Genomic DNA, 57671 nt, shown 5'->3' with positions numbered 1-57671 from the left:
GCCAAGGGCGGCGCGCATTTGTTCGCGCACTTCCGGCGGGATCGTCAGCGGCAAATCACCGAGCGGATTGTTGGGGGCCATCGCCAGCAGCGCGAAAATGATGAAGCTGATGATCAGCAGGGTCGGGATGGCAAACAGCAATCGCCGGATCGTATAGGTAAACATTATTTTATATCTCCGGGCGCGCCAGGGAGGAGAGATGAAGCTGGAACCGGGCCTCGGCGCCCAAGGGTGGCCGACGCCTGCCAGCTCACCGGACCCGCGTCATGCGGGTCCGGTAAGGCGCTGTTACTTGGTGCGCGACCAGTCGGCGATGTTCCACAACTCGCTGTCCCAGCCGGTCATCTTGATGCCCTTGAGACTTGCAGCAAAAGCCGAAGGCTGGCCACGATAGACGAGCGGCAGATGCGCGCCGGCTTCCGTCAGCATGTCATTGAGCTTTTTGACGATCTCGACGCGCTCTTCGATCTTGGCGGTCTGGGAAAGCTTGGTGACGAGTGCGTCATAGGCTGGATCGCAATAGCGCGGCATGTTCTGACCCTGCCAGCCGTTTGCCGGGCTTGGAATCTTGTCGCACATCCATTCGGCCATATAGGCTTCCGGATCGGTGCCGTCGAAATTGTTGGTGTACATTTCAACGTCGGCGTAGAATTTCTGGAAAGTGTCCGGGCTGGACGGGTCGCCACCGAAGAACACCGAGGCCGAAACGTTGCGCAGTTCAGCGCCAACGCCGATCTGCGACCACATATCCTTGACCAGCGCCTGGGTACCCTGGCGGACGGAATTGGTTGAGGTCAGGTAGAGGAAGTTCAGCTTGACGCCGTTCTTGGCGCGAATACCGTCAGAGCCCTTTTTCCAGCCAGCATCGTCCAGCAGCTTGTTGGCGCCGTCGATGTCCTGCTTCAGGCACCAGTCATTGGTGTTGGACACATAGATATCCGGGCCGGGGACGATGTTGCAGGTCGGCTTGCCAGCGAGGCCGTAACCCGCCTCGACAATCACGTCGCGGTCGATGGCCATGGAGAGTGCCTTGCGCACAGCCGGATCGGACAGGGACGGATGCGGGCCGCCTTCCTTGGTGGAGCGCTTGTCGCCCAGTGCCGGATCGGCATTGGTGAAATTGAGGTTGATACGCTCGACCTGGCTGCCGAAAGCGGTGATGATCTTGCCCTTGCCGGCGGCTTCCATTGTCGCCAGCACTTCAGGCTCGACCTGCATGTTCCAGGCATAGTCGTATTCGCCGGTTTCCATCACGGCGCGGGCCGCTGACAGCGCATCGCCGCCGCCCTTCAGCGTTGCGGTTGCAAAGGCAGGCTTGGCCGGATCGCGGTAGTTTTCATTGGCCGTGAAGGTGATCACGTCGTTCGGCTTGAATTCCTTGACCTTGAAGGGGCCGGTGCCGATAGGGGCAAAATTGGCAGCCGTGCATTCCGGCGCCTTGGGGCCGAGGCAATCCTTGAACTGGGCCTTCTGGATGATCGGCGCCTGCGAGCCGACAAAAGCCGAATAAGGATAGGGCTTTGGCGAGGTGAACGTCACCTTTATGGTCTGCGGATCAAGCGCTTCGACGCTCTTTACGCCATCATATTTCTGCTTCTGGGCGCAGCCGCCGCCGTCTGCCGTGCAATATTGCCAGGTGAAGATCACGTCATCGGCGGTAACCGGCGTGCCATCCGACCATTTGATGCCGTTCGAAAGCTTCCAGGTGATGCTGGTCAGATCCTTGGAGACGCCGCCGTTTTCAACGGTCGGGATGGTATCGACCAGCTTGGGAACCAGTTCGCCCTTTTCATCGAAGCCAGCCAGCGGTTCGATGACCATGGAGGATGCATATTGCTCCTTGGTGCCACCGGATAGATAGATGTTCATGGTGGACACGGCCTGCCAGAAAAGCATCTTCAGGTCGCCGTCACTGCCGCGCTGAGCCATGGCTGGCGCGCCCGTCATCATCAATGACGCGACGGATGCCGCCAGAATGAACCGGATGTTACGCATGGTTTGCTGTTCCCTTGTTATTCTCGTGGTCGAGAGTTTTCTTCTGGCAGCGCAAGCAAGGACGCTGCCAATTTTCCCCATTGCCTCAATGGCACTGAATTTAGAGAGTATATGGCCCTGATCCCCTCTGGGCCTGGTCGGATTGCCTGTCCTGATTATTGGTTTGCCCAAATTTTGGGCTATAAAATCACAAGCTTATTTTTCATTCAAGATGGAAAATGCGAGACCATGCATCTACTGTGGATAGGGTGCGGGCCACGGCACCATTCACAAGGTACCATTTCGCGGCAAGGCGCTTCAGACATGCTGGCGTCAGTGGCGCCAGCATGTCGCGTGTCAATATGCGGTTCTTGTCATGGATCCTACTTGCTACGGGTCCAATCCGCAACATTCCACAACTGTGAATCCCACGGATTGAGCTTTGCACCCTTCAGTGTGTTCGAGATGGCTGACGGTTCGCCGCGATTGACCAACGGAATGACCAGGCCGTCATTGACGATCATGTCATTGAGGCTACGGACCAGTTCGGCGCGCTTTTCGGTGCCGGAGGTCCTGCGCAGCTCCCCTACCAGCTTGTCATAGGCCGGATCGCAGTAGCGGGCGATGTTTTCACCCTGCCAGTTGTTGGCGGGAGTGGGGATCTTTTCGCAGGTGAAGCCGCCCATGAACTTCTCAGGATCGGTGCTTTCAAAGCCGCTGGCATACATTTGCACATCGGCATAGAGCTTCTGGTAGGTGTCGGGGCTGGCCGAGTCGCCGCCGAAGAACACCGAAGCGGAGACATTGCGCAATTCGGTCTCGACGCCGATCTGCGACCACATGTCCTTGACAAGAACCTGCGTGCCTTGGCGCACCGAATTGGTGGTGGTCAGGAACAGGAAGGACAGTTTGCGGCCGTCTTTTGCGCGGATGCCGTCGGGGCCTTTTTTCCAGCCTGCTTCGTCCAGCAATGTGTTGGCCCCGTCCAGGTCCTGCTTTCCGCACCAGGTCTTGGCCTTGGAGGCGAAAATATCCGGGGCGGGAATGATGTTGCAGGTTGGCTGGCCAGCGGCGCCATAGCCTGCTTCAACGATCACGTCACGGTCGATGGCCAGCGCCAGCGCCCGGCGCACCCTGGGGTCTGACAGGGCTGGATGGGGACCGGCCTCCTTGGTGGAGCGCTTAGCGCCGAGGGCCGCATCGACGGCGTAGGGGTTGAGTTGGATGCGTTCGACCGTGGAGCTAAAGGCTGAGGTCATGGTGCCCTTGCCGGCTTTCAGCATGGATTCCGTTACTTCCGGCTCCACCACCGTATTCCAGGCAAAATCATATTCGCCGGTTTCCAGCACGGCGCGGGCCGCAGACATCGCATCGCCGCCACCTTTCAGGGTGATGCTCGCAAAAGCTGGCTTGGCCGGATCGCGGTAGCGCGGATTGGCGTCAAACAGCACGACGTCATTGGCTTTGAAATCCCGGACGACGAAGGGTCCAGTGCCATGCGGCTTGAAATTAGCCTCTGTGCATTGCGGTGCTTTTTCGCCCAGGCAATCCTTGAACTGGGACTGCTGAATGATCGGCGAGAGCTGGCCGACGAAGGCGCTATAGGGAAAGGGTTTGGGGGCATCGAAGGTCACCTTCACGGTCAAAGGGTCGATGGCCTCCACCGATTTTACCCCGTCGAACTTGGCCGCCTGGGCGCAGCCGCCGCCGGGCGCCATGCAATATTTCCAGGTGAATACCACGTCATCGGCGCTGACAGTGCCGCCGTCCGACCAGGTCAGGCCCGGTTTCAATTTCCAGGTGATGGAGGTCATGTCCTTGGCGATGCCGCCATTGTCGACGGTGGGGATCTCGGCGGCAAGTCGGGTGAACAGATTGCCCTGCTCGTCAAAGCCCGCCAGCGGCTCGATCACCATCGAGGCAGCGTAGACTTCCTTGCTGCCGCCCGACAGATAGGGATTGAGATTGGAAACGGCCTGCCAGAACAGGATTTTCACATCGCCGTCCGTGCCGCGTGCGGCTAGAGCAGGGGTGCTGACAAGGGCTCCCGTGGCTGCGGCTCCCGTCGCTATGAAAATGGCGGCTGCCGATAGTGCCCTTAAGGGCCTGTTGTATGTCATGGTTGCCGTGTCCTGCTTTGGTTGAGATGACGCATTGCTTCGCAGCACGGCGCCCAGAGTCAAGAACGCAGAGGTTTAATCTACTAAAATAACAGACAAGATGACGGGGCGGTTTGGCATCCGAACGTGGCTTGAGAGCGGCGATCTGATTAAGTTTTGGGCCGTGGCCATTTCAGGCTATTTTTTGTTCATTCATTGCATTTGCGACTTGCAAAACGCTAAAGTTGATGAACAGTATGCCATCGAAAACCGTATGGGAACAGCAAAAAGAGGTCATTCATGCCCATTTTGAACCGTGCCAGCGCCTTGCAGGAAGAGGTCGCAGGCTGGCGGCGCCATTTGCATCAGACACCGGAACTGTTGTTCGATGTGCATCAGACAGCCGCTTTCGTCACGCAGAAGCTGAAGGAATTCGGTTGCGACGTGGTGGAAACAGGCATTGGCAGAACGGGTGTCGTCGGCATCATCAAGGGCAATCGCGGCGAGGGCACCACCATTGGCATGCGTGCCGACATGGATGCCTTGCCGATCACCGAAATCACTGGCGCGCCATGGGCCTCGACGGTGCCGGGCAAGATGCATGCCTGCGGCCATGACGGCCACACCGCCATGTTGCTGGGCGCGGCGAAGCACCTGGCCGAAACCCGTAATTTCGCAGGCTCGGTTGCGGTGATCTTCCAGCCAGCAGAAGAAGGCGGCGGCGGCGGTCTTGCCATGGTGCAGGACGGAATGATGGACAAGTTCGGCATTTCCCAGGTGTTCGGCATGCACAATGCGCCGGGCGTGCCGCTTGGCGATTTCGCCATTCGCAAGGGGTCGCTGATGGCGGCGTCCGATACGTTCGAGATCGTCATCAAGGGCAAGGGAAGCCACGCCGCCCAGCCGCATATGTCGGTCGATCCGGTCCTGGTTTCGGCGCATGTGATCATTGCCTTGCAGTCGATCGTGTCGCGCGGCGTCGATCCGCTGGAATCGCTGGTTATCAGCGTCACCACCACCCATGGCGGTGATGCCTATAATGTCATTCCGATGGATGTGACCCTGACCGGAACCGTGCGCACCCTGCTGCCGCAGATCCGTGATTTTGCCGAAAAGCGCGTGCAGGAAGTGGCAAGTGCTACGGCCATGGCGCATGGTGCTATCGCCGAAGTGCATTATCACCGGGGCTATCCGGTCACCTTCAACCACGCGCAAGAGACGGAGTTTGCCGCCGCGGTTGCCGCCAGGATCTCCGGCGAAAACCGGGTGAAGACCGACATGGCGCCGAAAATGGGCGCCGAGGATTTTTCCTACATGCTGGAAAGCCGTCCGGGCGCCTTCATTTTCCTAGGGGTCGGCGACACCGCCAATCTTCACCACCCGGCCTATGACTTCAATGACGAGGCCATTCCCTATGGCATCAGCTATTGGGTGGAATTGGCCGAAACCGGTTTGGCAGCCTGACAGGCTGTCTCCCGTGTTTGTCGCGGTGGATCAATTATAAAGTGCCTCGGTCGTGAAATCGGGGCCAAAACAGGGGAAAGCACATCTATGGCTGAAGATCTCACCACGCAGAACGAGCTTGTCCAGCCGGTTCTGTCCGTGCGCAATCTGACCACTTCGTTTCGGATCGGCGACCAGTGGTCTTCCGTGGTGCGCAATATGAGCTTCGATGTCGCGCCGCGCGAGACCGTCGCCATTGTCGGCGAATCCGGCTCGGGCAAGAGTGTGACATCCCTGTCGATCATGCAATTGCTGCCAAAGAATTTCAGCCGGATCGAGGGCAGCATCAAGCTGAACGGTCGCGAATTGCTGACGCTGGCGCCGGAAGAGATGCGCCGGGTGCGCGGCAATGACATTGCGATGATCTTCCAGGAGCCGATGACCAGCCTCAACCCGATCTTCCCGATCGGCAAGCAGATCGCCGAGGCCATCCTGTGTCACCGCGATATTTCCAGGGCAGAGGCGAAATCCGAAGTGATCCGGCTGTTGGAAAAGGTCCGCATTCCCAATGCCAAAAGCCGGTTTGATGAATTCCCTCACCAGTTTTCCGGTGGCATGCGCCAGCGCGTGATGATCGCCATGGCGCTGGCCACCAAGCCTAAACTGCTGATCGCCGACGAGCCGACCACGGCGCTGGATGTGACCATCCAGGGCCAGATCCTCGACCTGATCAAGGTCTTGCAGGAAGAAGAGGGCATGTCGGTGCTGTTCATCACCCATGACATGGGAGTTGTGGCAGAGGTGTCCGACCGCACCATCGTGATGTTCCGGGGTGAAATGGTCGAAGGCGGCACGACGGACGATATTTTCAACCGTGGTCAGCATCCCTATACACGGGCGCTGTTGTCGGCGGTGCCGAAACTCGGTTCGATGAACGGTCATGCCTTGCCGATGCGCTTCCCGGTGATCGACATCAAAACCGGTGACACCCTGGTCGAGGAGGCGGAAGTCGGCGCGCTCGACATGGTGCCGCGCCCGATCCTCGAAGTGAAAAACCTGACGACCCGCTTTGCTATCCGCTCCGGCCTGCTGGGGCGCAAGTCCGGCGCTGTGCATGCGGTGGAAAATGTCAGCTTCGATCTCAGGCCCGGCGAGACCCTGTCGCTGGTCGGTGAATCCGGTTGCGGCAAATCGACGACGGGCCGCTCGATCACCCGGCTGATCGAGCCGAGCAGCGGCACGATCGCGCTTGACGGTTATAATGTCATGTCGCTCGACAGCAGCACCCTGCGCAAGATGCGCCGCAGCATCCAGATGGTGTTTCAGGACCCCTTTGCCAGCCTCGATCCGCGCATGTCAGTGGGCACCGCTGTGATGGAACCGTTTCTGGAGCATAATCTCGGCACCAAGGCACAGGCGCGCGAAAAGGCTGCCGATCTGTTGCAGCGTGTGGGCCTCAGCGCCGATATGATGCGCCGCTATCCGCATGAGTTTTCCGGCGGCCAGCGCCAGCGCGTCGCCATTGCCCGCTCGCTGATGCTCGACCCGAAAGTCATCGTTGCCGACGAGGCGGTGTCGGCGCTTGATGTCTCGATCAAGGCCCAGGTCTGCAATCTCCTGCTCGATTTGCAGGAAAGCTTCAATCTCGCCTATCTGTTCATTTCCCACGACATGGCGGTGGTGGAGCGCGTCAGCCACCGGGTGGCGGTAATGTATCTGGGTGAAATCGTCGAGATCGGACCGCGCCAGGCGGTGTTCGATAATCCGCAGCATCCGTATACCAAAAAGCTGATCGCCGCGGTGCCGGTGCCCGATCCGGCGCGTCGCAATATCACCCGGCAAATGTCGACCGATGAAATCAAGAGCCCGGTGCGACCCCTGGGCTATGAACCGCCCGCGCGCCATTACCGGGAGGTCTCGGCGGGTCATCTGGTGCAGGAAACGGTGTAAGCACCGCTCGTCCTTACGCCATCGTCTTGCCCTTGCGCTGGCGTCCGGGAGTTTCCATATGCCGTTCGCTGCGGAGCGCTTTTCGGGTTCCGTATCGACCTTTGAGGAGCGGTAATGGATCAGAGAGTAGGCGGTGAAGCGGAGCAGACGGCGGCCCTGCCGCTTTCGCAGATCCTGTTTCGGATTGCCGAGGATGAAACGCGGGCGCGGGTCTCTATTGGTGATATTTTCGAGGCGCTCGGCGACCGGGCTTTCGGCGCATTGATCCTGATCTTCGCGCTTCCCAATATCGTGCCGACCCCGCCTGGTACATCCGCCATAACAGGCGCGCCGCTGGTCTTTCTGGCGGCACAGTTGATGCTGGGCTGGCAGCCCTGGTTGCCGGGCTGGATCACCAAACGCTCACTGGCACGGGCCGATTTTTCCGCCATCGTCGCCAGGATCGTGCCCTGGCTTGCCCGGGGCGAGAGGCTGCTGAAGCCGCGCTTCGGTCTGCTGGTACGGGGACCGGCGGAAAACCTTCTGGGGATCATGGCCTTCATTCTGGCCATCATTCTCGCATTGCCCATTCCGCTCGGCAATATCCTGCCAGCCATTGCCCTGTCGCTGTTTGCCTTCGCGCTTCTGGAGAAGGACGGGCTTTACGCCCTGGCGGGCAGTGTGGTGTTTCTTCTGTCGATTGTGGTCGTCGCCGGCGTGATTGTGGCGCTCGGCAAGGCGGCCTTGTTGCTGTTCAGCATATCCTTTGGCTAAACCGAATTGCCTGGACTGAGCCCTGCGCTGCCGGAATGGCGGTGACGTTTGCCAGGGCGTGTCTCGCCATTCCTTTACGGCTTTTGGGTTGCTAATCGACCATATGGCAAGTTTCGCGACAGCTTCGCTTCCTATCTTTCCCCATGATCGCCGGTCGAGCGTATGTCGACTAAACGCTTTGTTGCTGACCTGCGTCGGCAATTACCACAATGGGGATTTGCCGTGGCAACGTCTAATAAGACAACGACTGTAAGCAGTCTTGATGGTTTGACTGGAACGAGTGCAACGGACATTATTCTCCTGACCGATCAGGTTTCGGGCGCTTACCTTGATCTTGGTGGTGGCAGCGACAAGCTGATCCTTGGCAATTTCGACAATGATGTGACATTGTCCAATGTCGAATCCGTTTTGGGCGGTACCGGTGCGGATTCGATTTTTTACGATACCAAGGCTACCTCAGGTTACATCGATCTGGGCGCGGGCATCGACAGCCTGACCTTTTCAGACCTTGGCGTCACCGCAACCATCCTCAATGTGGAAACGATCGTCGCTGGCCAGGGCAATGACTATTTGACGATGAGCGCCCAGGCGCTCGGAACCTATATCGATCTCGGAACCGGTTCGGACCGGGTGATCCTCGGCAAATTCGATAATTCGCTCACCCTGATCGATGTTGAGACGGTTACCGGCAGTACCAAGTCCGATATCGTGATTATGGAGAATAAAAGCGGCGATCAGACGCGCCGCGTGGATCTCGGTTCCGGCAACGACTCTGTCAGCCTGGGCGATGGCGGCGGCACGGTCTATGTCTCCAATACCGAAACAATCGTGGCTGGCAGCGGCGACGACCGCATTCAGCTGAACAGCAAGGCTTCCAATTTCAATATTGATGCCGGTGAAGGCGATGATACTGTCGTTCTCAGCAATTATACCAATAAGCTGACAATCTCAGGTGCCGAAAGCATCGTCGGATCGAGCGGAAGCGATCACGTCACGATCGGGAGTGCGTTTACCGGTGGATATGTTTCTCTGAATGGCGGCAATGATACGCTCGTTCTGGGAAATTATACCAATTCCGTCAGTGTCTATGGTGTTGAAACGATCTATGGTGGCTCGGGCAGCGATTTTATCTACATGCAGGAGGCCAAGTCCGGCGGCTTGATCGATCTCGGAGCTGGCGAAGATACACTGGTCTTCAATGAGGACGGCGGCACCGCCACCTTGAAAAATGTCGAGAATATCATCGGCAGTGAAACCAAAGACTATATTATTTTCAAAACGCAGATAACCGGCGGCCTGATCGATCTGGACGACGATGGCGACCGCGTAACCCTGGGCAAGTACAACAACAATGTCACTTTCGCTAATGTCGAAACCATTACCGGCGACAGTTCCAGCGACATCATCACGCTGACCACCGAGCTGACCAAGGGCACGATCAATCTCAGCACCGGCATGGACAAGCTGACCCTGGCCGATGGTTCCAACACCATCAATATTTCCGGTGTCGAAACCTTGATCGGCGGTGATGGTGAAGACACGATCAGTTTCTCGGTCGCCTCGACAGGTGGCGATATCGACCTTAAGGGCGGCGATGATACATTGACGCTTACCGGTTCCGGACGAACCTTGACCATTTCAAACGTCGAGACAATTCTGGGCAGTTCCGCCAGCGAGCAGATCCTTTACAAGACCCTGTTGACCGGCAATCTGATCTCGCTCGGCTCCGGCTCCGACAAGCTCACGATGGGTGATTTTGATAATACCGTTTCCATTGCCGGGATTGAAACCATCGTCGGCGGCACCGAGACCGATCAAGTGTATATCACCAGCGCCATTACCGGCTCGCTGATCGATCTGGGTACCGGCAACGATACGGTGACCATCATGAAAGGTGGCACGATCACCGCCCGCAATATCGAGAGCATCATCGGCGATGACGGCATCGACGTCGTTAAGTTTGATCGCGCCGCGCAGGACGTCTATCTCGACCTGGGTGCGGGCAATGACAGCGTCACCTTCGGCAATTTCAACAATACCGCGATGATTTTGAACGTCGAGACCATCAATGCTGGCACGTCCAGCGACGTCATCACGCTCGGTACCGACATTTCTGCCGGTACGATCGACCTCGGCAAGGGCCTCGACAAGCTGACGCTGAGTGACGAGGGCGGCACCCTGACCGCGGTCAATATCGAAACGATTATCGGCGGTGCGGCGGACGACGTCGTGACGGTTTCAGGAACCGTGACCATTGGCACGATCGATCTTGGTGCTGGTGACGATACGTTGACGGTCGGTGGCAGTGCGACTGTGACCGTGCAGAATGTCGAAACGCTGGTAGGCGGAGCCGGAACCCAGAAAATCATCCTTGCCAGTGGGTTCAAGGGCAGTATCGATCTTGCCGACGGCATCGATACCATCATCATGGCCGATGTCGACGACGCCGACGCGACCGCCATGAAGAACCTCATCACGATTTCCAATGTCGAAACCATCACCGGCGGTTCCGGTTCGGATACGGTCGTCATCGGCACGGTCGGCGGCGCGACCATGATCGATCTGGGTGGTGGCAACGATATCTTGAAATTCCAGGATAATGGTGGATCGGTCACGGCTGCCAATGTGGAGACGATCATCGGTGGTACCGGCGATGAAGTCATCCGGTTCAACGCGACAGTCACCAGTGTCGATATTGACCTTGGCGATGGCAATGACACCGTTATCTTCGGCAATTATGCCAATACGGCCACACTTGCCAATGTGGAAAGCATCACCGGGGGCACCAACAGCGACGTGTTCACGCTGGCCTCCAGCACGACCGGCATGACCCTCAATCTCGGCAATGGTCTTGACAGCCTGACGCTGGCGGGTGAAGGCGGTACGCTGACGGTCTCCAGCATCGAAACGATTGTCGGGTCGGCTGTCGACGACATCATTACCCTTTCCGCCTATATGACCGGTGGCACGATTTCGCTTGGTGCCGGCAATGACCAGTTCATCATCGGCGATGTCGGCGGCACGGCGACCGTTTCAGGCGTTGAAACAGTGACGGGTGGTGCTGCCGCCGATCTTATCACGCTTGCCGAAGGTGCATCGGGCTATATCAACCTGGGCGCAGGTCAGGATGGTGTCATCTTCTCGGCATCCGGCAACACGGTGACCCTGTCGGGTGTCGAAACGGTGACCGGTGGTGAGGGAGACGATACGGTCGAGTTTTCCGACGCGATAACGGCAACCACGATCAAGCTTGGGGCCGGCGACGATGTTCTGCAAATGTCGGAACTGGGTGGCACTGTCACCGTCACCGGCGCGGAATCCATCCTCGGCGATGTCGGCAGCGACGTCATCACCCTTGGTGAACAGATTACGGGTGGCTTCATCAATCTCAATGCTGGCAGTGACCGCCTGATCCTGTCTTCCGCCAACAATACGGTTACGGTGGAAAATATCGAAACGGTGACTGGCGGCTCGATGATCGACGACATCACCTTGTCTGGCGTCTATACCGGCGGCACGCTGGATCTGGGCAGCGGCAATGACCTGCTGACGTTCGGCGAATCCGGAACCGTCACGATCGCCAATGTCGAAACGGTGGTCGGGTCAACCGGCGACGATATCCTGACGGTCAGCGGTTCGATCGGCGGGGCAACTCTTGATCTGGGCGCTGGCCAGGATACCCTGAACTGGAGCGCGGGCCTGACGGCAACGGTTTCCAACGTTGAGACGGTCAATGGTGGCTCCAATGCCGACATCATCACGCTGGCCACGCAATGGACCGGTGGGTTTATCGATCTGGGCGATGGTTCCGACAAGCTGACGCTGGCTGATACGACCAATACGGTGACGGTGGCGAATGCGGAAACCATCATCGGTCAGTCCCTGGTCGATTTCATTGCCATCAACAGCAGTACCTATAGCGGTTATATCTCGCTGGGCCAGTCCTACGATAAAGATGCGGATGGCAATTATCTAAAAGATGCCGATGGCAACTATCTAAGTGGTGGGAAAGACGAAGTAAAGCTGGCGTCCTCGACAAGCACGGTAACAATCGTCGGTGTGGAGACGGTCACGGGTGGATCCGGCGACGACAAGGTGACTATCGGTGCTCAGGCGACGGGCATCGAACTCAACCTGGCCGACGGCAACGACGTGGTCACGCTCGGCAATTATACCAATACGATCAGCCTTTATAATGTCGAATCCGTCACCGGCGGCAGCAATGCCGATGTGGTCTATATCAGGGACACGGAAATCTCCAACGGCCAGTATTTCATGGGTACAGGCGCGGATTACCTGAACTTTGAGAAAGCCGCGACCGCGACCGTTTCCAGTGTCGAAACCCTGGTTGGCTCCGCCTATGACGATACGATCACCATTTCCGGCCAGTATACAGGCGTGACGATTGATCTGGGCAACGGTGAGGACAAGCTGACGCTCGGCTCCGCCTCGACGCTGACCACGGCCAATATCGAGTATATCACCGGTAGTACGGGGGCCGATTTGATCGTGCTGTCGGGCAGCACCAATACCACGGTGGACCTGGGCGCCGGCAATGACACGATCTATATGAGCAGCGGCGCCGATACGGTAACGGGCGGGGCCGGATCCGACCTCTTCACCTTCACCTCCGCGGACAAGTCGACCACGTCGAACCCGGACAAGATCACCGACTTCGTCAATGGTGAGGACAAGCTGGTGATCAGCGGGCTGACCGGCACCTTCTCCTACCTTGGGACATCAACTAGCCTTTCGGCCAGCGGCAATTCGGAAGCCTATTTCGTCAATGATACGGCAACTCTGTTTGTCGATACCAATGGTGACGGGACGGTAGATATGCAGATGACCTTGTCCGGCAAGACCGCCGACAACATGTCGGGCAGCGACTTCCGCTGGAGCTCATAAGGTGCTTGCCCGGCCCTGGGTTTCTTGACCTGGGCCGGGCAACTGTCTGTGTACGAGCATTGCACGGCATCGAAAACCGGTTCCCAGTGTTCGCTTCGGTGTTGTATCGTGGCATTTCCACGAATCGGAGACCTGCAATGATTGAAGTTCCGGTGTCCTGGGGTGAGTTGATCGACAAGATCACCATTCTCCAGATCAAGTCAGAGCGGATCACGGACGAGGCCAAGCGCGCCAATGTCGAGCGCGAGCTGTCCCTGCTCAATGAACGGCTGAAGCCGGTGGCCGATCATCAGGGTGTCATCGCCATCAGCCGTGATCTCCTGTCCGTCAATACGGCGCTCTGGGAGATCGAGGACGATATCCGCGATTGCGAGCGCGACGGCGATTTCGGTCCGCGTTTCGTGTCTCTCGCCCGTTCGGTCTATGTCACCAATGACCGGCGTGCCGAGTTGAAGCGGCAGATCAATGTCGAGCTGGGCTCTGACATCATCGAGGAAAAGTCCTACAAGCCTTATGCTGCGGCCTGATTGATGTTGGCATTGGTCTTTGATTCATGTTTGGGACTCTTTGACCTTTAGGCGAGGATGCATGAGCATGTTTTCGCCTTGATATGAAACGGCCGACGCGCCGATTTTGGGTAAACAGGACCATGAAGGTTCGGTGTTCCTGGTCTTGGATCAGGCCAATGGATGAAAGAAGAGCGCGTTATGACGACGCATGAGGTTTCGCAGTGCCGTTCGCTGTTGGCGCAGGGGCGCGTGGCTGAGGCCTTGCAGGGCTTGACGGCTCTTTTCGAGGCCCATCCTGAACATGCCGAGACCGCTCATTACTATGCGCTCGCCCTTCATCTTTCCGGCCGCTCGCCTGAGGCCGTTCCCGCTTTCGAACATGCTTTGCAACTTGCGCCAGACCAACCCGGCCTGCTGCAAAACATGATTCTTCCGCTGATTGCAGTGGGTGAGCATCAGCGCGCCATCGATATGGGTGCGCGCGCCGTGACGCTTGACGGTAAAGCCGTTGGCGCCTGGTCCAATCTGGTTCTGGCCCTGACATCGGCAAAACGATGGGATGAAGCCCACACCGCAGTTCAGCACGGTCTGGCGCTTGAGGCCGACGAACCGTCGCTGCTGGCTCAAATGGGCGTCATCCTGCTGGAGCTTGGCGACAGTGCGGGAGCTGAAACCCATCTGCGCCGGTCGCTGGAGCTAAAGCCGGATGCCGAGGCTTTCTATAATCTCGGCGTGCTGTTGCATGGATTGCAACGCGAACCCGAAGCTTGTGACAGCTATACAAAGGCGCTGACGCTTGATCCCTCGCATCGGCGCGCCGCCAATAACCTGGCGGCAAGCCTGCGCATTCTTGGCAATTTGAAGGGTGCGGACCGGATTCTCAAGCAATTGATTGGCATCGGCGATGCCCCCGTTCACCGCTTCAACCGCGCCTGCCTGCAATTGCTGGACGGCCAGTGGAGCGAGGCCTGGTCCGATTACGAGTTGCGTGATCAGGCCACCGGGAGTTCCACCTCGCCCTTGCTGATGCAGGGGCCGCGCTGGCAGGGCGAAGCGCTGCAAGACCAGACGCTGCTGGTGTTCCATGAGCAGGGATTGGGCGATACAATCCAGTTTATCCGGTTTTTGCCGCGCATTGCGGAGCGGGTCGGGCATGTGGTTTTCGTCTGCCAACCGCAACTCTACCGTCTGCTAAGCCTTTCCGAATTTTTCGCGACTCCGTCCATCACGCTCTTGCCTGATGGTGCGGATCTGCCCGCTTACGCGGCCTGGGCACCGCTCTTGTCGCTGCCGGGCCTGATCAACCTTGTGCCAGAGGCGACAGGCCAGCGCGTTCCCTATCTCACACTGGAAAAACAGCTTTTCGAGCGCTGGCGCGACTGGCTTGGCGGGCTTTCTCCAAGCCAGGGGCAAGAGCAGAAGAAGACACGTTTTCGCATCGGTCTATCCTGGCAGGGCAATCCAAAGGCCTATGGTGAGCCGGGCCGCTCGCTGCCGCTGGAGTGCTTCCAGCCGCTTGCCGAATTCTCAGACGAAATTGACATCATCTCCCTGCAAAAGGGGGTAGGGGCCGATCAGCAAGCGCCGGAGGGATTGGCGCTGCACCCCGTTCCGGGTCTGGATGACGGTCCCGATGCCTTTGTCGATACCGCAGCCTTGATGGCGTCGCTGGATCTGGTCATCACCTCAGATACGGCCCTTGCCCATCTTGCGGGCGCATTGGGCAGGCCGGTCTGGCTGCTGCTGAAAAAAGCCCCGGACTGGCGCTGGGGCATGGATGGCATTTTGACCGATTGGTACCCAACCATGCGGCTGTTTCGCCAGATGGAGGCGGGGCAATGGCAGCCGGTCCTTCAGGACGTGGCGCATGAACTGAAAGTGCTGCTGTTTGCCGGACGTGCCACGGATGATGCGCCCGATGAGGCCGCTGACGGATTGAACGAGGCGATCAAGCGCCATCAGGGCCGCGATTATGGCCGGGCCGTGCAGCTTTACCGTCATGTGTTGACGCAGGATTTTCAAAGAGAGCGGGTGCTCAACCTGCTTGGCATGGCGTGCCTGGAGGCGGGGGAACGCTCATCGGTGGCAGGGCGGCAGGCCATTCCCTTTTGCGCCCGCGCGGTGGCGATCCGCCCCTCGCTTGGCGATCACTGGAGCAATTTCGCCATTGCGCTCGATGCTGCGGGGCTTGTGACCGATGGGATGCGGGCGCTGCGCCACGGGCTGCTCTACGATACCGGTCACGCAGCGTGCCTTTTGGCGCTGGCCCGGCGCGAAACGTCGGTGGGTGATGCCGAAACAGCCTTGCGCCGCGCAGGCGAGGTGCTGAAAGCCCAGCCGCGCTCAGGTCACGCCCTGTCGGTTTATGCGGCGGCGGCGCTGGCGCTTGGCCGGTTCAACGTGGCGGAGGAGGCTCTGCGACGCGCCTGCCGGATCGAGCCGGAACTGGCCTCGCATCACGTGCAGCTGGGTGCGGTTCTGCTAAAAGCCAAGCAGCCGCAGGCAGCCGCCCGCGCCTGGGAAAAGGCTTTGACGCTTGACCCCGGCAATGCCGATGCCTGGAGCAATCTGGGTGTGGCGGAGCGCAATCACGGCTATCCCGATCTGGCCTGCTGGATCCAGAGACAGGGCGCACTTGCCAAGCCCGGCCATGCCGAATCCTGGAGCAATCTTGGCATCAGCCTGATGGATACCGGCCGCGAGGACGAGGCGATACTGGCCTTTGGCAAGGCGATTGAGGCCCGTCCCGGCTATGCCGATGCGGAAATGGCGCTGGGCATGTGTTTGCTGAACGAGGGCGATTATGCCCGTGGCCTGCCGCTTTACGAGCGCCGCTTCCTGGTGGAAATCCTCGGCATAGACCGCACCCGTGTCCGGCTGCCGGTCTGGCAGGGGGAGGATCTGGCGGGCAAGTCCATTCTGGTGCTCGCCGAACAGGGCTTTGGCGATGCTTTCCAGTTCGTGCGCTACGTCGCGCTCCTGAAGGCAAAAGGCGCGGCCAAGGTGATGATTGGCTGCCGCCGCAAGATTGCCGCGCTGCTGCAAACCGTGCCTGATGTTGATGGCGTCGTCTGCGAAAGCGATCCCGTCCCACCGCTCGATTACCACGTGTTCATGATGAGCCTGCCGCTGCTCTGCAACACGGTCGTCGAGACGATCCCGGCTTTTCCCGCCTATCTGTTTGCCGATCCGCTTCGGGTGCGGCGCTGGTCGGGCTGGCTTGCGGCAAAGCCTGGCTTCCGTGTCGGCCTTGTCTGGCAGGGCAATCCCGATCCGCAAGTTGACAAGGGCCGCAGCTTTCCCCTGCAGGTGCTGGCGCCGCTTGCTGCCATCGACGGTGTGCGGCTGATCGCTTTGCAAAAGGGCGCGGGCGAAGAACAGTTGGATACAGTGGATTTTGCCGTCGAGCGCCCGCCGGAGGATTTCGACAGCGGCGCCGATGCCTTTGTCGATACGGCAGCAATGATCATGAATCTCGATCTCGTCATCACCTCCGATACGGCGGTGGCGCATCTGGCTGGCGCGCTTGGCCGCCCGACCTGGGTGATCCTCAAGTCGCATGCCGAATGGCGCTGGCTGCGCGGCCGCAGCGATAGCCCCTGGTATCCGGCAACCCGGGTGTTTCGCCGCGTGGCCGATGAAGTCGAGGCGGAACCCTTTGCCGGTGTCGTCTCCCGCGTGGCCGAGGCACTTGGCAGGCTGGTCGAGGGGGACAGGGCGCAACTGTATGAGGCCGCCGAGCCGGTGGTTGCCGTTCCGGCCCAGCCGGGTCCGCAACAACGGCTGGCCGCCGCCATCCGCACCCATATGGCCGGAAATGTCCCTGCCGCCGAGGTGACCTATGCGGCGCTGCTGCATGAGGACGAAACACGGGCCGATGCGCTGCATATGCTGGGCGGGTTGGCGGTTGAGCGCCTGCATTACCATCGCGGCTATGTCCTGCTGCGGGCGGCGGCGGCACTGGGGCTTTCAACACCGATCTTCCACACCAATTATGCCATCGCCCTTCGCCATGTCGGCAAGCAGGATGAGGCCGAAGCATGCCTGCGCCAAAGCCTGGAGACCAGCCCCAGCGCCGAAGCCTATATGACGCTGGGCAATCTTTTGCGCGATACGGATCGCTATGGGCAAGCGTTGGAGGCTTACCGGGCCTCGATCCAGCTGCGCCCGGATCTGTCCAAGGCCCATCGCGGGCTTGGCAATGCATTGCGCGAAATGGGCCGGGTCGAGGAGGCGATCGCCAGTCTGGACCGGGCGCTGGATCTGTTGCCCGGCGATGTCGAAACCCTGATCGACCGGGCCCATGCGCATCTGATGGCGGGCAATCTGCCGCAAGGCTTTCGCGATTACGAGGCCCGCTGGCAGGGCGCCGAAATGGTGGCACGCACGCTGCCTATGCCGCGCTGGACCGGCGAGGCGCTGCCCGACAAAGTGCTGCTGATTCACGGTGAACAGGGGTTGGGCGACCAGATCCAGTTTGCCCGTTTCGTGCGGCAGGCCGCTCTCAAGGTCGGTCATGTCATCCTGGAATTGCGTGAGCCGCTGATCAGCCTGTTTTCAACGCTGGTGGTGGAGAGACGCAACATCATCCTGCGCCGCCAGGGCGTCGATGCCATTGACGATGCCGATGTCGAAGCACCGATCATGAGCCTGCCGCTGATTTTTGCAACCACGCTGGAAACTTTGCCCGGGCCGGCCAATTTCCGGCCCGATCCCCGCCGGGTGGCGGATTGGGAAGCGCGGTTTGCGCATCGTGACGCTTTGCGGGTCGGACTGATCTGGCAGGGCAATCCGGTCGCGCGCGCCGACAAGGGCCGCTCGCCGCCGTTGAAAGTGCTGGAACCGTTGTTTGCTGTCGAGGGTACGCATTTCATCAGCCTGCAATTCAAGGACGGGCTGGAACAGATGGCAGGTCTGGACTTTGCCAAGGCCATGCAGGTGCCGGGGGCGGACCTTGGCGATTTCGGCGAGACGGCAACAGCGATTGCTGCGCTTGATCTGGTGATTTCCTCCTGCACGTCCACTCTGCATTTGGCGGCATCGTTGGGCGTGCCATGCTTTGCGCTGCTGAAATATGGCGCGGACTGGCGCTGGATGACCGGTCGAGACGATAGCCCCTGGTATCCGGGTCTGAAACTGTTTCGCCAAGCGCAGCCGGGCGATTGGGCAGGTGTGGCCGAGGCGGTGGCAGAAGATCTCAAGCGGCTGGTGGAGCGTAAGCCATGACGAACCAAACTGTGTCGGGCGAAAGGCTGATACAGGCCTTTCAGTTGCACAAGGCTGGTATGCTGGACGAGGCGATTGCCCATTACCGCGCCATTTTGGAGGAAGAGCCCGACCAGGTCGATGCGCTCAGATTGCTGGCCTCGGCGGAACGCTCGCGTGGCGATCTGGCGCAATCGCTGTCGCTTTATGCCAGGGCGCTCAGACTTGCGCCTGAGGAAAGCGATATCTGGTACAATCTCGGCAATGCGCTGGGTGAGGCCGGGCGCAAGCCGGATGCGCTGGAAGCCTATCAACGCGCCGCGCAATTGGCGCCTGACAATGCCGCCTGTTACGCCAATATCGGCGTAACCCATGCCGATCTCGATGATTATCCGGCGGCGATTACCGCTTATCGTCAAGCTCTGGTGCTCGATCCGCAAAACCGCATAGCGCTCCACAATCTCGGCAATGCGCTTGCCGAACTGGGCGAGGCGGAAGCGGCGATGGCGCTGCTGTCCACGGCGCTGGAAATCTATCCCACCTCCGCCGAGGCTCATTACAACCTTGGTCTCAACCTGCTGCGGCTTTTCGATTACACCACTGGTTTTGCCGAGTATGAATGGCGCTGGCAGGCCGAAGGCTTTCCGGGAGAAGCACGTCACACTGAGATCGCCGATTGGAATGGGCGGCCATTTCAAGGTAAACGGCTGCTGGTCCATGCAGAACAGGGACTTGGCGATACGATCCAGTTCGTCAAGCTGTTGCCTCTGGTCAAATCGCTTGGCGGCGAGGTGATCCTGCAAGTGCCCGCCAAGCTGGTTGCGCTGCTGGCTGAGGTGCCAGGGGCCGATCAGGTGCAGGCGCAAGACCCGCAAGCTGGAAGCGTTGATTTTCAGGTACCGCTGCTTGGTCTGCCGCATCGGCTGAAACTGACGCTGGGCAGCGTGCCGAAGGCTCGTGCCTATTTGCAGCCCAAGGCGGAGCGGGTTTCGCTGTGGCGCGAACGGCTGAATTTGAAACAAGGTGAGAAAGCCCTGGGCTTTGTCTGGCGCGGCAATCCCCTGTCTCCAGCGGAAAAAGGCCGCAGCCTTGCCGGTCCCGAACAGTTATCGCCCTTTGCGAACCTTGGTGGTACACGGCTGATCGCCCTGCAAAAGCTTGATGAGGCAGCGTTGGAACCTGCCGATACGCCGTCGGGCTATAAAGTGGCGGGCCTGTCCTTCACGCTGGAACATCCAGGCCCGGATTTCGACGCCGGAGCGGATGCCTTTCTCGACACAGCCGCCATCCTCACCCAGCTTTCAGCCTTCGTTTCGGTCTGCACCGCGCCGCTGCATCTGGCCGGTAGCCTTGGCGTGCCGACCATCGGCCTTTTGAAGAAAGTGCCGGATTGGCGCTGGGGTACTGAGGGCAGAACGTCGCCCTGGTATCCCTCCATGCAGCTTTGCCGCCAAACCGAGGCGGGGGATTTCACCGCCCCGATTGCCCAGGCGGTGTCGCTTGCTGACGCAATTACTGATAGGTCCTGATGATCTTTTTCATCGCATCCGCCGTGCGCGACCAGGTATAGCCAGCCAGTTTCGCCGCGCCGCGCTCGCCACGGCGGCGGGCTTCGTTGCGGTCGCGCCAGACCCGCTCCAGGGTGTCTTCGATTTCATCGACGCTGCTTTCTCCCCAGCCAGCCACGGAGCCGACGCCAGCGCCTTCGCCGGCAACGGGTGTCTGGTGTTCCAGCGCATAGCAATTGCCGCCATCGATCAGGTCGAGGTGACCGGTATTGGCCGACAGAATGGTGGGCACGCCGCAGGCCATGCATTCCATCGCCACCAGATTGGTGCCGCCTTCGGAACGGTTGGGAAACACTGCCACGTCCATCTCGCGCAGGATTGGCGCCATCAGCGCATTGGGCACAGAGCCGAGATCGAGGAACTGATGGGCAGCGATATCGTTGGCGGCAATCCAGGCGGATTGGTCGATGGCGCCCTTGTCATTGGTGGTGATGGCGGTAGCTTTGCCGGACCGGTTAAGCGTCAGGGCAAATTGCGGCCAGGGACTATGCCAGGCGGAAACCAGCAGGGCTTCGGGATGGCGTTTGGCAAACCGGGCAAACGCGGCAACGACCAGATCCTGCCCCTTGCGCAATTCCAGCTTGCCGCCTGAAAACACCAGGAAACGGTCGGCCAGAACGCCTTGGCGCGGGCCGGGGTGAAACAGCGTCTGGTCGATGCCCTGGATGACGGTGGTGACATTGGTGAGGCCATGGGCGCGCATGATCTCTTCGTTCCAGTTCGATCCGGCAATCACCAGCGGCAATGCTTTTGCTCTGGCTTTCGTGGCCTCCGACAGTTGCGGTAGTTCGAAGAACACCACGCCCAGCGTCGGACTGCCGGAAAGCGCCACGCCTTTGGGGCCGGGCGACATGGTGAAATCATTGCCGAGTCCGGCGAGAAGCGGAGTATTGACCGTCAGGGACTTTTCGCTTTGGGCGGCGATGCGGGTTGAAAGGTCAGCGCTGGCCCGGAAAAACCCGCCAAGTGCGCGTTGGCGCAACGGATCGACGACGATCTGGTCGGATTGCAGCGGAAAGGAGGTCACCGGCTCCAGAACCGGATCGTTGGACCAGTTGAGCGCCAGGTTAAGGCCATAAATGCCCCAGCCGAAAAAGCTGGATATGCCCCAATGGATGATCACGGGCCGTCTGGGCGTCTGGGTCACGGCAGCAAATCTCCAAGCCTGGTGGTTTTCAGGGCGATTCGCCCCGGTTGCAAAAGCTTAACCTGCTTTTTAAGCCGCTGGAACGGTGTGGGTCGCGTTATCAACGACGGTAAGGGAACTGTTTCTGTTTGCGACACGAATTCACGAAAATCCAGCATGGCGAAAGCTTCGGCTTCTACGGTCGGGTTGAATGGGTCCGTTCCCGGCTTGTGGGGCAGGGCGGATCCTCACGAAAAACTCGCCATGTGTGCTTTCGGCGATGGATGATGAGGTGTGTCGATGAATGCTGAAGACAGAGATCTGGCGGATGAGGGGCAGGCCAGATCCGCTCTTGCTGCATTGGCTCTTGCCACGCAAAAATTGGGCTTATCCCTCTCGGTCGAGCAATTATGCCGCGATTACGGTGATGAGGAATGCTTTTCGCTGCCGCAACTGGCCGAAATCATCCGCGATCATGGGGTAAAGGCCAAGCCGATCCGCATGAACTGGAAGCTTTTGAGCCAGATGGAAGGCGCTGTCGCCGCCGTCATTCAGCTCAATGACGGATCGCTTCTTGTCTTTGAAAAATTCGTCGATGATCCGCAGACGCCGCGCATGGTGTTTCGCGATCCTGCCGATTCGAAAGCCACCCGGTTTGTGGTCGACGAATTGCGGCTGTCGGAAAACTGGAGCGGCCACGTCCTGCTGATGAAGCGGGAAATTTCCGAGGCAAGTGCGCGCGAGGAGTTTGGCTTTCACTGGCTGCTGGCCCAGGTGATGCAGGACCGCCGCATGGTGCGCGACGTGTTCATTTCGGCCATTTCGCTTGGCGTTCTGGCGCTGGTGCCCTCGCTGTTCTACATGGTGGTGATCGACAAGGTCATGGTGCATCACCGCTTGTCGACACTGACGCTGATGGCCGCCGCCATTCTGGTCGTGCTGCTGTTCGATATGCTGCTCGGCTATATGCGCCGCACTGTCACCGCCATCGTCACCGCCAAAATCGATGTGCGGCTGAACCTGATGATCTTTGATCGGCTGTCGCGCCTGCCGATTGAATTCTTCGAGCAGAATGCCACCGGCGGCATCGTCCATCGGCTGGGAGAAGCCCGTCGGTTGAGGGCTTTCGTCACCGGCCAATTGTTCGGTTCGGTATTGGACATGCTGTCGCTATTCGTGCTCATTCCTGTCATGTTCCTGCTCAGCCCTGGTCTGACCTTCTGGGTTCTGGGCCTCGGCGCAGTGATGAGCCTGATACTGTTTATCTATATGAAGCCGATCCGCCGCGCCTATGCGCAGGTGATGGGCAGCGAACACCGCCGCACCGCCATGCTGATCGAGATGATCAACGGCATCCGCACTGTGAAATCGCTGGCGCTCGAAGGCCGCAAGCGGCGCGAATGGGACCAGAGGGTCGCCGAAGCGGTCAATAACCAGACCAACCTGCTGTTTCTGGCCAACCAGCCGCAAACCTTGCTGGCCCCTTTGGAAAAGTTGATCTACGCCGGTTCGCTGTTGATCGGTGCTTATCTCGTCATCGTCAACGAGCATACGGTCATGACCGGCACGCTGGTGGCCTTTACCATGATTGCCATGCGCGCCACCCAGCCGCTGGTGCAGATGGCCGGCATGATGCAGCAGATGGAAGAGGCCCGCGGTGCGCTGCGCCAGGTCGCCTCCGTCATCAATGCCGAACCCGAACCGCGCCGTGAACACGGGGTGCGCCCGGAATTTTCCGGCCGGATCAGCTTCGAGGATGTGCGCTTTGCCTATGCGGGCACCTCGTTGCCGGCGCTCAACGCCATCAATTTTCACGTCAAACCGGGCAATATCGTCGGGCTGATGGGCCGTAGCGGCTCGGGCAAGACCACAGTGACGCGGCTGTTGCAGGGCCTGCATCAGAGCTATTCCGGGCTGATCCGTCTCGATGGCGTCGAGTTGAAGGAAGTCGATCTCTATCACCTGCGCACCAATGTCGGCGTCGTGCTTCAGGAAAGCTTCCTGTTTCGTGGCACGATCCGCGACAATATCCTGATCGCCAAGCCGGATGCCTCGCCTGAGGAAATGATCGAGGCGGCGCAGCTGGCCGGTGCCGATGAATTCATCGAACGTCTGCCGCGCGGCTATGACACGATGCTGGAAGAACATGCCAGCAATCTCTCCGGCGGGCAGAAGCAGCGGCTGGCAATTGCCCGGGCGTTGATCGTCAACCCGCCGATCCTGATTTTTGACGAGGCCACCAGCGCGCTCGATCCGGAAAGCGAAGCGATCATTCTGCGCAACCTGAAGCGCATTGCCGAAGGCCGCACTGTGCTGATGATTTCGCACCGCCTGTCCTCGCTTGTCGATTGCGACCAGATCCTGGTTCTGGATCGCGGCCAGCTGAAGGACAGCGGCACCCACCACGACCTGCTGCGCCGCTCCGGCGACTACCGCCACCTTTGGAACCAGCAGAACCGCCACCTGACGACGGGAAAAGATCATGACGAAAACCTTGACGCTGTCGCCTGACGAGCATCGTTACGCGGTCCGCACGACAGCGGAATTCCTGTCCGAAAGCGCCAGCATCCTACACCGCACCCCGCCCAAATCGGCGCGGATGACGATTGCCACGGTAGCGGCCCTGATCACCAGCGCCATCCTGCTGTCGGTGTTCATGCCGGTCGAGCGGGTGGTGACCGCGCGCGGTCGCGTGGCGTCCGAGGCGCCCAATACCGTGGTGCAGCCGCTGGAAACCTCGATCGTTCGGGAAATCCTGGTGCGCGAAGGCCAGGAGGTGAAGGCGGGGCAATTGCTGGCCACGCTCGACCCGACCTTTTCGCGTGCCGACCAGACCACGGCCAGCCGGCAGATGGCCAGCCTTTCAGCCGAAGTCGAGCGGTTGAAGGCGGAAATCGATGGGCGTGATTACCAGCCGCGCGACGGCGATAGTTTTGGGAAATTGCAGCGCCGGTTCTTTGAAGCCCGCCGGTCGCAATATGAAGCCTCGATGTCGACCTTCAAGGCCAAGATCTCTTCGCTGGAGACCACGCAGGCGCAGTTGCAGCAGGAACTTGCTGTCAATCGCCAGCGCCTGTCGCTGAGCGAGGAAAGCGAGGCGATGAAAAGCGCGCTGGTCGAGAAGAAATATGCATCGAGAGCCGATGGCCTGAAGGCCAAGGACTGGGTGCTGGAAGTGACCGGGACGATCCGCGAAGTCGAGGGCAAGCTGGAAAGCGGCGCCCATGACATTCAATCGGTCCAATCGCAGATGGAAGATCAGGCCCAGCAATGGCGCTCCGACGCCATGGGTCAGCTTGTCAAGCAGCAGGTGGCGTTGAATGCGGCCATCGAAGAATTGAACAAGGCCGATAAGCGTTCCGACCTGATCGAATTGAAGGCGCCCGAAGACGCAACCGTGCTTCAGATCGGCGATATTTCCATCGGCTCGGTGGCGCAGACGGCACAGAAAATGTTCGTGCTGGTACCGAAGGCAGCCCGGCTTGAAGTGGAAACGGAAATCTCCACTCAGGACCAGGGCTTTATCAAGGTTGGTCAGCCGGTCGATATCAAGCTCGATGCCTGGCCTTTCGCCCGCTATGGCGGCTTGCGCGGTACGGTTCGGGCGGTCAGCCCCGACAGTCTGAAAGTCTCGCGCGGCGATGGCGCGGCTGCGCAAGGCGCATCCGAGCGGACATTTTATATTGCCAAGATCACCATTGACGACCCGCATCTGAAAAGCAATCCGGCCGATTTCAGTCTGATTGCCGGGATGACGCTGGTGACGGACGTGGTTGTTGGCGACCAGACTGTGGCGGCCTATCTGTTTGACCGGGTTGTGCCGGTCGTGAGCGAGGGAATGCGCGAACCATGAAGCAATTGCTGTCTTTTGTGCCCTTTTTTGTCCGAGGCGCGGCAATCCGGCAGGCTTATCGCCATGGCATGAAGAAGCTCGGCGCGGGCCGGATGCCGCTGGCCGCGAGTGCCCTGCGCAAGGCGGCCAAGGGTGGCCATGTCGGGGCATCCTATGAACTGGCGCGGCTTTATGAATCAGGACGCGGGGTGATTTCCGATCTGGCAGAGGCCCGCCGGTTGGCGCGCTATGCCGCCGATGCGGGGCATGTCGGTGCCATGGCCCTGACGGCCCGGCTCTATCTGATTTCACCGCGCCAGGACATGCCGACGTCTCCGGCGGCTGTGCGGCTCTATGGCGATGTCATGCAGCTGGTTTGCGAGCCGGAACTGGCCCGTGACTATGCGCTTCGCGCCCATGAGCACGGCAATGTCGATGGTTCGGCGCTGGCCGGTTATCTTCTGGCGTCCGGCATTGGCGGCGAGGCCGATCCGCATACGGCGCTGATCTGCTACGAGCCAGCGGTGACGGCGGGCAGTGTGCGGGCGCATCTGGGCATGGGAACGCTGCTGGCCGGTGGGCATTTGGGCGAGGTGGATTATGCCCGCGCCCTGCCATATTTCAAATATGCGGCAGCGGCTGGCAATAGTACGGCGCGCCATTACCTTGCCATGCAATATCTGAACGGTCTTGGCACCGCACCTGATGAGGAGAAGGCGCTGCGCTTGCTCAGCGCCGCTGCCGCCAAGGGCTACCGTTCCTCTGTCGAGGAACTGGCGAAATATTATCTGCACGAAGCCTATCCCGAGCGAGACCGCGCCCGGGGTGTGCGCTGGCTGACGGCGCTTGGCCGCATGGGCGACAGGCGCGCCTGCCGTGACCTGGAGCGGCGCTATCGCCATGGCATCGACGTCAAGGCCAGCTCGGTGGAAGCGCTGATGTGGCTGGAAAAGGCGGCGTTGAAAGGCGATGTCGCGGCCCAGTTCCAGATGGCGGTGGTTGCCGCGACCGGTGCAGGCGAAGGTGAGGGCGATCTCAACCAGGCGCGGATCTGGTTCGAAATGGCAGCTGAAAACGGTCATGCCCTTGCCATGGTCAATCTGGGGCGGTTCCGCATGAAGGGCATTGGTGGCATCGTCGATCTCGACGGCGCGCGAGACATGCTGGAACTGGCTGTCGAGGCCGGTGAAATGGCGGCCTATGCGGTGCTGGGAGAGTTCCACGCCTATTACGCCGATCCCTCCGATGTCGAAGCGGCTCGTGAGATCCTCATGCACGGCGTTGAAAAAGAAGATGCCGTCTGCAAGGATATTCTGGCACGGCTGGAAGAAAAGCTATTGGCCAAGGTTGCCTGAAGGCCAAGGTAACCTAAAGGCTGTAGACTTGATCATCATGCTCGAATTATGAAATGTCACAGTCGCGTTGATGCCGTCGTTTCCTGTGTATGCTACTCTCAAAGAGTGCATGGTGGCGGAGCGATGGCGTAACGGTAAGGAACAAACCGGCACTTCAAGCCTTTTGAGCCCAACTCTGACCGATCCGGACATTCATGACGACTCAACAGATTTTGGCTTTCGCCGTCATCGGCCTGATGATGGTGGCTTTCATGTGGGACCGTATCCGCTATGATGTGGTGGCGGGTCTTACTCTTCTGGCCGCGATCGCTCTTGGTCTTGTGCCAGCCGACAAGGCGTTTTCCGGGTTCAGCGACGATATCGTCATCATCGTCGGCAGCGCGCTGGTGGTCAGCGCCGGGGTGGCGCGATCCGGTCTCGTCGATGCCGCCATCAAGCGGTTTTTCCCCAACCTGACATCGATGCGCGCCCAGATCCTGCTTCTGGTGCTGACGGTTACAGTGCTGTCGGCCTTCATCAAGAATATCGGCGCGCTGGCCATCATGATGCCAGTCGCATTCCAGTTCTCGAAGAAGTCAGGGACGCCGGTCTCCGCCTTTCTGATGCCGATGGCGTTTGGCGCGCTGTTGGGCGGGCTGATGACCCAGATCGGCACCTCGCCCAATATTGTCGTCTCCAGGCTGCGGGGTGAACTGACGGGCACGCCGTTCACCATGTTCGATTTCACCCCTGTTGGCGCGATCCTGGCCGTTGCCGGGGTGATTTTCCTGATGCTGTTCTATTGGCTGGTGCCCAAGCGCCAGAACCAGAACCCGACCTTGCAGGAAGCGCTGGGCAATTCCAATTTCTCCACCGAGGCGACGCTGCCTGAAGGCTCGGTACTATCAGGCAAACCGCTGCGCGATCTGTTGAAAGCCACCGCTGGCGAAGTGATCGCCACCGCGATTTTGCGCGGCCACAGCCGTATTTCGCCTTTCCCAGACATGGTGTTGAAAGAGCAGGACACATTGCTGCTGGAGGGGCCATCCGATGCGCTTGACCGGCTGGTCAGCCAATCCGGGCTGAAACTGTCGGGCCGGGAGATCGGTTCGGGTGGTGAAATCACCGCCATCGAGGCGGTGGTTGGGCCGGGGTCGCCGCTGGAAGGCCTGACGGCCCGCGATGTTTCGTTGTTCAATACCTATGGCATCAACCTGCTGGCCGTTAGCCGGCGCGGCAAGCGGCTGAAGGAGCGGCTGGCGCATGTGGCCTTGCGCGCTGGCGATGTCGTCGTGCTCCAGGGGCGTCGCACCGCCCTGCCAGCCGCGTTGCAGACGCTGGATTGCCTGCCGCTGGCCGAGCGCGAAATCCTGCTCGGCACCAGCCGCAGCGCGCTTATCCCGGTGCTGATCCTGATTGCCGCGATGGGATCAACCGCAGTCGGTCTGGCACCGGTGCCGGTTGCCTTCTTTGCCGCTGCCCTGGCGATGGTGGTGTTCCGGGTCATCCCGCTCAACGATTTCTATCAGGCTGTCGATGGTCCGATCCTCGTCATGCTGGCGGCACTGATCCCGGTCAGCGATACCCTGCGCAGTACGGGTGGAACCGATGTCATTGCCGGTTGGCTTGGCCATGTTGCCCATGGGCTGCCGCCTTACGGTGCGCTGGCGCTGATCCTGGTGACTGCCATGGCAGTAACGCCGTTTCTCAACAACGCCGCGACGGTTCTGGTGATGGCGCCGATTGCCGCCAGCTTTGCCCATAATCTCGGCTTCCGGCCCGACGCCTTTCTGATGGCGGTGGCAATTGGCGCCGGGTGTGATTTCCTGACCCCGATCGGTCATCAATGCAACACGCTGGTGATGGGGCCGGGCGGCTACAAATTCAGCGATTATCCACGCCTTGGCCTGCCGCTGTCGCTGTTGATCATTCTCGTTGCTATCCCGGCACTGATCGTGGTCTGGCCATTGAAATAGCCATGGCTCAGCAGGGCCTGAAATGTAGAGGGCCTGAAATGCCGAAAGCCTGCGTTGGCGGAACGCAGGCTTTCAAGCGGGGGACGGGGGTTTTAGGTTCGCGGGATTCACAACCGCTTTCCTGCACTCCTAACGGGCGATACCGGAAATGGTTCCGCCCAATCTGATTTTTTTCGCAATCTTTTTCAAAATCCTCTGTCACCGGCCCATGCGTTCCCGCCGATGCTTGGGTTTTCCTTGACGCTTGGCCTTAGATATGGCCTAAGGCCAGCCAAAGGATTATCGCTGGAAGCCTGCCTTGAGCGTGGCTTTCACCGCGTCCAGATCATCAAAATGCGATGGCTTGGCTCTGCCCGATCCTCGCCTCCATGACCACGAGCAAAATCATGACCACTTCCGGCGTCCGCGTCCGTATCGCTCCTTCTCCCACCGGTGAACCGCATGTCGGCACAGCCTATATCGCGCTGTTCAACTATCTGTTCGCCAAGAAACATGGTGGCGAGTTCATCTTGCGCATCGAAGATACCGATGCGACCCGCTCGACGGCGGAATTTGAGCAGAAGGTGCTGGACGCGCTGAAATGGACCGGCCTGACCTGGGCCGAAGGCCCTGATGTCGGCGGTCCCTACGGTCCCTACCGCCAGTCCGAGCGCAAGGACACCTACCGTCCCTTCGTCGACAAGATGGTGACTGAGGGCAATGCGTTCCGCTGTTTCTGCACGCCTGCCCGGCTGGACCAGATGCGCGAGGCGCAGCGCGCGGCGGGCAAGCCGCCTGGCTATGACGGTCTCTGCCTGCATTTGAAGGCGGAAGAAGTCGATGCCCGCGTTGCCGCAGGCGAGCCGCATGTCGTGCGCCTGAAAATCCCAACCGAAGGCTCCTGTGATTTCCATGACGGCGTCTATGGCGACGTGTCGATCCCGTGGGAAAGCGTCGACATGCAGGTACTCTTGAAGGCCGATGGCATGCCGACCTATCACATGGCCAATGTGGTTGATGACCACCTGATGAAGATCACCCATGTGGCGCGCGGTGAGGAATGGCTGGCCTCCGTGCCGAAGCATATCCTGATCTACAAATATCTCGGTCTTGAGCCGCCGGTGTTCATGCATCTCAGCCTGATGCGCAATGCCGACAAATCCAAGCTATCGAAGCGCAAGAACCCGACCTCGATTTCTTATTATTCGGCCCTCGGCTACCTGCCCGAAGCGCTGATGAATTTCCTTGGCCTGTTCTTCATGCAGATCGCCGAAGGCGAAGAGCTGTTGACGATGGACGAGCTGATCGCCAAGTTCGACCCCGACAATCTCTCCAAGGCGGGTGCGATCTTCGATATCCAGAAGCTCGACTGGCTGAATGGACGCTGGCTGCGCGAAAAGCTGACGCCGGACGAATTCCTGGGCCGCGTTCTGACCTGGGCCAGCGAAAATGACCGGCTGACGGAAGGCCTGAAGCTCGCTCAGAGCCGGATCACCAAGCTTGGCGAATTGCCGCCGCTGGCAGGCTTTCTGCTGGCCAATGATGTCGGCCTGACGCCTGCTTCCTTCGGCGGGTTGAAAACCAGCCCGGCGGAAACGCTTGAGATCGTCACCACCGTTCAAACCGATCTGGAAAAGATCCTGGAATGGAACGTGGCGACCATTGAGGAAGAACTGCGGGCCATTGCCGACCGGTTGGGCAAAAAGCTCCGCGTCGTCACCCCACCGCTCTTCGTTGCCGTTTCCGGCAGCCAGCGGTCACTGCCGCTCTTCGACAGCATGGCGCTGCTGGGCCGTTCCGTGGTGCGCCAGCGCCTCAAGGTGGCCATTCAGGTCTTGACCTCCATGGCGGGCGCGGCCTGACAGCTAAAGCTCTCCCCCTTTATGAGGGAGGGCTTATCATAGCCGTTTTCAGCCGCTATGCTCCACAATTGATCCAAGAATTTCGTGCCCGATAGGCGAACCAATGACCGAAGCAAACACCGAAACCGCCCTTTCCTCCGACGCCACCGAAGTGCGCCGCCAGAAACTGGCGCTGTTGCGCCAGCAGATCGGCGATGTCTATCCAGCTCACTTCCACCGCACCGCCACCACGGCTGAACTGGCCGAAAAATATGCGGAGCTGGAGCCAGACACGGAATCGGGCGATACGGTTACGGTTGCAGGCCGCATTTATTCCTCGCGCAATTCCGGCATGTTCATGGACCTGCGCGATGCCTCCGGCAAGATCCAGATCTTCAGCCACAAGGATATGACCCCGGAAGCGGCCCGCGCCATGCTGCCGATGATCGATCTGGGCGATATTGTTGGCGTTACCGGTCAGGTTCGCCGCACCAAGCGCGGTGAGCTGACCATCAACGCCGAAACCATCACCATGCTGACCAAGACTTTGCTGCCGATGCCGGAGAAATATCACGGCGTGACGGATATCGAAGTGCGCTATCGCAAGCGCCATCTCGACATTCTGACCAATGAGGAATCCAAGCTGCGCTTCCAGCAGCGCTCTAAGATCGTTTCCGGCATTCGTCGTTTCATGGAAAACGATGGCTTCATGGAGGTGGAAACCCCCATGCTGCAATCCGTCTATGGTGGCGCGTCTGCCGATCCGTTCAAGACCCATCACAACACGCTGAAGCAGGACATGTATCTGCGCATTGCGCCGGAACTGTTTCTGAAGCGTACGCTGGTCTCTGGCCTTGCCGACAAGATTTTCGAAATCAACCGCAACTTCCGCAATGAAGGCGTGTCCACCCGGCACAATCCAGAATTCACCATGATGGAATGTTACTGGGCCTATGCCGACTATGAAGACGTGATGGATCTGGTCGAGCGCCTGTTTGCCGACCTTGCCATGCGCATTCATGGCTCGACCGAATTTGCCTTTGGCGACAAGGAAATTTCCTTCAAGGGGCCGTTCAAGCGGGTGCCGATGCCGGATGCCGTCAAGGACGTCACGGGTATCGACTTCCTGGCCATCAAGACCGATGAGGAGGCCCGCGCGGCTGCCAAGGCTGCCGGGTTTGCGGTCGAAAAGGATTGGACCTGGGGCGAATGTCTGTCCTTCATCTTTGAAGAAAAGGTCGAGGGCACGCTGATCCAGCCAAGCCATGTGACGCATTTCCCCAAGGACATCTCGCCCTTCGCCAAGGAAGTGCCAGGCGAGCCGCGTCTGGTGGAACGGTTTGAGACCTATTGCAACGCCTGGGAAATCGGCAATGCATTTTCCGAGCTGAACGACCCGGAAGAACAGCGCAAGCGCATGGTTGAACAGCTCGAACAGGCCCATGCCCGTGGCGAAAAAGACAAGCAGCTCGATGACGAATTCCTCGATGCCATCGACCAGGGCATGCCGCCAGCCGGTGGCCTTGGCATCGGCGTCGATCGGCTGATCATGCTGCTGACCAATGCGCCTTCGATCCGAGATATCATTCTCTTCCCGGCGCGGCGCGCCAAGGTCGATTGATAGCGCCGGTCAAGCAGCGAGGCTGAAAAGCTCTATAGCATCGTGCCGATTGTGTTTTCTGCACGATGCTATTTCGGCGCGATTCTGGCGTCTTTATCGCAGTGAAATTCCGCGTGGCAGAACCGAGGGTGTGGCGCTAGGCTCTGTCACCAGCGGCTTTGAATCACTCTGCGCTTCGGCTTTCGCAGCGGTTTCTGCTGTTGGCTTATCTGTGCCTGTGACCATGGATTTGATCGAACTCAGCCAGCCCTTGCTTTCCACGGCCTGTGGCGTCGGATCGGCTGCGGCCACTGGCGATATTGCCGCCGGAGCAGATGCTGCGGCGGGTGACGCAGATGCCGGAGCGGGTTCTCCTGCCTTTTCGCTACCTGCGTGTTCAACACCTTGCTGTTGAGTGGGCGCTTTGTCGGCGTTTGCCTGATGAGGGGTCGCGTTGTCGGAGTGGCTGACCTCCTCAGCTTGGGCAAGAGGGGGGGCATGGGCAAGAGAGGCTGCATCGGCAGCCGGGGCGGCGTCATGTGCCGGTGCTGCCGGTTTCTCTTCAGCGCCGAAAATCATGCCTTTAAGCGAGGCGATCAAGCCGGGCTTTTCCTCAGCTGGGGCTTCGCTGCCATGCGCCTCGGCTGGAGCCGCCTCACCATGCGCTGCCTCGCCATGCGAGCTCTGCCCTTCCTTGGGTTTATCCTTGGCGTGCCCATCTTCTTTCGCGTGGCCGCCTTCTTTCTTGCCTTCGCCTTCGGGCGTGGCAAGGACCGGCTTTTCGCAAGGGGCGGTGTCCCTCAGCTTGGCCATCATGGTGCTTGCGTCGGCCAGCGGCATTTCCACCCGCTCGCCGTAAAAATCGCCATTGCCATTGGCCGGTTTGTCGACATAGCGCGCCGTCAGGCTTTGCATCTGCGCGGTTTCGGCCAGTTGGGCAGGATTGGGAATATAAATGACATCTGCGCCAATGGCGCGGCCGCGAATGTCGGATTGGTCCTTCGGCCCGTTCTTATCGAGCACGACGACCTGAACGAGATCTGGTTTTTCCGTCTCAGCAACGGATTTGGCGATGCGCAGCGCCGTCTTGATGCGGGTTACGCCATCGGTTGCGTCCGTGGTGACATATTTGCGAACCCACAGCCGGTCTTTGCGCTTGATGGTGGCCGATTGCAGTTCCATGCAGGTCAGGCCGTTGACCTCGCTATAGGATGGTCCGAGCAGGGCGTCACGGCCGATATAGACGGCAGCCGAACCCGTGGCGCCGCACAGGACCGCGACGCCGCCGACGATCAGCAGGAGCTTGCGCGACAAATGGATTTTGCCTGGCAATAGCTTCACGACACACGATATCCCATGGCCCACTCCACAAACGCAAAACACCCCCTAGTTTTAGGAGTTTCCTGTTGCCGAAGGCTTAATTGGGTATATTCGTTTTTCTTTATCGTCGTATATTCGCAACCACGGTTAATGAGGGTGTAATCAGTTCCCGTATGAAGTTTAGTTAAGAAGCAGGTTCTGCAATAGATTGAACCTCAAGGGCTTTTCGCCGTGCCACCACCTGTTCGCGCCAGACGGTAAACAGACCTGCCCCCACCACAATGACCGAGCCCAGCACCATATTGCGGGTCAGGCTTTCGCCAAACACCGTTACTGCGATGATTGAGCCTAACACGAGCTGGTAATAGGCAATCGGTTGCAGCACCACGGCATTCAAGTGCTCATAGGCCTTGATCAGCGAAAAATGCCCGGCAATGCCGGTGCAGCACAGCGCCAACATCCAGAACCAATCCTGTCTTGCAATTGGGGCGAGGAAAAATGGCGCCATGCAATTGGCTCCGACAAAGCCGACCATGCACATATAGAAAAAGCTGGTGACGGGCGGATCGTCGCGGCTGACCAGCCGTGTCAGAATGCCGTAAAAAGCCCCTGATAGCGCGCAGAACAGTGGTAGCGCCACCATCAGGCTGAAACTGCCTGAGCCCGGAGAAAGGATTAGCACCACGCCGAGCATGCCGACGAGGATTGCCGTCCAGCGCCGCCAGCCCACCTGTTCACCCAAGAGCGGCACCGACAGCAGCGCTACGAAAATGGGTCCGGCTGCAAAGATCGCCTGCGATTGGGCAAGTCCGACATAGTGAAAGGCGGCAATCGACACCAGGATCTGCGCGCCCAGCAACAGGCCCCGCAGGATTTGCAGGATAGGCCGTTTGGTTTTGACTGCCGCGACCAGACCATTGCGGCTGCGGGCGGCCAGAATGAGCGCGAAGATCGCAAAGGCCCAATAGCGTACAGTGGCGACCACCACCGGCGAATAGCTATCGCCCAAATGCTTGGAAATGCCATCCTGCATGGAAAATACCGTATAGGCGGCAAAGGCAAAGACATAGCCAAGCGAAGTCGATTTCATCATGTCAACAAACGGAAAAAAGGCCATCGAAGAGAGGCGAGGCCATAAAAGCAAGGGAAGAACGCGAGTTCCGCGAAGACCCTACCTTGTCATCATCGGGGAACGAAAACAACGCCTGAAGCTTATTTATAGTCGAAATCAATCATAAACATCATAGCGCACAGGTCGGCCACTCCATCCGAACTGAGTGTCCACCTGAATTTAACGGATCGTCGGGTAAGACAATGTAACCGTGAAAATGTAGCGCACCGCCGCCCACAGAAAGGCCATCAGGCCTTTTCCAGCAACAGGAGAATGCCATGCCTCCAGCAGCCAGTCTCAGCCGCAGGCCTTCTAGCACAATCACGGGGTGCCGCGTGCTGGCGTTATTCCTGGTATTTTCCGCCATGCCGGCCTTCAGCCAGACGGTGATCCCGGCACCTTCTGTCAATGGTGAGGGGAATGGCGCACAAGGCGGAATGGATTTCCCCGATCCCTATCTCTGGCACGTCACCGGCCTCAAGCCTGGCCAGCAATTGCCGGTTCTATCCGGTGCAGGCCCGAATTTCCGGATTATCCATGCGCTGACCGAAGGCACGCCGGTTGATATGCAGAACTGTATGGAAAGCCGGGGCGGTTATTGGTGCCGGATCGCCACCGTGGACCGTCCGCGCATCAGCGGCTGGGTGGATGGCCGCTATGTCGTCAAAACCGGCGGCGATCCGCCGGGGATGATTGGCGGCGTGCCGGTCGATCCGGTGATTGAACTGCCGGTTGGCAAGGGGAATGGCGGCCAAGGCAACGGGGGGAAGGGCAGGGGCCAGGGCGGACAGGGTTCCAGCTGGCAGAACAATGGCGGCGGCTATGGCAACCCGTTCGGCAATAGCAACGGGGCAGGCGGCAATAGCGACGAGTGAGGTTTTTCTTTAACAAAAAAGGGCGCAGCCTTTGCCGCGCCCTTTTCCTCAAGATATCGTCGAAATCAGGCGGCCAGCTTCTTTGCCACCATGCCGCGCAGGGTGCCAAGATCCTTGGCGAAGGCGCGAATGCCTTCCGACAGCTTTTCCGTGGCCATAGCATCTTCGTTTAGCGCCCAACGGAACGCCTTTTCATCCAGCGACACCAGCGGATCAGGCGTGGTCTTTTCAGGCGACAGCACGCGGGGCAGATCGCCAGTTGCCGCATCCAGCTCGTCCAACAGCGCCGGGCTGATCGTCAACCGGTCGCAACCGGCCAAAGCTTCAATCTCGCCCGCGTTGCGGAACGACGCGCCCATCACGATGGTTTCGATGCTGTTGACCTTGTAGAAATTATAGATCTGGCGCACCGACACCACGCCCGGATCGGTTTCAGAGGTGTAGTTCTCGCCGGTCGATTTCTTGTACCAGTCCAGAATACGGCCAACGAAGGGCGAAATCAGGAACACCTTGGCTTCGGCGCAGGCAATCGCCTGGGCGCGGGAAAACAGCAGGGTCAGGTTGCAGTCGATGCCTTCCTTTTGCAGCACTTCGGCGGCGCGAATGCCTTCCCAGGTGGAGGCGAGCTTGATCAGGATGCGATCCTTCTCGATACCACGCTCCTTATATTGCGCAATGATGGCGCGGGCCTTGTTGAGCGAGGCCTGCGTATCGAAGGACAGATCGGCATCCACTTCGGTCGAGACCCGGCCCGGCACGATCTTGGCAAGCGCTGCACCAACCGAAATCGCCAGCCGATCGGCGATAGCCTCGGTCACGGCATCAGAGGCGCCACCCTTGGCCTTGCCCCATTTGATCGCCTCTTCAAAGGCATCGGCAAACATCTCGGTGCCCAAGGCCTTCAGCACGATGGTCGGGTTGGTGGTGCAATCCACCGGCTTCAGGCGGGTTACGGCCTCAATGTCACCGGTATCGGCGACAACCGTGGTCATGGCGCGAAGCTGTTCGAGTTTCGAAGTCATCAGGCAATTCCTTCATGTCACATATCAAATGAACACTGGACGGGCATTTGCGTTCCAACACGTCTTTGCGACCTGGGGACCATATCCTCTGTCCTTTGATCTGAATATCGGGATAGAAGGGCATTAAGTCAAGACATTTGTCTGTTGGATTTGACAAATGTTGCATGACTTGCGATAGTCAGGAGACGGAAAACAGGGGGCAATTCGCATCGTGGTCAAGCTTCGCCGGGAGACCCAGAGCAGCTATTCGGAAGCGGCATCGCTGCGGCTTCGGGCTGCCTGGCTCTATTATAACCAGGGCCTGACTCAGAAGGATGTGGCCGAACGCCTCGGCATCAGCCGCTCAACGGTAATCCGGCTGCTGGATGAGGCGTTGAAGCGTTCCGAAGTGCAGATCTGGATTGCTGAAGGCATCGACGATTGCGTCGAACTGGCCGTGAAACTGGAGAAGGCCTTCGGCCTGGATGAAGCCGTGGTTGTGCCGTCCTCTGCCGGGCAGGACGCCGAAGGCATCGCCCGCGCCGTCGGCCTGGCGCTTGGCCAGTTCCTGACAGAAGTGGTGACTGATAATGCAACCATCGGCGTCGGCTGGGGCCGCACCATGACGGCATCACTGGCAGGTTTTCGCCCGCCGCGCCGGGAAAACTGCAAGGTCGTCTCGCTGCTGGGCGGCATTGTCGCCGTTCACCAGACCAATCCCATCGACTATACATGGCGGCTGGCCAGCCAACTCGGGGCGGAATGCTATATGTTCCTCGCTCCGCTGCTGGTCGATAGCGTTGCCACCAAACGGGCGTTGATTGAGGATTGCGGGTTGAAAACCCTCTATGACCTCGCCGAAAATCTCGATCTCGCCGTGGTCTCCTGCGGCGATATCCGCCCGCAATCCACCTCGCTGTCGGAAGGCTTCATCAGCCGCGCCACGCTGAACGAACTGATCGAAGCCGGCTGCGTTTGCGACACCATGTTCAACTTCCTCGATGCCGAGGGCCGCTCGGTCTCCCACCCGATCAACGAGCGGGTGATGTCAGTTAATCTCGACACACTGAAAAAAGCCAAGCACATCGTCATCGCCTCCGGCGGCGCCCACCGCGCCATCGCCATCCGCGCCACCATGCGCCGTATAGGGTGTCATACGCTGATCACGGATGAGGCGGCGGCGCGGGAGTTGTTGGGGTTGGAGGGGTGAGGGGAGGATGTGTTCTTTCTGGGATCGCGAAATCCAGCAAGGCATTCATGATAAGTCGTTGGGTAGATGCGACGGCATCTTGCCAATGATCAGGCGTCTTCCATCTTCATCCCACGAATAATAGATTCGAAACTGCTCAGAATTTTGCCGTGAATTGCCATATTTGAAGTGGTCATAGAGTACACGAGTAATGCTACCATCACGAACAGAGTATTCTGATTTCTCGGCAGCCTTTTCACGGCGTGTGAAACAACCTTCATTCTCTACACCCAGCGCTGCTAAGGCATTTTCCGCAGCTTCCTTCTTAGCGAGACCGCCCTCCAGCTTAAAGGGAATCCAAAAGTCCCGAATCGCAATCAGAGTATCGGCAATACGATCAATCATGTCTGGATGGCCGTTCTTGCAACATTCTTTCAGAGCTTTCGTGTGGATGTAGATGTGAGGTCCGAGAACCTCTTCCGCCCAATCTTTCAGGTCATCATAGTTTTCCAAGGCCCGATCCTGCCCGTTCGCTGGTTCCGTTCTATCACCAGACCCGGGAAGATTGCGTAGACGGTAGTTCTCACTCTTCAGGCGTGAAATCTCATCCTGCATTCGCTGGACGTCCTGCTGCGCGCCCTTCTCAGCGGATGAAGCAATTCGCTCTAGACCTACGGCAATTTCAAGCTGCTCTTTAAGATCCTCGACTTCATCCTGCAGGACCGAAACCTTCGCTCGCAGTTGCTCCGTTTCCGAACTCGAGGCTTCAAGCGCGGCGGTTGCAGAGGTGGCTTTGCGAAGCTGGCCCATGTGCCAAAATCGAGTTTCGCCCTCGTTGTCCTGAAATCCAAGTGGTAGAATACGTTCTGCGAGCTGGTTGATGAGATGCGTGTTTACTCCAGATGGCGGGAGTAACCAAAGGGGATGCTCATAGGGGTCCTCCTCTTCCTCGACGAGGCCCGGCATATAGATGCGAACACCACCGTTGAAGGTTGACATTCGCTTTCCGATGAGGCGGGTCAGCTCCCAACTCATTTCAGGCTTAGCGCTATAGAGATGTGCCGCGCCAGAAAGACGAACGCCCAGATGGTGCAAGTTTAGCTGCGCCCGACCATCATAGTCGGTAGACACGACGATAATCGGCAAGCGACGCCCAGGGCGGTAGATCAAATCGGCAAGCCGAGCGGCATCGTCACGTGTGGTTAGGTCGATAGCAGCATCGCTGATCGCTTCGCCATCAACTTCGGCAGAAAGAGTGCGAAGCAAGTCATATACCAGCCTTGGACGACTGCCCCGCAGGTCTGCGCTACCAGCTGGACAACGCACCATAAGTTGCGCCCCAAAGCGGACCAGCCCCCTGACTGGGCGCTCAACGAACAACTCGGTCGACCAAGTCTCCCCCGCGCGTGGTATAGAGCCGGGTTCGTCGATCCTTGCAGCCCAGATACTCCCGGAGTGATCGTCCAGACGAACAGCATGGCATGGATGAAAACCGGCCACCCCACGTGTGTCGAAACTCGCCAAAGAGCTGGCTTCCTTCGGAAGATCGCCACCAACCTTGTTCGCCAGCCAATCAACCGCAAACTGTGCCGACTTCTTGAAACCGTCCGTATCGGTGATCGAGAAGCTGATACGACTTACGGGACGAACCTGGGTAGTAGGATGTTCTGGCTGTGCGATCAGCTGACGAAGACCATCGCGAAGTTGGCTCATGCTATAGCTCCTCTCCCCTGAACCGTCCTCCCCGACATGTCCTAACTGTTCATCGTCACAGAACTAAAAGCTTCAATTAGCATGGCGGCGCCTGCGTCAATTGTTATCCCGAAATCTAGCGGGGGTGCAAGTGTTGATATTTCATATTTACTAATTCAGGTAAATCGACTGAATCTCGTGGAAAGATAACTAAAACACTATTTTTGGGCTGTCGTTCGCAAAACTGTCTTTGAGTGATCGAACTTTTTGTCCGCTTAGGGGCAAAAGCATACATCCACCACTCACCCCACCTGCCCAGCTTCCCACCCCAGCATCGCCCGTTTCCGCGTCAAGCCCCAATGATACCCCGTCAGCGCGCCGCTTTTACCCAGTGCTCTATGACACGGCACCACGAAGGAAATCGGGTTGCGGCCCACCGCTGCTCCCACGGCGCGGCTGGCGGTGGGTTGGCCGATTTTCTGGGCGATGTCGGAATAGGTGACGGCGCGGCCAAGCGGGATTTGCAGCAGGCTTTGCCAGACCCGGACCTGGAAATCCGAGCCGATCAGCACGACGCGGAGCGGCTGTTCCGCCTGCCAGCAGGCGGGGTCGAAGATCCTGATCACATAGGGTTCGATGGCCAGCGGGTCCTCGACAAAATTGGCCAGTGGCCAGCGTCCAGCCATGTCGGCGTAGCAGGCGGCTTCTTCGCCCGGATCGCAAAAGCCGAGGCCCGCCAAGCCGCGATCCGTCACCATCACCAGCGCTAGGCCGAACGGCGAAGAGTGGAAGCTGTGGCGGATGGTCAGGCCTGCGCCTTTGGCTTTCCACTCGCCCGGCGACATCGCTTCATGGCTGACGAACAGGTCATGCAACCGGCCCGGCCCGGACAGGCCAAGCTCCAGCGCGGTTTCCAGCAAGGGCAGGCCTTCATGGCCCAGCAGCCGCTTGGCATGATCCAGCGTCACGGCTTGCAAAAACGCCTTGGGCGACAGGCCAGCCCAGCGGGTAAAGGTTTTCTGCAATTGCGTGGGGGATTGGCCAAGCCGCTCGGCGATGGTTTCCAGCGCCGGTTGCTCCCGGTAATCAAGCGTCAACATCTCGATCACCCGGCGCACGGTCTGGTAATCGCTCCCTTCGGGGGTAATGTCGCTGGCGCCTGTTTCAAAACTGCGGGCAAATGTGGTCATGGCACTCTTCCTTTGGCTCAGGCGATTTGACCATGACAGGCCGTGCCGTGCCACCCGTTTCTTGCCATGGGGTGACAGACATCAGATCCGCTGCGTTACCGTTGCCAAGGCACCGCGAAAGGCCTTGGCAAAGCTTTCCCGGTCGTCGGGATTGAGGAAGGAGCCGACATCGGTCGCCCGGCCTTGCCCCTGTACCGACATCGAGATGATCCCGAACTCCTCGTGGCGGCGGACGAAAAACCGCGCCCAGAACGGGTTCCAGCGAAATTCGGTCATCCGTCCCGAGGGGGTGAATTTGCGGATAGAGATGGCGGTGCGCGACACGGTGACTTCCTCGCGGGCTTTGGCGGCCCGGTAATTCAGCCGGAAAGCGCCATAGAGTAGCAGAAAATCCAGCCCGAAGAAAAACCCGATTGGCCAGGCACCGGTCGTCAGGAAAAACCCGCCATAGCCGACACAGACCAGGCCGGACAGCATCAGCATGATGCGAAACCCCTTTCGGCCCAGCGACCGATAGGGTACCAGTTCGGCAGCGAAAATCGGTTGATCGGCAACCTCGCCCATGGACGCTATCCTTCTTTCCCAACCTACCAGACCATGACAGAACCATGAAATCCAGCACGCAAACTTTGAAAAAGTCAATTTCTTCCAGCTCGCAGCCCAAGCCAGCGGGACGAAAGGTCGCGGTTCGCAGCGCCTATTCCAAGGCCGATCTGGAGGAAATCTTCCGGCGGTTTTCCGTGCAGCGCCCGGAGCCGAAGGGCGAGCTGGAGCATGTCAACCCGTTTACCCTTGTCGTCGCCGTAGCCCTTTCGGCGCAGGCGACCGATGCGGGCGTCAACAAGGCGACCCGCGCCCTGTTTGCCGTGGCCGATACGCCGGAAAAAATGCTGGCGCTGGGCGAAGAGAAGGTGCGTGACTATATCAAGACCATCGGCCTTTTTCGCAACAAGGCGAAGAATGTCATCGCGCTCAGCCAGAAGCTGATCGACGATTTCGGCAGCGAGGTGCCGAAAACCCGCGAGGAACTGGTGACGCTGCCCGGCGTTGGCCGCAAGACCGCCAATGTGGTGATGTCCATGGCCTTCGGCATTCCCACCATGGCGGTTGATACGCATATTTTACGGATCGGCAACCGCATCCGGCTGGCGCCCGGCAAAACGCCTGACGAGATCGAAGAGATCCTGATGCGGATCATCCCCACGCACTATCTCTTCCATGCCCATCACTGGCTGATCCTGCATGGGCGCTACTGTTGCAAGGCCCGCAAGCCGGAATGCGAGCGCTGCGTGATTGCTGACCTGTGCAAATCGCCGGAAAAGACCTGTGACGTTCCCGCACCGCTGGTGGAGCTACCGCCGCAGATTCTTTGAAAACTGTGGGTCTGTGACCGACAGCATCTTGTGCAGATGCACCATAAGCCCTGCGGCAAACAGCGGCGTCAGCAGGTTGAGGATCGGGATTGCCAGAAACGCTGCAATCACCAGTCCAGCCAGAAAGATCGTGCCGGAATGCTTGGCGCGAAATTGCCGAGCCTCAATGGTCGGGCGCAGCCGCATGGCGGCGAATTCGAAAAACTCCCGGCCCAGCAGATAGCCATTGACCAGGAAAAACGCGATCAGGTTGATGCCCGGCACGAAGAGCAGCATGAAGGCGATGAGATTGCCGAGGATGACGATGCCGAAAAATTGCAGCGATTGGACGATGGCATCGCCAAGCGGCATAGCTGTGCCGGGCATATCGGTTGGATAATCCCGCTTTTCCACGACTTCGGCGACATCATCGAGAAACAGGCCAGCAATGATGGCGGTAACCGGCGCCAACAGCAGCGCCAGCACCAATGCCAGGCCAATACTGGCGACAATGCCGAGGATCAGCACCAGCCAGCCGGCCCAATCGGGCGTTGCTGGGAAAAACCCGGCAAACCACGGCCAGAGATAGAAGATAAATAGCTCACGCAGCGCCAGCCACAGCCCGGCCAGGGCGGCCAGCGTCAAGCCCAGCACTTTCCAGAACACCGAACGGGTTTCCGGCGCAAACAGATTGCGCAACGACAGCATGGCGGCATCAAGGATCACGGGCAGCTCCCAGGGCAGGACCAGAATGACAGATCAGAACGGTGAGGATGTGGGAGGCGGAATGCCGCGGTGCAAGAGTTGAGAGGGCAAGAGTTAAGAGAGCAAGGGAAGCCCTTGCTCTCTCGGTCAATGTCAATGCAGCTTCTTGCGCGCCGCGTCCTCGGCTTTTGTCGCCTGCTTCTTGCGCCGCGCCATCATGTTGAGGCCTTCGACAAGGGCAGAGAAGGCCATGGCAGCGTAGAGATAGCCCTTCGGCACATGGAAGCCCATGCCATCGGCAATCAGCGTCATGCCGATCATCATCAGGAAGCCTAGGGCCAGCATGACCACGGTCGGGTTCTTCTCGATGAAACGGCCCAGCGGGTTGGCGGCCAGCAGCATGACGGTGACGGCGAAGACCACGGCAATCACCATGATAACCACATGTTCGGTCATGCCGACGGCGGTGATGATGCTGTCAACCGAAAACACCAGGTCGAGCAGCAGGATCTGGCCGATGGCAGCCCCCATGGTCGTCGTGGCGGTGCCGATGAAATCGCCTTCCTTGTCGACCGGGTCGACACTGTGGTGGATTTCCTTGGTGGCCTTCCAGACCAGGAACAGGCCACCAGCAATCAGGATCATGTCCTTCCAGGAGAAGCCGTGGCCAAACAGGGTGAAGACCGGCGTGGTCAGCTGAACGATCCAGGCGACGGTGCCGAGCAGGCCAAGGCGCATGACGAGCGCCAGACCGATACCGATCTTGCGGGCCTTGTCTCTTTGCCCCTCCGGCAGCTTGTTGGTGAGAATGGAAATGAAGACCAGATTGTCTATTCCCAACACCACTTCCATGACGATCAGCGTCACAAGAGCGATCCAGGCCGCCGGATCGCTGAGCAAATAGGTAAAGTCCTGCATAAAACTGATATCCCCCGTGCAAAAAGCGCTTTGCGACAGAAATAGGGAGCCGATGCCGCATCAGCAAGGGCGGCAAGCCAAGTGAGATGACCATTAACCTTGTGGTGGTGATTACTCAGTTGGCCGCTTTCGCCTCAGGGCCGCTTTTGGCCTTGCGATCATAGGCGAGCATGAAAATATGCAGGGCGTTGTCGATGATATAGTCGATTTCCGCCTGCGGCGGCGGGACTTCGATTTCACCGAACAGCCGCTTCTTGAAATAGGCGCCGGTGGCCAGTTCGATGAACTGGCGGGCGGCAAGCTCGGTATCGGCTATGTCGAGACGCCCGGCCTTGACCTGGACCTCCAGATAATCCTCCAGGACCGTGCGGACGTTTTCCGGTCCAGATTGCATGAAGCTCTTACACAGGTTAGGCATGCGGTCCTGAACGGCCAACAGCATGCGCATGGCGGGGATCATTTCGCTGGTAAGGATATAATCGGTAAATGCCCTAGCGTAACTGCGCATCGCATTGTGCAGGTCGATCTCGTCCGCCAGAATATCGCGCAGAGCGGCGGCAAATTTCTGTTTCTGGTTGTTGATCAGCGCGGCAAACAGATCTTCCTTGCTCTGGAAATAGACATAGATCGTCCCCTTGGACACGCCGGCTTCCCGGGTAACGTCGTTCATGCTGGCCGCATCGAAGCCATGCTTCATGAAGGCGCGTTTGGCGCCATCCAGGATCTGGTCGCGCTTGGCCGGATCTTCACCTGCGGCGAAGCGTCCTGAAGCGGCCTGGGCGGGTTTCTCATCGTCGATGACTGTCATGCTCGGATGTCTTCGCTCATATGGGGCATTTGCAACACAAAAATTAACTTTAGATGGCGGGCTCTCATTTGTTCTCTTGATATGCGGTATGAATTGGCCTATGTCAAATCGAACCGAACGGTTCCGTTCGATTGTTTCCGCCTTTGTTGTATGGTGACGTTATGTCTGTTTCTCCCAGAAAGGGCGCGATCCGCGCCGTCGATACACAGGATCAATCGGTCGATCAGGAGCGTTCCGCCTTGGATGAAGGCGTGACCGGCGAGGCGGGTTCCGATCAGGTGACAGGCGACGCTACGGCACGTGATGCCAAGGCGCGGGCTGAAGCCGCATCGCCCGCCGCGACGGTAGCGCCTGCCGCGGGCCAGGCCCCGCCGAAGAAGCGCCGCAGCTTTGCGCTGCCGATCATCGCGCTGGCCGTTTTGGCGGGTGCGGGCTATTACGGCTACAACTACTGGACCGAGGGCCGGTTCATGATCTCCACCGACGACGCCTATATTGGCGGCGACATTGCGGTGATCACCCCGAAGGTGACCGGCTATGTCCAGTCGGTCTCGGTGACCGACAACGATCATGTCAAGAGGGGCGACGTGATCGCCACTCTCGATGGCGGCGATTATCACATTGCGCTCGATCAGGCCAAGAGCCAGCTCGCCACGCAGAAGCTGACGGTTGAGCGCATCGAGGCGCAGGTGCAGGGCGGCGAAGCGGCTCTTCAGCAGTCCAAGGCGCAGCAGGCATCCGCCGAGGCGACGTTGCGTACGGCGCAATTGTCCTTCAAGCGCATCACGGATTTGCGGGCGCAGTCCGTGATGTCTCAGTCGGAGCTGGACACGGCAACATCGACGCTGGCTGTCGCCCAGGCCAATGTGGATGCTGCGGTTGCCGCCGTTGCCTCCTCCGTTTCAAGCATTGCCGTCCTTAAGGCCCAGAAAGCCGAGGCGCAGGCTGGCGTGCTGACAGAAGAAACGGTCGTTGCAAAGGCGCAGCGCGATCTGGATTTCACCGTGCTGCGCGCGCCTTATGACGGTGTGATCGGCAATCTGGGCGTCCAGGTCGGCGATCTCGTGTCGAGCAGCAAGCGGCTTGCCTCACTGGTGCCGATTGGCCGTCTCTATATCGATGCGAACTTTAAGGAAACGCAGCTTTCCGGTATCGTGCCGGGCTCGAAGGTGCGGGTGCATGTGGATGCCTATGATGAGCATGCCTTCGAAGGTAGGGTCGTCTCGATCGCCGCGGGGTCCGGTTCGGTCTTCTCCATGCTGCCGGCGGAAAACGCCACGGGCAATTTCACCAAGGTCATCCAGCGTGTTCCGGTGCGGATCGCCATTCCGCAGGAGATACTCGACAAGGGTTATCTGCGTGCGGGCCTGAGTGTTGTGGTCGATATCGACACCCGCACCGCGCCGAAGGCGCCTGACGCGAAGTAATCAGCACGGCCAAGGCACGGATTTCGAGGCAAGATCATGACGGACAATGCAATCACGGCCGGACCGGATGCGGTTGCGCAAATGCCAAGCCGGCGCGACGTCATCGGCTTTCTGGCGATGGTATTCGGCATGTTCATGGCGATCCTCGACATTCAGATCGTCTCGGCCTCGCTTTCCGAAATCCAGGCTGGCCTCGGGGCCGGTTCCGAAGAAGTCTCCTGGGTGCAGACCTCTTATCTGATTGCGGAAGTGATCATGATCCCGCTATCGGGGATGCTGGCACGGATCGTGTCGACACGGGTGCTGTTTTCCTGTGCTGCGGCTGGCTTCACCATTGCCAGCGCCATGGCGGCGACCGCCACCAATATCGAGCAGATGATCATCTACCGCGCTATCCAGGGCTTCATCGGTGGCGGCATGATTCCCTCTGTTTTTGCCGCGGCTTTTACGATTTTTCCGCCTTCCAAGCGTAGCATTGTTTCGCCGATCATCGGCCTTGTCGCAACGCTTGCGCCGACCATTGGCCCGACGGTTGGCGGCTATATCAGCCATGCCATGTCTTGGCACTGGCTGTTCCTGATCAACATCTTTCCCGGCATTATCGTCACGCTCGTGGTCTGGACATTCGTAGACTTTGACAAGCCCGACAAATCTTTGCTGGCGAAATTCGACTGGTGGGGTCTGTTTTCCATGGCGCTCTTTCTGGGGGCGATGGAATATGTTCTCGAAGAGGGCAATAACAAGGATTGGTTTAACGACGAGCGCATTGTTTGGGGCGCCCTCCTGATGACGTTGGGTGGGGTGGTGTTCTTCTACCGTGCCTTCACCTGCGAGCAGCCAGTGGTCGATCTCAGGGCCTTTTCCAATCGGAATTTTGCCTTCGGATCGCTATTTTCCTTCGTCATGGGCATGGGCCTCTATGGTTTGACCTATCTCTATCCGCTCTATCTGTCACGGGTGCGCGGCTATGACAGCCTGATGATCGGCGAAACAATGTTTGTTTCGGGTCTTGCCATGTTCCTGACTGCGCCGATTGCCGGCATATTGTCGACGAAAATGGACCCGCGGTTGATGATGGCGTGCGGCTTTACCAGCTTTGCGCTTGGCACCTATATGATAACCGGCATGACCGCTGACTGGGATTTTTATGACTTGCTGGTGCCGCAGATCCTGCGTGGCTGCTCTTTAATGACCTGCATGGTGCCAATCAACAATATTGCCCTTGGCACTCTGCCGCCCGAGCGGATCAAAAATGCGTCCGGCCTCTACAATTTGACACGAAATCTTGGCGGCGCTGTCGGGCTGGCGATCATCAACACATTGCTGACCCGGCGCACCGACGAGCATTATGGATACATGGTCGAACATGTGACCTGGAGCAAGCCGGCGGCGATGAGCTGGCTAGAAACGGTCTCCTCCAATTACGCCTTTTATGGCCTTGATGGTGATAATGCAGCCTTGAAAAAGCTGTCCGGCATGATCAATCAGCAGGCATGGATCATGGCGTTTATGGATGTATTTTTAGGGATCACAATCTTGTTTATTGCGCTGACGGCACTTTCAACGATGATAAAAAAACCTGAAGGTGCCGTGCCCGCCGATGCGGCGCACTAATTGATTTGACTTTCCGCCAGAGAAAGCAGGTCAAGGCTTCGTCGGGTAAAAGACCCCCCGTCATTCTGGTTAGGTAGAGGTTTTACCTAGTCATTAATTCCCGCGATCCACCGCAGAAAACTTGGCCGCCACTCACCTGGCGGCCTTTTTTTGCTCCGCCTTGATGTACGTACATCAAAAAATCATTTACGGATGCCGGGTCATGGGATAAAGGTCAGATCCTGACAGAGAGATGTGGTGATGAAGCCGACGGTTCATGACATTGCGGCACGGGCGGGCGTCAGTTTGGCGACGGTGGACCGGGTTTTGAACAATCGCACTGGCGTCAGTGCTTCGACCCGCGCCCGCGTGGAAAGCGCCGTCGGCGTGCTTGGCTATGTTCGGGATCTGGCGGCGGCCAATCTGGCCAAAGGCCGGATTTATCCTTTCACCTTCATCCTGCCGGCCAATGACAATTCCTTTATGCACGGTTTGCGCCTGCAAGTGCTTGACGCTGCCAGCCGAGCTGGCATGGAGCGAACCCGCATCGATATTATCGATGTTGCGGCTTTCGATGCGGCATCTTTGATCGCGGCCCTGGACGATGCTGCGGCACGCCAACCCGCTGGCGTGGCCGTGGTGGCGGTGGATGCGCCGGACGTGGCTGCGGCTGTAGCGCGGTTGCGTGGTGCTGGCATACCGGTGGTGACACTGGTCTCCGATCTCAGCGGTGCCGAGCGCGACCATTTTGTCGGCATAGACAACCGTGCCGCCGGGCGCACGGCAGCCAGCCTGCTTGGCCGGTTTACCGGCGGACGGCAAGGGACGATTGCAATTGTCGCCGGGTCGATGCTGGTGCGCGACCACCGCGACCGGTTCGAGGGATTTCGCGCTGTGATGGCTGCTGAATTTCCGCAATTGACCTTGCTACCGGTGCTGGAAGGCCGTGACGATCCGCATCGTGTCGAAACCCTGCTGCAGGATCTGTTTTCGCAATCGCCTTATATAACAGGCCTCTACAGCCTGGGTGCAGGCAATCGCGGCCTGATCGCGGCACTGGAGCGGCTGGATGCCGACCGTCGCCCCCTGGTGGTCGCCCATGAATTGACGCCGGTGACGAGAGCGGCGCTGATGTCTGGACTGATCGATGCGGTGCTGAACCAGGACGCCGGACATGAAGTGCGCAGCGCCATCCGGGTGTTGAAGGCCAAGGCCGATGGTGCGGCTGTGTTGGCGGCGCAGGAACGTATTCGTCTCGACATATTTCTCAAAGACAATCTGCCAGAGCAAGAACAGCGATAACAGGCAGAATAGGGAGGCTTCTCATGTATCTTGGATTGGATCTCGGCACGTCCGGCGTCAAGGCGATGTTGATCGACGCGGACCAGACGGTGATTGGCTCGGCCAATGGCGCGCTGACCGTCTCTCGCCCGCATTCCGGCTGGTCGGAACAGGCGCCAGCAGATTGGATCAGGGCAACGCTGGAGGCCATTGCCGGGTTGAAAGCGCAGTTTTCCCGCGAGCTTGCGGCCGTCAAAGGCATCGGCCTTTCCGGCCATATGCATGGGGCAACGCTGGTCGATGCCCGAGGTGACGTCTTGCGGCCCTGTATTCTGTGGAACGACACCCGCTCCTTCAAACAAGCCGCAGCACTGGATGCCGATCCGCGTTTTCGCGCTCTGACCGGCAATATCGTTTTTCCCGGCTTCACGGCACCGAAACTGGCCTGGGTGAAGGAGAATGAGCCGGATATCTTCGCCAAAACCGCCAAGGTTCTGCTGCCCAAAGACTATTTGCGGCTCTGGCTGACGGGTGAATATCTGTCGGAAATGTCGGATTCGGCTGGCACCTCCTGGCTGGATACCGGCAAGCGCGCCTGGTCGAGCGAGCTGCTCGCCGCCACCGATCTCGGCGAGCAGCACATGCCCGGCCTGGTCGAAGGCACTGCCGAGGCGGGTCGGTTGCGCGCCGAGCTGGCGGCGGATTGGGGCATGACTGCCGGTGTCATTATTGCGGGCGGGGCAGGCGACAATGCGGCGTCTGCTTGCGGCATGGGTACGGTGGCGGAAGGCCATGCCTTCGTGTCGCTTGGCACATCCGGGGTGTTGTTTGCCGCCAATGCTTCCTATCTGCCAAAGCCGGAAAGCGCCGTGCATGCCTTTTGCCACGCGCTTCCCAATACCTGGCACCAGATGGGCGTAATCCTGTCGGCGACCGACGCGTTAAACTGGTATTCCGGTATCAGCGGCAAGCCTGCCGGAGACCTGACCAATGAGCTTGGCGAGGACCTCAAGGCCCCGACCGGCGTGACCTTCCTGCCTTATCTCTCGGGCGAACGCACGCCCCATAACGATGCCGAAATCCGGGGCGCATTTATTGGTCTTGGCCACGAATCCAGCCGCGCTGTTCTGACCCAGGCCGTGCTGGAAGGCGTATCCTTTGCTATCCGTGACAGTCTTGAAGCGCTGAAATCGGCGGGAACCTCACTGTCGCGGGTCACGGCGATCGGTGGCGGTTCGCGCTCGCGCTATTGGCTGGCATCGATTGCCACAACGCTTGGCATTCCCGTCGATATTCCAGCCGATGGTGATTTTGGGGCTGCTTTTGGTGCGGCCCGTCTGGGGTTGATTGCCGCAACCGGGGCCGATCCGCTTGCCGTTTGCTCAGCCCCACCGACAGAGGCGACCATTGAGCCAGTGACGGCTTTGCGCGACGGCTACGAGGACGCCTATCAGCGCTACCGCGCGCTTTATCCGGCCATCAAGCAATTGGGCCCCGTCAAGCTGGCCCATTAAAAACCACAGAAAACGTTTAACATCAGGAGGAAAACCCATGAGCACAGGCTTTTTCGGCGACATCACCAAGATCAAATATGAAGGCCCTGACAGCACCAATCCGCTGGCCTTCCGCCATTATAACCCCAATGAAGTGGTGATGGGCAAGCGGATGGAAGACCATCTGCGTTTTGCCGTGGCCTACTGGCACACCTTTGTGTGGCCGGGCACCGACCCGTTCGGCGGCAATACGTTTGAGCGTCCTTGGTTCAAGGATTCGATGGAGGCTGCCAAGCTGAAGGCCGATGTGGCCTTTGAATTCTTCCAGTTACTCGGCACGCCTTACTATTGCTTCCATGATGCGGATGCGCGTCCTGAAGGCGCGTCCTTTGCGGAAAACACCAGAAATCTGAATGAAATTGTCGATTACTTTGCCCAAAAGCAGGCCGATACCGGCGTCAAGCTGTTGTGGGGGACGGCCAACATGTTCTCGCATCGTCGCTATATGTCGGGTGCCGCCACCAACCCGGACCCTGACGTCTTTGCCTTTGCCGCAGCCACGGTGAAGACCTGCCTGGATGCCACGCAGAAGTTGGGTGGCGAAAACTACGTGCTGTGGGGTGGTCGTGAAGGCTATGAAACCCTGCTCAACACTGACCTGAAGCAGGAACTCGACCATATGGGCCGTTTCCTCAACATGGTGGTGGAATACAAGCACAAGATCGGCTTCAAGGGCGCGATCCTGATCGAGCCGAAGCCGCAGGAGCCTTCCAAGCATCAGTATGATTATGATGTGGCCACCGTCTACGGCTTCCTCAAGACTTACGGTCTGGAGAAGGAAGTGAAGGTGAACATCGAGCAGGGCCATGCCATTCTGGCTGGTCATACATTCGAGCATGAATTGGCACTGGCCAACGCGCTGGGCATTTTCGGCTCCATCGACATGAACCGCAACGACTATCAATCCGGCTGGGATACCGACCAGTTCCCCAACAATGTGCCGGAAATGGCGCTGGCCTATTATCAGGTTCTGCAGGCGGGCGGCTTTACCTCTGGCGGCACCAATTTCGATAGCAAGCTGCGCCGCCAGTCCATCGATCCGGCGGATCTGCTGATCGGCCATATCGGCGGCATGGATTGCTGCGCCCGTGGCCTGAAGGCGGCTGCGAAAATGGTTGAAGACAAGGCGCTGTCGGCACCGCTCGCCAACCGCTATGCAGGCTGGAACAGTGAAGGTGCAAAGGCCATGCTGGCCAGTGGCACGCTGGAGAGTATTGCGGCCCGGGTTGAAGGCGAAAACATCAATCCACAGCCGGTGTCCGGCCAGCAGGAATTGCTGGAAAACGTCGTCAATCGCTACGTTTGATCGCTTTGATGCACTGCCAGGGAAATGGAGGTTTTCCCTGGCAGTTTTCTTTGATAGATAAACTGCAACGTTTCAGTATCATTTTGGAGGAGATGTTTATGAAGACGATTAAAGGCCCTGCCTTGTTTTTGGGCCAGTTTGCCGGTGATGCCGCGCCTTTTAATTCCTGGGATAGCATTACCAAATGGGCTGCCGATAAAGGCTATCTTGGCGTGCAGGTTCCGACCTGGGCCAGCCAGTTGATTGACCTGAAAAAGGCCGCCGAATCCAAGGATTATTGTGACGAACTGGCCGGTATCGCCCGCGCCAATGGCGTCGAGATTACCGAGCTTTCCACCCATTTGCAGGGACAGCTGGTGGCGGTGCATCCGGCCTATGACGAAGCGTTTGACGGTTTCGCTGCCCCCGAAGTGCGTGGCAACCCGAAAGCCCGGCAGGAATGGGCTGTGCAACAGGTCAAATACGCGCTGAAGGCCTCAAACCATCTGGGCATCAAGGCGCATGCCACGTTTTCGGGCGCGCTGGCCTGGCCGTTTATCTATCCCTGGCCGCAGCGCCCGGCAGGTCTGGTGGAAACCGCGTTTGACGAGCTGGCGAAGCGCTGGCTGCCCATTCTCGACTATGCCGACGAGCAGGGTGTCGATATCGCTTACGAAATCCATCCCGGCGAAGACTTGCATGATGGTGTGACATTCGAGATGTTTCTGGAGCGGGTGGGCAACCACTCCCGCGCCAACATGCTCTATGATCCCTCGCATTATGTGCTGCAATGCCTCGACTATCTCGACCATATCGACATCTACAAAGACCGCATCAAGATGTTCCACGTCAAGGATGCCGAGTTCAATCCGAATGGCCGTCAGGGCGTTTACGGTGGCTACCAATCCTGGGTCAACCGCGCCGGGCGCTTCCGCTCACCAGGCGACGGCCAGGTGGACTTCGGCGCGATCTTCTCGAAAATGGCTGCCAATGATTTCGAAGGCTGGGCCGTGGTCGAGTGGGAATGCGCTCTAAAACACCCCGAAGACGGCGCCCGCGAAGGGGCGGAATTCGTCAAGGCGCATATTATCCGGGTCACGGAACATGCCTTTGACGATTTCGCCGCCAGCGGCACCGATGATGCGGCCAATCGGCGGATGCTGGGACTGTAACGGCGAAGGAAGGACATCATGACAATCGAAGCAAGCAAATCCGAGCAACGCGCCGCGAAAATCCGTCTCGGCATGGTGGGCGGCGGGCAGGGCGCGTTTATTGGCGCGGTCCACCGCATGGCGGCAAGGCTCGACGATCATTACGATCTGGTGGCAGGTGCTTTATCCTCGACGCCGGAAAAGTCCCTGGCCTCGGGCCGGGATCTGGGGCTTGATCCCACCCGCTGCTATGGCTCTTTTGACGAAATGGCGCAGATAGAGGCGGCGCGCCCGGATGGGATTGAGGCGGTGTCTATCGTCACGCCCAATCACATGCATTACCCGGCGGCGAAAGCCTTTCTGGAGCGCGGCATCCATGTGATCTGCGACAAGCCTCTGACCTCCAATCTGGAGGATGCGAAAAAACTGAAAGAGGTTGCCGAAAAGGCCAAGGCCCTGTTCATCCTCACCCACAATTACACCGGCTATCCCATGGTGCGCCATGCGCGGGAACTGGTGCAAAACGGCGAGCTGGGCGAGATCCGGCTGGTGCAGATGGAATATCCGCAGGATTGGCTGGCGGAACCTGTCGAGCAGACCGGCGCCAAGCAGGCCGTATGGCGCACCGACCCGGCCCAATCGGGCGTCGGCGGTTCCACCGGAGATATCGGCACCCACGCCTATAACCTCGGCAGCTTCATTTCCGGGCTGGAGCTGCAGGAACTCGCCGCCGATGTGCATACCTTCGTTGAAGGCCGCAGGCTGGATGACAACGCCCATGTGATGCTGCGTTTCCAAGGCGGGGCCAAAGGTCTGCTGTGGTGCAGCCAGGTGGCAACCGGCAATGAAAACGGCCTGAAAGTTCGCATCTACGGCACCAAGGCCGGGATCGAGTGGACGCAAGCCGATCCGAACTACCTGTGGTTCACCAAGCTCGGCGAACCAAAGCAACTGATCACCCGCGGCGGTGCCGGGGCAGGTAGCGCAGCTGCCCGCGTCACCCGCATTCCCGGCGGCCATCCCGAAGGCTATCTCGAAGCTTTTGCGACCATATATTCCGAGGCGGCCCAGGCTATTCATGCAGCAAGATCAGGTGCCACGGTTGATCCTGATGTGGTCTATCCGACTGTCGATGATGGGGTGAAGGGCGTTGCCTTTGTGACGGCGTGTATTCAGTCGTCACAGCAGAACGGGGCCTGGGTGAGGGTATGAAACGAATGCCAAGGGCCGTGGAAGCGGCCCTTGGCATTCTTCAATCCGTTGAAGTGCGGCGCAGCCAGGTCAACCTATTGGCATTTGTATTTGGACGTCCAAATCCATTTCACTTCGGAGGTTGAGCTTGGAATGGTTTGCTGGGTCATGCCCATGCTGGCCGGTTTACTGTCGACGCAGAGCAACCAATAGGGTGTGCCCAGCTTTCCATCGGTGGTTGACGGCGTGGCCGGAAACGTGCCGGTGGCGAGAACCATCAGCAGGGAGTTGCCGCTATATTGATGCGACCATCCTGTGACATAGTCAGGACCAGCCGTTTGCATGGCTTGTTCAACGGTCATGCCTGATGTCCAATTAACGCTATAGCTTATCGTGGTTTGGTTCTCGGTGTAGACGAGAGTGGCGCTGTTGGCCGTGGCGGGTAGCGCCATGCTGATTGTCGCTGCGCAGAGAAAATGGATAAAAGCTGTTTTCATAAATGTGTCCCCCAGATTAATGCATCCTAAGGTAGCATTTTTCTATTGGAAATACAACATAAGGAGTGGGTATACTGTGTTGTCTTTCGTCCGTGGCGTTCCTGCCGCAACTGCGTTAAGACCTGAATACGTCCTGTTTATTCACGCTTAAGTGCCGAAAGGTTTCCGATGACAGACCCGAAAGCCCTTGCCGCCCGCTTCCCCGGTGATTTCCTGTTTGGTGTGGCCACTGCCGCCTACCAGATCGAAGGGGCGACCAAGGCGGATGGGCGTAAGCCCTGCATCTGGGATGCGTTTGCCAATATGCCGGGCCGGGTGTTCGAGCGCCATAATGGCGATGTGGCCTGCGATCATTACAATCGCTGGGAACAGGATCTCGACCTGATTCAGGAGATGGGCGTAACCGCCTATCGCTTTTCCATTGCCTGGCCGCGCATTATTCCTGAAGGCACGGGCCGGGTGAATGAGACGGGGCTGGATTTTTACGACAAGTTGGTCGATGGGTTGAAGGAGCGGGGCATTAAGGCCTATGCGACGCTGTATCATTGGGATCTGCCATTGGCCCTGATGGGCGATGGCGGCTGGACGGCGCGCTCCACGGCCTATGCCTTCCAGCGCTATGCCAAGCTGGTGATGGCGCGGCTGGGCGACCGGCTGGATGCCGTGGCGACGTTTAACGAGCCGTGGTGCTCGGTCTGGCTATCACATCTTTACGGTGTGCATGCGCCGGGTGAGCGCAATATGGATGCGGCGATGCATGCCTTGCACTATACCAATCTCGCCCATGGTCTTGGCATCGATGCCATCAGGCAGGTCGCGCCGCAGGTGCCTGCGGGTCTGGTGCTGAATGCCCATTCGGTCATCCCCGGCTCGCAGAGTGCGGCTGATCAGACCGCCGCTGAACGCGCCCACCAGTTTCACAATGGTGTTTTCTTCGATCCGGTCTTCAAGGGCGAATATCCGGCAGAATTCATGGCCTCCCTTGGCAATCGCATGCCTGTCATCGACGATGGCGATCTTGACATTATCTCCCAGAAACTCGACTGGTGGGGCCTGAATTATTACACACCGATGCGGGTTGCCGACAATCCGGCTGCGGGCGCCGAGTTCCCCGCCACGGTGGATGCGCCGCCGGTCTCATCAGTCAAGACCGATATCGGCTGGGAAGTCTATGCCCCGGCGCTGAAGTCCCTGGTGGAAGGGCTCTATGATCGCTACACGCTGCCGGTCTGCTACATCACTGAAAACGGTGCCTGCTATAATATGGAGGTGGCCGAGGGCGTGGTGGATGACCAGCCACGGCTGGATTATTACGCCGAACATCTGGGCGTGGTGGCCGACCTGATTGCCGAGGGCATCCCCATGAAGGGCTATTTCGCCTGGAGCCTGATGGATAATTTTGAATGGGCCGAAGGCTACCGCATGCGGTTCGGCCTCGTGCATGTCGATTACGACACGCAGGTTCGCACGCTGAAGAACAGCGGCAAATGGTATAGCGCGCTGGCAGCCGAATTTCCCAAGGGCAACCACAGCGCCGAATGAGGCCATTCTGCCGCCTCGTTTCTGGCCCCCTCGTTCTTGCGTGGTCGCGCTCTTGCTTATTGCGCCGCAACACGGCAAACTTCCCTCTCAGGTTGTGTCTATCAAAAGGGGGAATGCATATGGGACGGGTACAGCTGCCGCTTTCAGGCAATGTCACTCAGGCGATCAATCCATGGACCTGGGTCTATAGTCCGACCCAGGTCGGGCAGGCCAGTCTGGTCACGTTCAATATCGATGTCGGCCCCTCGACCAATCCCGAGGCCGAAAAGGATATTTTGATGAATGTGGCCAGCTACGGCAAGCAGCTTGGCCGGATCGAAGACGCGCTCCGCGTGGTCATTGAACAGCTTGAACCGCTGGTCCTCGATGAAAAACTTGCCGATAACGAAGCGATTATCGCCTTCCGGGCGCTGATGTACGAAATCGATACGATCAAGAAACAGCATCGGAAATACTGATTTTTGTCATTTCCTGAAATTATTTCTTCAGGACTTCATGATATAATTCCTCTGTTTTGACGGTGGAGTTCATTGATGACGGCCTGTGCAGGTTGCCGGGACGGGGCTACTTTCGATGCTCCGTTCTCCATGGCGTTTCAGCCGATTGTCGATACACGGCAGGGCACCATATTTGGTTATGAGGCTCTCGTTCGAGGCATGGACGGTGCTGGCGCGGCCAGCGTCATGGCCGGGGTCAATGCGCAAAATCGCTATGCTTTCGATCAAACTTGCCGGGTCAAGGCCATTCAACTGGCCGCCGACCTTTTGCCTGTGACCTCTACAGCAACCCTATCGATCAATTTCATGCCCAATGCGGTTTACGAACCGCGTGCCTGTATCGGTTTGACGTTGAAAACCGCTGAGCGTGTTGGCTTCCCGCTCAACCGTATCCTGTTCGAATTTACCGAAAACGAGCAGATCGATACGGATCATCTGCTCAATATCCTGAAGACCTATCGCAGCATCGGCTTCAAGACGGCGATTGACGATTTCGGCGCAGGCCATGCCGGGCTGACACTTTTGGCAAAATTTCAGCCTGATATCGTCAAGTTGGATATGGAATTGGTGCGCGGCATCGACGAGGATCGTGCCAAGCGGATCATCCTGCGCCATACGCTGGCCATGCTGGGCGAATTCGGTATTCTGCCGCTGTGCGAAGGTGTCGAAACCAAGCAGGAACTGGATGTGTTGAAGGACATGGGTGTCCATCTTATGCAAGGCTATGTTCTGGCGCGTCCCGCCTTTGAGCGTTTCGAGCAGCCGGATCTGGCTGACGTCGCCTGATAATCGATTAGCTGCCGATATGCCGCTCGCCGCGCTGCTTGGCCAGCGCAATTTGTTTCTGGCGTTGGCGGTAGCGATCCCGGTCGGCTTCTGTGCGGCTCTCATAGCAATGGCTGCACGATACGCCAGCCTCGTAATAGGGCGAGGTCAGTTCTTCCGGCGTGATCGGGTTGCGGCAGGCGTGGCACAGCTGGTGGTCGCCCTCCTTCAGTCCATGGGTCACGGACACGCGCTCGTCGAACACGAAACAGGCGCCGTCCCACAGGCTTTGTTCTTCCGGCACGTTTTCCAGATATTTCAGGATGCCGCCCTTCAGGTGGTAGACTTCTTCGAAACCCTGTTGCTTCATGAAGGCGGTGGCCTTTTCGCAACGGATGCCGCCGGTGCAATACATGGCGATCTTCGGCTTGTTGTGCAGGCCGGGATTGTTCTTCACCCAATCGGGAAATTCGCGGAACGTCTTGGTATTGGGATCGACCGCGCCCCGGAAAATGCCGATCGCGGTCTCGTAATCGTTGCGGGTGTCGATGACGATGGTATCAGGATCGGAAATCAGCGCATTCCAGTCCTTGGGATCGACATAGGTGCCGACGATCTTGTTGGGATCGATATC

41 protein-coding genes (2 of these 41 only partly in view) are annotated in these 57671 nt (G+C 58.9%); 26 read left to right on the top strand and 15 right to left on the bottom strand.

Annotation, left to right across the window (positions count from 1 at the left end):
* The 3 genes from FS819_RS13320 to FS819_RS13310 all read right to left on the bottom strand — a co-directional run.
* Positions 1–165: the beginning of an ABC transporter permease gene (locus tag FS819_RS13320; protein WP_015917205.1), read on the bottom strand. Its footprint begins 846 nt before the window's first position; the window shows 165 of its 1011 coding nt (coding positions 1–165); the start codon lies at positions 163–165; its stop codon lies beyond the left edge, outside the window.
* 123 nt (positions 166–288) lie between these two features.
* Positions 289–1995 (bottom strand): peptide ABC transporter substrate-binding protein, encoded by a 1707-nt coding sequence (locus tag FS819_RS13315; RefSeq protein ID WP_156551092.1) that lies wholly within the window; start codon positions 1993–1995, stop codon positions 289–291.
* A 362-nt stretch (positions 1996–2357) separates the two neighbouring features.
* Entirely contained in the window at positions 2358–4094 is a 1737-nt protein-coding gene (locus FS819_RS13310; protein ID WP_156551090.1) for a peptide ABC transporter substrate-binding protein, read from the bottom strand.
* Between the two features lie 279 nt (positions 4095–4373).
* On the opposite strand from FS819_RS13310, the gene FS819_RS13305 reads away from it, so the two are divergent.
* The 7 genes from FS819_RS13305 (at position 4374) to FS819_RS13275 (ending at position 20367) form a co-directional block, all read left to right on the top strand.
* On the top strand, positions 4374–5537 hold the full coding sequence (locus tag FS819_RS13305; RefSeq protein WP_070153391.1) for a M20 aminoacylase family protein: 1164 nt from the start codon (positions 4374–4376) through the stop codon (positions 5535–5537).
* A gap of 87 nt (positions 5538–5624) precedes the next feature.
* Positions 5625–7466 carry an ABC transporter ATP-binding protein gene (locus FS819_RS13300; RefSeq protein ID WP_156551089.1) on the top strand — a complete coding sequence of 614 codons (1842 nt, stop codon included), beginning with the start codon at positions 5625–5627 and terminating at the stop codon, positions 7464–7466.
* A 114-nt stretch (positions 7467–7580) separates the two neighbouring features.
* Positions 7581–8219 carry an exopolysaccharide biosynthesis protein gene (locus FS819_RS13295; protein WP_156551088.1) on the top strand — a complete coding sequence of 213 codons (639 nt, stop codon included), beginning with the start codon at positions 7581–7583 and terminating at the stop codon, positions 8217–8219.
* A 222-nt stretch (positions 8220–8441) separates the two neighbouring features.
* A complete protein-coding gene (locus FS819_RS13290) occupies positions 8442–13124 on the top strand; it encodes a beta strand repeat-containing protein (protein WP_156551086.1) in 4683 nt (1560 codons plus the stop codon).
* Positions 13125–13261: 137 nt separating this feature from the next.
* A complete protein-coding gene (locus tag FS819_RS13285) occupies positions 13262–13651 on the top strand; it encodes a DUF6165 family protein (RefSeq protein ID WP_060718357.1) in 390 nt (129 codons plus the stop codon).
* A gap of 180 nt (positions 13652–13831) precedes the next feature.
* On the top strand, positions 13832–18859 hold the full coding sequence (locus FS819_RS13280; protein WP_197434188.1) for a tetratricopeptide repeat protein: 5028 nt from the start codon (positions 13832–13834) through the stop codon (positions 18857–18859).
* Positions 18856–20367: a tetratricopeptide repeat protein gene (locus FS819_RS13275; protein ID WP_156551082.1), complete on the top strand. Its 1512-nt coding sequence runs from the start codon at positions 18856–18858 to the stop codon at positions 20365–20367. Before FS819_RS13280 ends, FS819_RS13275 begins: the two co-directional genes overlap by 4 nt.
* Here FS819_RS13275 and FS819_RS13270 read toward each other — a convergent pair.
* Entirely contained in the window at positions 20351–21553 is a 1203-nt protein-coding gene (locus tag FS819_RS13270) for a glycosyltransferase family 4 protein (protein WP_156551080.1), read from the bottom strand. The two genes, FS819_RS13275 and FS819_RS13270, sit on opposite strands and share 17 nt — an antisense overlap.
* A gap of 279 nt (positions 21554–21832) precedes the next feature.
* Between FS819_RS13270 and FS819_RS13265 the strand changes: the two genes are divergently transcribed.
* From FS819_RS13265 to lysS, 6 genes are all read left to right on the top strand, one after another.
* On the top strand, positions 21833–24043 hold the full coding sequence (locus FS819_RS13265) for a peptidase domain-containing ABC transporter (RefSeq protein ID WP_156551078.1): 2211 nt from the start codon (positions 21833–21835) through the stop codon (positions 24041–24043).
* The gene (locus FS819_RS13260) at positions 24015–25385 is read left to right on the top strand and encodes an HlyD family type I secretion periplasmic adaptor subunit (protein WP_156551076.1); all 1371 of its coding nucleotides are present in this window, start codon (positions 24015–24017) and stop codon (positions 25383–25385) included. The genes FS819_RS13265 and FS819_RS13260 overlap by 29 nt, the downstream gene beginning before the upstream one ends.
* Positions 25382–26719 (top strand): tetratricopeptide repeat protein, encoded by a 1338-nt coding sequence (locus tag FS819_RS13255; RefSeq protein ID WP_070166899.1) that lies wholly within the window; start codon positions 25382–25384, stop codon positions 26717–26719. The genes FS819_RS13260 and FS819_RS13255 overlap by 4 nt, the downstream gene beginning before the upstream one ends.
* A gap of 194 nt (positions 26720–26913) precedes the next feature.
* Positions 26914–28674, top strand: a complete 1761-nt coding sequence (locus FS819_RS13250) for an SLC13 family permease (RefSeq protein ID WP_156551074.1) — start codon at positions 26914–26916, stop codon at positions 28672–28674.
* 386 nt (positions 28675–29060) lie between these two features.
* On the top strand, positions 29061–30515 hold the full coding sequence (gene gltX, locus FS819_RS13245; protein ID WP_156551072.1) for a glutamate--tRNA ligase: 1455 nt from the start codon (positions 29061–29063) through the stop codon (positions 30513–30515).
* Positions 30516–30618: 103 nt separating this feature from the next.
* Positions 30619–32115 (top strand): lysine--tRNA ligase, encoded by a 1497-nt coding sequence (gene lysS / locus FS819_RS13240; RefSeq protein WP_156551071.1) that lies wholly within the window; start codon positions 30619–30621, stop codon positions 32113–32115.
* 93 nt (positions 32116–32208) lie between these two features.
* On the opposite strand, the gene FS819_RS13235 is transcribed toward lysS, so the two are convergent.
* Both FS819_RS13235 and FS819_RS13230 read right to left on the bottom strand, forming a co-directional pair.
* Entirely contained in the window at positions 32209–33435 is a 1227-nt protein-coding gene (locus FS819_RS13235; RefSeq protein ID WP_197434189.1) for a hypothetical protein, read from the bottom strand.
* A 163-nt stretch (positions 33436–33598) separates the two neighbouring features.
* Positions 33599–34504, bottom strand: a complete 906-nt coding sequence (locus FS819_RS13230; RefSeq protein WP_071203929.1) for a DMT family transporter — start codon at positions 34502–34504, stop codon at positions 33599–33601.
* 299 nt (positions 34505–34803) lie between these two features.
* Here FS819_RS13230 and FS819_RS13225 point away from each other — a divergent pair, with 299 nt between their 5' ends.
* Entirely contained in the window at positions 34804–35400 is a 597-nt protein-coding gene (locus tag FS819_RS13225) for an SH3 domain-containing protein (protein ID WP_156551069.1), read from the top strand.
* Between the two features lie 65 nt (positions 35401–35465).
* On the opposite strand, the gene tal is transcribed toward FS819_RS13225, so the two are convergent.
* A complete protein-coding gene (tal, locus tag FS819_RS13220) occupies positions 35466–36422 on the bottom strand; it encodes a transaldolase (protein ID WP_156551067.1) in 957 nt (318 codons plus the stop codon).
* A 211-nt stretch (positions 36423–36633) separates the two neighbouring features.
* On the opposite strand from tal, the gene FS819_RS13215 reads away from it, so the two are divergent.
* Positions 36634–37611 (top strand): sugar-binding transcriptional regulator, encoded by a 978-nt coding sequence (locus FS819_RS13215; protein WP_234624498.1) that lies wholly within the window; start codon positions 36634–36636, stop codon positions 37609–37611.
* Between the two features lie 45 nt (positions 37612–37656).
* On the opposite strand, the gene FS819_RS13210 is transcribed toward FS819_RS13215, so the two are convergent.
* The 3 genes from FS819_RS13210 to FS819_RS13200 form a co-directional block, all read right to left on the bottom strand.
* Positions 37657–39303, bottom strand: coding sequence for a coiled-coil domain-containing protein (locus tag FS819_RS13210; protein WP_156551065.1), 1647 nt, complete (start codon positions 39301–39303; stop codon positions 37657–37659).
* Positions 39304–39584: 281 nt separating this feature from the next.
* Entirely contained in the window at positions 39585–40472 is an 888-nt protein-coding gene (locus tag FS819_RS13205) for a methylated-DNA--[protein]-cysteine S-methyltransferase (RefSeq protein ID WP_156551064.1), read from the bottom strand.
* An 81-nt stretch (positions 40473–40553) separates the two neighbouring features.
* Complete coding sequence (locus FS819_RS13200) at positions 40554–41036, bottom strand: DUF2244 domain-containing protein (protein ID WP_041697093.1); 483 nt, start codon at positions 41034–41036, stop codon at positions 40554–40556.
* A 44-nt stretch (positions 41037–41080) separates the two neighbouring features.
* Here FS819_RS13200 and nth point away from each other — a divergent pair, with 44 nt between their 5' ends.
* A complete protein-coding gene (gene nth, locus FS819_RS13195; protein ID WP_156551062.1) occupies positions 41081–41845 on the top strand; it encodes an endonuclease III in 765 nt (254 codons plus the stop codon).
* Here nth and FS819_RS13190 read toward each other — a convergent pair.
* From FS819_RS13190 to FS819_RS13180, 3 genes are all read right to left on the bottom strand, one after another.
* A complete protein-coding gene (locus tag FS819_RS13190) occupies positions 41825–42550 on the bottom strand; it encodes a sulfate transporter family protein (protein ID WP_234624499.1) in 726 nt (241 codons plus the stop codon). The two genes, nth and FS819_RS13190, sit on opposite strands and share 21 nt — an antisense overlap.
* Before the next feature lie 132 nt (positions 42551–42682).
* Positions 42683–43447 (bottom strand): TerC family protein, encoded by a 765-nt coding sequence (locus FS819_RS13185; protein WP_156551061.1) that lies wholly within the window; start codon positions 43445–43447, stop codon positions 42683–42685.
* Between the two features lie 115 nt (positions 43448–43562).
* A complete protein-coding gene (locus tag FS819_RS13180; RefSeq protein ID WP_156551060.1) occupies positions 43563–44255 on the bottom strand; it encodes a TetR/AcrR family transcriptional regulator in 693 nt (230 codons plus the stop codon).
* A 161-nt stretch (positions 44256–44416) separates the two neighbouring features.
* On the opposite strand from FS819_RS13180, the gene FS819_RS13175 reads away from it, so the two are divergent.
* The 7 genes from FS819_RS13175 to FS819_RS13145 all read left to right on the top strand — a co-directional run bounded on the left by FS819_RS13175 (position 44417) and on the right by FS819_RS13145 (position 53757).
* Positions 44417–45682, top strand: a complete 1266-nt coding sequence (locus FS819_RS13175; RefSeq protein WP_234889380.1) for an HlyD family secretion protein — start codon at positions 44417–44419, stop codon at positions 45680–45682.
* 36 nt (positions 45683–45718) lie between these two features.
* On the top strand, positions 45719–47296 hold the full coding sequence (locus FS819_RS13170) for a DHA2 family efflux MFS transporter permease subunit (protein ID WP_156551059.1): 1578 nt from the start codon (positions 45719–45721) through the stop codon (positions 47294–47296).
* 240 nt (positions 47297–47536) lie between these two features.
* Entirely contained in the window at positions 47537–48577 is a 1041-nt protein-coding gene (locus FS819_RS13165; protein ID WP_156551058.1) for a LacI family DNA-binding transcriptional regulator, read from the top strand.
* 23 nt (positions 48578–48600) lie between these two features.
* On the top strand, positions 48601–50070 hold the full coding sequence (gene xylB, locus FS819_RS13160; protein ID WP_156551057.1) for a xylulokinase: 1470 nt from the start codon (positions 48601–48603) through the stop codon (positions 50068–50070).
* Between the two features lie 37 nt (positions 50071–50107).
* Positions 50108–51415, top strand: coding sequence for a xylose isomerase (xylA, locus tag FS819_RS13155; protein ID WP_156551056.1), 1308 nt, complete (start codon positions 50108–50110; stop codon positions 51413–51415).
* A 98-nt stretch (positions 51416–51513) separates the two neighbouring features.
* Entirely contained in the window at positions 51514–52566 is a 1053-nt protein-coding gene (locus FS819_RS13150) for a sugar phosphate isomerase/epimerase family protein (RefSeq protein ID WP_156551055.1), read from the top strand.
* Positions 52567–52584: 18 nt separating this feature from the next.
* The gene (locus tag FS819_RS13145) at positions 52585–53757 is read left to right on the top strand and encodes a Gfo/Idh/MocA family protein (protein WP_156551054.1); all 1173 of its coding nucleotides are present in this window, start codon (positions 52585–52587) and stop codon (positions 53755–53757) included.
* 74 nt (positions 53758–53831) lie between these two features.
* Here FS819_RS13145 and FS819_RS13140 read toward each other — a convergent pair whose 3' ends face one another.
* Entirely contained in the window at positions 53832–54233 is a 402-nt protein-coding gene (locus FS819_RS13140; protein WP_156551053.1) for a hypothetical protein, read from the bottom strand.
* A 168-nt stretch (positions 54234–54401) separates the two neighbouring features.
* On the opposite strand from FS819_RS13140, the gene FS819_RS13135 reads away from it, so the two are divergent.
* The 3 genes from FS819_RS13135 (at position 54402) to FS819_RS13125 (ending at position 57058) form a co-directional block, all read left to right on the top strand.
* Positions 54402–55775, top strand: a complete 1374-nt coding sequence (locus FS819_RS13135; RefSeq protein WP_156551052.1) for a GH1 family beta-glucosidase — start codon at positions 54402–54404, stop codon at positions 55773–55775.
* A gap of 119 nt (positions 55776–55894) precedes the next feature.
* The gene (locus tag FS819_RS13130; protein ID WP_156551051.1) at positions 55895–56233 is read left to right on the top strand and encodes a hypothetical protein; all 339 of its coding nucleotides are present in this window, start codon (positions 55895–55897) and stop codon (positions 56231–56233) included.
* Positions 56234–56308: 75 nt separating this feature from the next.
* Complete coding sequence (locus tag FS819_RS13125; protein ID WP_156551050.1) at positions 56309–57058, top strand: EAL domain-containing protein; 750 nt, start codon at positions 56309–56311, stop codon at positions 57056–57058.
* A 7-nt stretch (positions 57059–57065) separates the two neighbouring features.
* On the opposite strand, the gene trhO is transcribed toward FS819_RS13125, so the two are convergent.
* Positions 57066–57671, bottom strand: partial view of an oxygen-dependent tRNA uridine(34) hydroxylase TrhO gene (trhO, locus tag FS819_RS13120; RefSeq protein ID WP_156551049.1) — the 3' portion only. The gene runs 339 nt beyond the window's last position; only the last 606 of its 945 coding nucleotides appear in the window; the start codon falls outside the window, past its right edge; the stop codon is at positions 57066–57068.

The sequence above is a fragment of the Allorhizobium sp. Av2 genome (genome assembly GCF_021462805.2).
In the GTDB taxonomy this organism is placed as follows: domain Bacteria; phylum Pseudomonadota; class Alphaproteobacteria; order Rhizobiales; family Rhizobiaceae; genus Allorhizobium; species Allorhizobium vitis_G.
This window is presented reverse-complemented; position numbering and strand designations above follow the sequence as displayed.

Bases quoted from the DNA above. Each gene is read 5' to 3' on its own strand.
- FS819_RS13315 (WP_156551092.1), bottom strand. From the start codon at position 1,995: ATGCGTAACATCCGGTTCATTCTGGCGGCATCCGTCGCGTCATTGATG.
- FS819_RS13310 (WP_156551090.1), bottom strand. From the start codon at position 4,094: ATGACATACAACAGGCCCTTAAGGGCACTATCGGCAGCCGCCATTTTC.
- FS819_RS13305 (WP_070153391.1), top strand. From the start codon at position 4,374: ATGCCCATTTTGAACCGTGCCAGCGCCTTGCAGGAAGAGGTCGCAGGC.
- FS819_RS13300 (WP_156551089.1), top strand. From the start codon at position 5,625: ATGGCTGAAGATCTCACCACGCAGAACGAGCTTGTCCAGCCGGTTCTG.
- FS819_RS13295 (WP_156551088.1), top strand. From the start codon at position 7,581: ATGGATCAGAGAGTAGGCGGTGAAGCGGAGCAGACGGCGGCCCTGCCG.
- FS819_RS13285 (WP_060718357.1), top strand. From the start codon at position 13,262: ATGATTGAAGTTCCGGTGTCCTGGGGTGAGTTGATCGACAAGATCACC.
- FS819_RS13280 (WP_197434188.1), top strand. From the start codon at position 13,832: ATGACGACGCATGAGGTTTCGCAGTGCCGTTCGCTGTTGGCGCAGGGG.
- FS819_RS13275 (WP_156551082.1), top strand. From the start codon at position 18,856: ATGACGAACCAAACTGTGTCGGGCGAAAGGCTGATACAGGCCTTTCAG.
- FS819_RS13265 (WP_156551078.1), top strand. From the start codon at position 21,833: ATGAATGCTGAAGACAGAGATCTGGCGGATGAGGGGCAGGCCAGATCC.
- FS819_RS13260 (WP_156551076.1), top strand. From the start codon at position 24,015: ATGACGAAAACCTTGACGCTGTCGCCTGACGAGCATCGTTACGCGGTC.
- FS819_RS13255 (WP_070166899.1), top strand. From the start codon at position 25,382: ATGAAGCAATTGCTGTCTTTTGTGCCCTTTTTTGTCCGAGGCGCGGCA.
- FS819_RS13250 (WP_156551074.1), top strand. From the start codon at position 26,914: ATGACGACTCAACAGATTTTGGCTTTCGCCGTCATCGGCCTGATGATG.
- gltX (WP_156551072.1), top strand. From the start codon at position 29,061: ATGACCACTTCCGGCGTCCGCGTCCGTATCGCTCCTTCTCCCACCGGT.
- lysS (WP_156551071.1), top strand. From the start codon at position 30,619: ATGACCGAAGCAAACACCGAAACCGCCCTTTCCTCCGACGCCACCGAA.
- FS819_RS13230 (WP_071203929.1), bottom strand. From the start codon at position 34,504: ATGAAATCGACTTCGCTTGGCTATGTCTTTGCCTTTGCCGCCTATACG.
- FS819_RS13225 (WP_156551069.1), top strand. From the start codon at position 34,804: ATGCCTCCAGCAGCCAGTCTCAGCCGCAGGCCTTCTAGCACAATCACG.
- tal (WP_156551067.1), bottom strand. From the start codon at position 36,422: ATGACTTCGAAACTCGAACAGCTTCGCGCCATGACCACGGTTGTCGCC.
- FS819_RS13210 (WP_156551065.1), bottom strand. From the start codon at position 39,303: ATGAGCCAACTTCGCGATGGTCTTCGTCAGCTGATCGCACAGCCAGAA.
- FS819_RS13205 (WP_156551064.1), bottom strand. From the start codon at position 40,472: ATGACCACATTTGCCCGCAGTTTTGAAACAGGCGCCAGCGACATTACC.
- FS819_RS13200 (WP_041697093.1), bottom strand. From the start codon at position 41,036: ATGGGCGAGGTTGCCGATCAACCGATTTTCGCTGCCGAACTGGTACCC.
- nth (WP_156551062.1), top strand. From the start codon at position 41,081: ATGAAATCCAGCACGCAAACTTTGAAAAAGTCAATTTCTTCCAGCTCG.
- FS819_RS13185 (WP_156551061.1), bottom strand. From the start codon at position 43,447: ATGCAGGACTTTACCTATTTGCTCAGCGATCCGGCGGCCTGGATCGCT.
- FS819_RS13180 (WP_156551060.1), bottom strand. From the start codon at position 44,255: ATGACAGTCATCGACGATGAGAAACCCGCCCAGGCCGCTTCAGGACGC.
- FS819_RS13175 (WP_234889380.1), top strand. From the start codon at position 44,417: ATGTCTGTTTCTCCCAGAAAGGGCGCGATCCGCGCCGTCGATACACAG.
- FS819_RS13170 (WP_156551059.1), top strand. From the start codon at position 45,719: ATGACGGACAATGCAATCACGGCCGGACCGGATGCGGTTGCGCAAATG.
- FS819_RS13165 (WP_156551058.1), top strand. From the start codon at position 47,537: ATGAAGCCGACGGTTCATGACATTGCGGCACGGGCGGGCGTCAGTTTG.
- xylB (WP_156551057.1), top strand. From the start codon at position 48,601: ATGTATCTTGGATTGGATCTCGGCACGTCCGGCGTCAAGGCGATGTTG.
- xylA (WP_156551056.1), top strand. From the start codon at position 50,108: ATGAGCACAGGCTTTTTCGGCGACATCACCAAGATCAAATATGAAGGC.
- FS819_RS13150 (WP_156551055.1), top strand. From the start codon at position 51,514: ATGAAGACGATTAAAGGCCCTGCCTTGTTTTTGGGCCAGTTTGCCGGT.
- FS819_RS13145 (WP_156551054.1), top strand. From the start codon at position 52,585: ATGACAATCGAAGCAAGCAAATCCGAGCAACGCGCCGCGAAAATCCGT.
- FS819_RS13140 (WP_156551053.1), bottom strand. From the start codon at position 54,233: ATGAAAACAGCTTTTATCCATTTTCTCTGCGCAGCGACAATCAGCATG.
- FS819_RS13135 (WP_156551052.1), top strand. From the start codon at position 54,402: ATGACAGACCCGAAAGCCCTTGCCGCCCGCTTCCCCGGTGATTTCCTG.
- FS819_RS13130 (WP_156551051.1), top strand. From the start codon at position 55,895: ATGGGACGGGTACAGCTGCCGCTTTCAGGCAATGTCACTCAGGCGATC.
- FS819_RS13125 (WP_156551050.1), top strand. From the start codon at position 56,309: ATGACGGCCTGTGCAGGTTGCCGGGACGGGGCTACTTTCGATGCTCCG.